This window comes from Sphingopyxis sp. J-6 (assembly GCF_046603995.1).
GTDB lineage: Bacteria > Pseudomonadota > Alphaproteobacteria > Sphingomonadales > Sphingomonadaceae > Sphingopyxis.
Genome location: NZ_CP145810.1, coordinates 786501 through 843683 on the forward strand (window position 1 = coordinate 786501; position 57183 = coordinate 843683).

Here is a 57183-nt window from a genome sequence, read left to right on the forward strand (position 1 = left end):
GCGAGCCACTCCTGAGGCCCGATGAAGGTCCCGCCATTGCCTTCGGATCCACTGTAATATTCATGAATGATCGGACCGAACCAGTCCATCATCGCTTCCTTGACCGGGACCGGGCAGGGGGCGGCGGCGTGGACCACGGTGCTCAGCGACGAGACGTCATGGGCGGCGCGCTCGCCCTCCGGCATCTTGAGCATGCGGATGAAATGAGTCGGCACGAATTGCGCGATCGTCACCTTGTATCGCGCGATGGCGGCGAGCGCCGTCTCGGGGGCAAAGCGCTCCATGAGAACGACGGTGGCGCCAAGGCGCATCATCGCCATCGTCCAGCGGAGCGGTGCCGCATGATAAATGGGGGCAGGGCAGAGATAGATGCTGTCCGCCGACGCGCCGTAGAGTTGCGTCGCCACCATGACGACCGAGTCCGGCTTGTCGATGGGCTCGCCGCAGATCGGGCTCGGCTTGATGCCTTTCGGCCGTCCCGTCGTGCCCGACGAATAGAGCATGTCATAGCCCGCCTGTTCGTCGGCGACCGGGACTGGGGGCATTGCGCTGCGTTCGGACTCGAAATCGAGATAGCCCGCGATCCGGCCGCCTGTTGCGAACAGGTCGATATCGAGGTCGCGCCGCGCGATTTCCGCCGCGACCTCGCCTTGCGCGGCCGAAATGATGAAGATCCGGGCGCCGCTGTCGCGCAATATATATTCGACTTCGTCAGCCTGGAGCTTGTTGGAGATGGTGACGAAGTAGAGGCCTGCACGCTGGGCAGCCCAGGCGATCTCGTAAAAGGCGGGCGAATTGGGAAGGCACATCGCGATCGTCGAGCCGGGAGCCAGTCCGAGGGCTCTAAATAGCTGCGCGCCCTGGTTCGAGCGGCGGTCGAGATCGGAATAGCGCAGCGTCTCGCCCGTTTCGGCCATGATCAGGGCGGGCTTGTGGGGCGTCGAGCGGGCATGGATCGAGGGATGCATAGTGTCCGTCCTCTCAGGGGATCATCACGGCCTTCACGCACCGTCCGGCGTGCTGGTCGGCAATGGCTTCGTTGATCTGCGATAGCGGATATCTGCGAACGAGACGGTCGAAAGGCAGCTTTCCCGCCTTGTAGAGCTCGATCATGCGGGGAATGAACGCATCGGGTAGGCTGTCGCCTTCGATGATGCCCATCACGATATGACCCGCACCGACCAGCTGGTTGATCGAAAGACCCAGCCGATCGTCGGCGGGGCTTGCGATTCCGACAAGTCCGAAGGTCGCGCGCGGCGCCAATGCGGTCATCGCGGATTCGATGACCTCTCGCCGGCCTGTCGTGTCGAACGCATAATCGACCCCGACCGGGACGATTTCGCGGATTGCCGTCGCAAAGTCGGCGGAGGCCGGATCGATGACGTGCGTCGCGCCAAGTTCGAGCGCCAGGGCCCGGCGTTCCTCCCGCGGCTCGACAACGAGGATGGTGGCACATTCCTGGACCTTGGCGCCGAGGACCGCACTCAGCCCCACCGCGCCGGCGCCGATCACAAGAAGCGACGAGCCTTTGGGGCAGGCGAGCGAGTTCATCACCGCGCCCACGCCCGTCTGGACACCGCAACCCAGCGGGCCAAGCAATTCGATCGGGAGCGCTGGGTCGACGCGGACGGTGTTGCGTTCATTCGCAAGTGCATAGGATGCGAATGACGACTGGCCGAAGAAGTTCGCACTTGCGGGTTCTTCGCCGACACAGAGCGTCCGGCTTCCGTCCACTCGGCAGCCGCCATAGTTCATTTGCGCGAAGCGAACACAATAGGCCGGCCGGCCCTCATCGCACCGGGGGCATTCGCCGCAGCTGTTGAAGGTCAGTACGACATGATCGCCAGGGCGCACCTTCGACACCCCCTCGCCGACGCGCTCGACGATACCCGACCCTTCATGGCCAAGCACCGCCGGCGCCTTCATGATCTGGAGACTTCCGCCAAAGGCAAGGTCGGTATGGCAGAGGCCGACGCCCGCGATGCGGACCAATATCTCGCCCGGCCGCGGATCTTCGAGCATGATATCCTCGATATCCCAACGGCCTCCCGGGGTGCGGGCTACCGCGGCGATTGCTTGCTTGGCCATGCTCCATCTCCCATGCGCCGCCGCCGTTCGTCCATTGTCGAAAGGGGCGGCGGCAATCCTTGTCGCGTGGAACTATCAATTGGCAAAAAAATAATCAATCAACTAATGAAATTCTCTGATGCTCGTGATGGGGCGCTGAGGCGAAGAGTGTGAGGGAGAGTGACGGTGGCCGGCGACGCGTTTCGTGAGGACATTTTCAAGAACAGGACATTGTTCGTCGCCGGAGGGTCAGGCGGCATCAATCTCGCGATTGCCGAGCGATTCGCCGAACTCGGGGCGAACATAAGCCTCATAAGCCGCGATACCGAGCGGGTGAGTGCAGCCGCCAGGAGCATTGACCCGGGTGGCGCGCGCGCAATAGGGTTCGCCGCAGATGTTCGCGATTTCGAGGCGGTGGACGCAGCCTTCGCGGCGACGGTCGAACGGTTCGGGGAGATCGACTTCGTCGTTTCCGGTGCTGCTGGAAATTTTCTGGCACCGGTGATTGGCATGTCCGCAAACGCGTTCAAGACGGTCATAGACATCGACCTTCTGGGCACTTTCAACGTGATGCGCGCCGCATTCGACCATTTGCGCAAACCTGGCGCGTCGCTCATCTCGATTACGGCGGGACAAGCCGTTCGCCCGACGATGTTCCAGGCGCATGCCGGCGCGGCAAAGGCAGGGATCAACAATCTGACCCAGACGCTCGCGATGGAGTGGGGACCAGCCGGCGTTCGCGTAAACGCCATCGCTCCGGGGCCGATCGGCGATACCGAAGGCATGCGCAGGCTGACCCCATCGGAGGCTGCGACCGCGGCGTTGAAGAAACGGATTCCGCTGCGCGACTATGGCGTCAAGCGCGACATCGCCGATCTCGCGGTATTTCTTTGCACCCCCAATGCAAAATATATCACCGGGGCAATTCTCGATTGTGACGGAGGTTCTGTGCTCGGTGACGCGTCGGCAGACGCCCTCACTGTCCCGCCGCGATAGGCAAGGACCGGTCAGACTTCGAGGAGGTTGTCCTGTAGCCGGCCAAGATCGCTATCCGAGAGGCCGAGGACGTCCTTCGCGAAGCTGTATATCGAGCCATGCCGCCACTCCAGTTCGCGAAAGGCAGCCTCGATATAGCTGCGATCGGCGCGCATAAGGATTTCGAGCGCATCGGGCGCCAGGCGTTCCATCCACTTTCCTTGCATGCCCGCCGCCGCCGCACTCGCGGTCAGGCGTTTCCAGTCGAGCAGTTCGGCCGTCTTGCAATAGTCCGCGATGATATATTCCCGGCGAATTCCGATAAGATCGAGCAATAATGCGACGGCGATGCCGGTGCGGTCCTTCCCGGCCGAGCAGTGGATGAGCACCGGCAGGCTGCCCGCGGCGATGTGGCGATACAGGCTGGCAAGATGCGTCGCGTGCCTGTCGGCCAGGCTTCGGTAGAAATGCCGCACTGCTTCGGCATAATCATCGGGCTCGAGGTCGCGCGCAAACAGCCGCTGATCGCCTGAAAGATCGATATCGCCCTCGTCCCAGACCAAGGTAGTGCGCTTTTCCGCAAAAGCCGGAACGGTCGGATGGAGCGCGCGCTCACTGGCCAGGCGCAGGTCTGCGATCGTGGAAATCGCGTCGAGCGATTCGTTACGGATATCGTCGCTCGTCAACTCGTCCAGCCGGGCGGACCGCCATATCAGCCGTCGCTTCAAAACCCTGCCATCGCGGGCCGGATAGCCGCCGACCTCCCGAAAGTTCTGGCCGCCGGCAAGTGCGACCAGCCGGTCCTCTTCGATCACGACAGTCTCGGTCATATGATATCCCACAAAAAGGTGCGCCCGTGCGCCGCGTTTATCAAACAGTCCCGGGTTGCCAATATGTGACGCCATCCCCTTCGACTTTGGCGTCATCGCCCGGTGCCCGGGCTCCATCCCCGCTCATGCCAGACCGGAAGAACCCGCCCCAGCCTTATTATGTGATTGATTAATTGATTGTGCAACCCGGTCGGGGGATGCTAGCTCACCGGATCAGCAATGGAAAAGGTCCGCGGATGACAGGCAAGCCGCTTCGCGTTCAGGTCGAAAGCGCCGAAAACGTAGCCGTCGTGCGCTTCGCCAATCCGCCGCACGGCACCATCTCGAACGGCGGTGCGGCGGACCTTGTCGCGGCGATCAGGCCCCTCCTCGCGGCGGCCGAAACACGAGCGATCATTCTCACTGGCGGTCAGGACGGCATCTTCATCCGCCACGCCGACGTCCGGCAAATTGCAACTTCGCTTGAACGCGTAGGCATGGGAAGCGTCGATCCGCAAGCCTTTGCGACCAGCGCATTCGCCGAACTCGGCGCGATGCTCGACGCCGCCGAAAAGCCGGTGATCGCCGCGATCGACGGCCTGTGCATGGGCGGCGGCTTCGAAATTGCACTTGCCTGCACCATGCGGATCGCATCGCCCGCCGCCACCGCGATCGGCCTTCCCGAAATTCGCCTCGACATCTTCCCCGGCGGAGGGGGAACGCAGCGGCTGTCGCGACTGATTGGACGCCATCGGGCCCGCCTGCTCATGCTCCGCGGCGACGTCATGACGGCCAGCCAGGCGCTGGCGGCCGGCCTTGTCGATGAAGTGGTCCCGTGTGCGCTTGATCGTGCCCTCGAATTGGCCGGCATGTTCGCCGGCCGTTCGACCGCCGCGGTGTCCGCGATCCTGCGCCTGACGGCCACTGACGAAGACCGGGAGAGGCTGGCCGCGGAAGCTTGCCGGTTTGGCGAGCTTGGCCTCACCGGCGAGGCGCTGCCGGAGGCGCTCTTCCAGTTCGCTGAAGGCGATGTCGGACTTGAAGCGATGCGATGAAGGGGCTGTGCGCAGCGTCAGGCGTCAGGCGTCAGGGCTCCGGCGAAACCCGGACGACGAGCTTTCCGTCGTTGCCCCCTGTAAACAGCAGGTCGAGCGCGGCCACCGCCTCCTCGAGCCCGTCGACGACATGATCCTTCCAGGCAAGCCGGCCCTCGGCAATCCACGACGAGAGGTCGGCGAATGCTCCAGGCGCCTGGCGAAGATAATCGATCACGATGAAGCCTCGAACGGTCAGGCGCTGCATGAGAATTCGCCCGAAGTCGCGCGGCCCCGGCATTGGTCCTTCCTCATTGTAGGCGGAGATCATTCCGCACAGCGCCATGCGGCCATCCTTGCGGAGACGCGAGAAAACGGCATCCATGATCGGGCCGCCGACATTTTCAAAATTCATGTCGATGCCTGTCGGGTACAGCCGGTCGAGCGCGACACCGACATCCTCGTTGCGATAGTCGATCGCCGAATCAAACCCCAGCGTCTCGGTAAGCCAGCCGCATTTTTCCGGGCCGCCGGCAATCCCGACCACTTGCGCGCCCTTGATGCGGCCGATCTGACCGACGATCGAGCCGACGGCACCCGCCGCCGCGGACACCGCCAGGACTTCGCCTTCCCGAGGCTGGCAGATGTCCAACAGCCCGAAATAGGCCGTCAGTCCCGTCGCCCCGAGGACCGACAAATAGGCCGTCAGCGGAACGCCAGCCTGCGGCGCGATACGACGCGATCCGCGCTCATTCGCTATCGAGTAAAGCTCCCAACCGCCGGTCGATGGCAGGACGAGGTCCCCGACGCGAAAGCGGTCCGAGCGCGAAGCCTCGACGACGCCGATCGTGCCGCCGCGCATGACGTCGCCCACACCGACCGGAGGCAGATATTGGTCGCGATCGCTCATCCAGAGCCGGTTCGTCGGATCGAGCGAAAGATAGAGGTTGCGAACCAATATCTCTCCGTCCGCGAGCGGGCCTATGGGCGTTTCCCGCAGTTCCAGGTCCGCGGCGCCAGGCGCGCCTTGCGGACGGCGCTTCAATATCCATTGGCGGTTCTTCATATCCTATCTCCTTAAGCGCGGGACAGCGACCAGAGCCAATTCCCATCCGGGGCGCGCGGCGACCCTTTCACAAGAAAGTCTGACCATGATTGCCATCAAATTCTGCCTGCGGCGGTTGCCCGCTCTCACGTTGTCCGAATTTCAGGACTATTGGCTCAATCAACATGCACCGCTTGTTCGCAGCGTTGCCGAGACGCTTGGTATCCGCCGCTATGTCCAGTCGCACGCCCTTGACGACGACGGGCTCACCCGTGCTTTGGCTGGCCGCGGCTGCGAGCTTCCGCCCTACGACGGTATTGCCGAGCTTTGGTACGATAGCGCGGCTGCCGTGCGAGCGGCGGGTATGACCGAAGCAGGACGCGCCGCAGGCAGGCTGCTGCTCGCCGACGAGAAAAGGTTCATCGACCTTCCCAACTCGCCCATCTTCTGGGTTCAGGGGCACGACATCATCAGCAATGGATAGCGGCGGGCGAACGCGCCGCCCGCCGCTATTTGTCATCGGCTCCAATCCGTCAGCCAAAGCATCGACGTCAAAGCCTTTCGATGATGATCGCCGGCGCCATGCCGCCCGCGGCGCACATGGTGACCAGGCCATAGCGGCCGCCCGAACGCTCGAGTTCGTCGAGCGCGGTGCCGATCAGGATCGAGCCGGTCGCGCCGATCGGGTGACCGAGCGCCATCGCGCCGCCGTTGATGTTCACCTTTTCGCGGTCGAGGTCGAGGTCGCGGATAAACTTTTCGGCAACGACGGCGAAGGCTTCGTTGATTTCCCAGACGTCGATATCGTCCTTGGTCAGTCCGGCCTTTTCCAGCACCTTTTTCGCTGCCGGAACCGGGGCATTGAGCATCAGCGTCGGGTCGTCGCCCTGGTTGGCATAGGCGACGATACGCGCGCGCGGCTTAAGGCCGTGTTTGTCGGCATATTCCTTCGATGCCAGCAGAATGGCGGCGGCACCGTCGACGACGCCCGACGAATTTCCGGCGTGGTGGAAATGCTGAATCTCAAGGTCGGGGTAGCGGCGATTGATCTGGCCGCGGAAGGTGACGCCGCCGCCCAGGTCGAAATCCGACAGGCCCGCAAAGCTTGGCTTCAGCGCGGCCAAGCCTTCGGCGGTCGTTTCGGGGCGCGGGAACTCCTCGCGCTCGAGCGCGACGCTGCCGTCGGTGTTCAGCACCGGAACGACCGACTTGCTGAAACGGCCTTCCTTGATCGCCTTGTCGGCGCGCTGCTGGCTGACGAGCGCGAGCGCATCGAGAGCCTCGCGGCTGATGCCTTCCATCGTCGCGATCGCGTCGCCGCAAATTCCCTGGTGCGATTGCGGGTGGAGCGTGTCGAGCGCTTCATGACCCGATCCCATCATTTGGGGGGCAAGGCCGGCGTTGGCCTGCTCAGCGGCGTGGCTGGCGGTAAAGCTCATCATTTCGGTGCCGCCGGCGATCACGCAATCTTCCATACCCGACATCACCGACGCCGCCGCGAAATTCACCGAACTGATGCCGCCGCCGCAGAAGCGGTCGAGCGTCGTGCCGCTCGCCTTGATGTCATAGCCCGCCGAGAGCGCCGCCATGCGGCCGAGATCACCGCCCTGCTTGCCGACCTGGCTCGACGTCGACCAGATGATGTCGTCGACCGTTGATGTGTCGAGATTATTGCGGTCGCGGATCGCAGCGAGCACCGTCGCGGCAAGATGCTGCGGGTGAAGGTGCGAAAGCGCGCCCTTGCCGGGCTTGCCGATCCCGCGCGGGGTGCGGACGGCGTCGATGATATAGGCTTCAGTCATGAAAGCATCCTTGCAAGAGATTGGTCCGACCCAGAATTAGTCGAGCGATTAATTTAATCCCTCGCTTCGATCAAGCGAATTGGTCGACGCGGCAGGAATGCTCGGGAGCCCGGCCGGCGGCGAGCCCGCATGCAAAAAACGCTTGCCTCGTCGCATAATCAATTGAATGATTAAATAGAGCCAATTGTTTGCGGCCACCTGATGGGAGAAAATCCGGATGAGCTTTTTCGACAGCTTCACGATGACGATCGGCGGCAAGGCCGTCTCGTCGAGCGAGACGATCGATGTCATCAATCCGGCAACCGAGGAGATCGTTGCCAAGGCTCCCGACTGCTCGGAAAAGCAGTTGGACGACGCCGTGGCCGCCGCCCGCGCGGCCTTTCCCGGCTGGCGTGCTACACCGATCGAGGAGCGGCGGCGCGCGGTGGCCAGGATTGGCGAGGTTCTGACCGAGCACCAGGCCGACTTCGCCCGTCTGTTTACGCTTGAGCAGGGACGCCCGCTCGACGGCGCGGCGCAGGAGATCGCCTTCGCCGCCTATTGGGCCAATGAGGTATCGAAGCAGGACATTCCGGTTACCGTCACCGAGGATAGCGCTTCAAAACGGTCCGAAACGCGCCACGTCCCGCTCGGGGTGGTCGCGGGCATCGTACCCTGGAACTTCCCGGTCAATCTCGCCGTATGGAAGATCGCACCGGCGCTGCTTACCGGCAATACCCTGGTGCTCAAGCCTTCGCCCTTTACACCGCTCACGATGCTCAAGTTGGCCGAGCTTCTTCGCGAGCATCTTCCGCCAGGCGTGTTCAACGTGATCAGCGGCGGCGATCGCCTTGGCCCTTGGCTGACCGCGCATGAGGGCATCGACAAGATCAGTTTCACAGGCTCGACCGCGACTGGCAAGCGCGTCATGGAAACCGCGTCCAAAGGCCTCAAGCGGGTAACCCTTGAGCTCGGGGGCAATGATGCGGCAATTGTCATGCCCGATGTGGCGCTGGATGAGGTGGCCGACAAGCTCTTCTTCTCGGCCTTCGCGAACAGCGGCCAGATCTGCATCGCGACGAAGCGGATGTATGTGCACGAAGATGTGTATGACAAGGTGGCGGATGCACTTGTCGCGCGCGCGCGCGGCGCGAAGGTCGGCGACGGGCTCGACCAGGGAAGCAATTTCGGACCGATCCAGAACCGCCCCCAGTTCGAACGTGTCAAGAATCTCATCGAGGACGCCAGGCAGCAGGGGCTGCGCTTCCTTGCCGGCGGCGACGTTCCCGAAGGAACTGGCTTCTTCGTGCCACTCGCGATCGTCGACAACCCACCCGAGGATAGCCGCGTGGTGCAGGAGGAGGCTTTTGGCCCGGTCCTCCCGCTGTTGAAGTTCCGCGACATCGACGAGGTGGTCGCTCGTGCCAACGCCTGCGAATATGGCCTCGGCGGCTCGATCTGGTCAGCCGACACGGAGGCCGCAGCGGACATCGCGTCGCGTCTCGAGACGGGAACCGTGTGGATCAACGACACGCTCTACATCATGCCCTGGACGCCCTTCGCGGGTCACAAGCAATCGGGGATCGGCGTCGAGAACGGCAAGGAGGGACTGCTCGAGTTCACGGTGCCCCAGACGATTACGATCGCCAAATAGGTCCAGCGGAGCTTGGCGTCGGTCTCGGCGCGAGGGGACGGAATCGTGCGGCTGCGGCTGGAGGCGCCAAGTCTGCGCCGCGGCGCCTTGCGTCTTTCCCGCGCTGCTCAACCGGGGCGGCGCGTCGTCAGTTCGCGCGCGCTTCGGCCGAGATTCCCCTGATAAGGTTGTTGCAGAGCTCCGATACGTAGCGGCGTTTGAGATCGTCGTTGATCTCCTCAAGGCCGAACACATGTCGCGCCTGGTGGCGAGAATGGAACAGCTGGTCGCAGGCCCCGACGATCATGAAATAGAAGACCAGAGGATCGACCTCGCGGAAGATGCCCTTGGCCCGGCCTTCTTCCAGAATCGCGCGCTGCGCCTTCGCGACCGGCAGGCTGATTTCCTCGGCGATCTGCTTGCCATAATCGCCCGACGGCTCGTTGGCCAGCTCGTGCATCAGCCGGTTGACATAGGGATATTGATAATAGGTGTTGACCATGCCGCTGATGTGGATGCGCAACTTGTCCTGCGGCGAAATATCCATTTTCAGCAGCTGCTGCAGGTCCGCCATTCCCTGACCCAGGCGGCGGCGAAGCAGCGCCATCAGCATGCCCGCCTTGTTGCCGAAATAATATTTGACCAGCGCGGAATTGACCCTGCTCCGCGCTGCAATTTCGCTCAACGAAATATCGGTCGTACCCCGCTCGGCCATCAATTGTCCCGCCGCTTCCAGCAGTCGCTCGCGAGACTCCGCTGTCGACGAACTTCCTTCCGCCTCGATCTGCACCTTCATTCGTCACTCCCTGTGGTCGTCCCGGCACGACCATCCCCTGCAATCGGCGCGCCGCAGCTTGCGGCTATCCGTTCGGATATGGCGTAAATTAATTGATTGAACAATATATTCCCACGCCCTGTGGCGGCGGCGCTGGTCCTATTGGCCAGCCCGTCCAGATGATAAACTCCACGGCGTTCGCCAGATATGGATGGCCTGCGCGACGCTTGCCTGAAATTATCTATGCGATTAATTGCTGGAGCACCGCAATTGAAAAAGTGAGGAGAGTGAGGCCATGGACCTGCAGTTCAGCCGCGCCGACAGGGCGTTCCAGGCCGAGGTTCGCCGCTTCTTCGAAACCGAGTTCCCGCCTTCTGTCCTGAACAAGGTTCGCACCGGTCAATTTCTCGGACGTCAGGATTATGAAGCCGCACAGCAGGCGCTCCAGGCCCGTGGCTGGTTGGCTGCCAGCTGGCCCCGCGAGTTCGGAGGCACGGGATGGACGCCGGTCGAACGCTATCTGTTCGAAGAGGAAATGGAGCTGGCGGGCGCGCCGAACCTGGTTCCGATGGGCCTCATCTATATCGGGCCGATCATCTGTGCGTTCGGCACGCCCGAACAACAGCAGCGCTGGCTGCCCGACATTCTCTCGTCGCGCTCCTTCTGGGCGCAAGGCTATTCGGAACCCGACGCGGGGTCTGACCTCGCCAGTCTCGCCTTTTCGGCGGTACGCGATGGCGACGATTATATTCTGAATGGCTCCAAGATCTGGACAAGCGGCGCCCACATCGCCGACTGGATATTCTGCCTTTGCCGTACCTCGCACGAAGAAAGAAAGCAGGACGGCATATCGCTCATCTGCGCCCCGATGAATTGCGAAGGCATCAGCGTGCGGCCGATCGTTTCGATCGATGGCGCGCATGAGCTGAACCAGGTCTTCTTTACCGACGTCCGTGTTCCCGCCGCAAACCGCATCGGGGAGGAGGGGCGCGCCTGGCATTATGCAAACGTCCTTCTCAAGAACGAGCGCCTCTCTTACGCGCATGTTGGCCGCAAGAAGCGCGACCTTGCGACCCTCCGCACGATGGTCGCGGGCGACCGCGCCTTCGCCCGGCGGCTTGCCGATGCAGAATTTACGGTGATGGTGCTCGAACAGCAGGTTCTGAAGGCACTTGTGCATGGAAGCGATGCCGCCACCGTCGCAAGTCTGAAGATCGGTTGCACGCAGGCCGCGCAGTTGATCACCGAGCTGTATATCGACCGGGCAGGGGAGTATGCGGCGCCCTTTTTCGATCGCTCTCGTTCCGACTGGCATGAGGCGACGCCGCTCATTCCCGAGTTTGCCGCGGTCGCCACGGCCTCCTATTTCTTCGAGCGCGCGCAAACGATCTACGGGGGGACCACGGAAATTCAGAAGAATCTGGTCTGGCGCGCCATCGGATCCGCGCGCTGAGCGTCGGTCGCGCTCCGTGCCGTCATGTTTCGGCGCATGTCACGCCGGGAGGCGCGACGGTTCAGCTTGATCGCGCATCATTAATTGGGTAATTAAAATGCTGTGGCTTACGGTAAGGCAGCGAGAATAGCATATGATGGGAATGGCGGACGGCAAGGCGATGCTTACGGGCTTGAAGGTCGTCGATCTCACGACCGTCGTCTTCGGACCCTATTGCACCCATATTCTCGCTGAACTCGGCGCCGACGTCATCAAGGTCGAAGTGCCTGGAAGCGGGGACTCTTTTCGCTGGTCGGGCAAGGCGGCCGCGACCCATGGCATGGCGCCTGCTTTCATGGCAATCAACGGCAGCAAGCAATCGATCGCCCTCGATCTCAAGACCGCCGCCGACCTCGAGACGATGAAGAAGCTTCTGTCGGATGCGGATGTGTTCGTTCTCAATGTCAGGGGCAAAGCCGCCGAACGTCTCGGCCTGGACTATGAAGCGGTAAAGGCGATCAAGCCCGATATCATTTATGCGCATTGCGTCGGCTTCGGTCAGGATGGCCCCTATGCCGATCTACAGGCCTATGACGACGTCATCCAGGCAGCGTCGGGGACGGCAACGCTTCTCCCCCGCGTCGATGGCGATCCGCGCGCGCGCTATCTGCCCTCGCTGATCGCCGACAAGGTCGCCGGTCTTCATGGGGCGCACGCGGTGCTCGCCGCCATTATCCATCACATGCGGACTGGCGAGGGTCAGCTCGTTGAAATTCCGATGTTCGAGGTCTTCACCAATTTCATGCTGCTTGAGCATCTCGGCGGCCTGGCCTTCGACCCTCCCAATGCTCCGGTTGGCTATTTTCGCCAGATCGATCCCGATCGCCAGCCTTTCCCGACCTCCGACGGCTACGTGAGCATCGTCGCTTACACCGACGAAAGCTGGTCGCGGATATTCGAACTGCTTGGCAATCCGGGCTTCCTCGATCAGGACGCGTTCGCAACCCGCAAGGCGCGGGGGCGCAATCTCCCGCTCCTTTACCGCGAAATAGCAAGGTTGACGCCAGGCTTCACGACCGCCGACCTCGTTGCGCGCTGCCATGCCGCGCAAATCCCGGCTCAGCCTGTCCGTGACCTCGCCGACATCATGAATGATCCGCATCTTGCCGCCACCGGCTTCTTCGAAGCCTATGAGCATCCCACCGAAGGACGGTGCTTCCGGATGGGGCATCCTGTCCGCTTTGGCGTATCGCTGGGAGGAGCCGGCAAGGTCGCCCCGGCGATAGGCGAACAGAGCGAAGAAATCCGCCGATCCATCTCCGGATGACCGCTTTTGGTGCGGGCCTCGAACCCCGCATCCGAAGCCAGATTCCGCGCGATGACGGCATTGTGTGAAGCCACCGCCCGAAACAAGGGCGGGGCAAGGAGCAGGAGAGAAGATCATGCGCGCCAGACTGCGCCAAGAGGCTGACTGTATTGCGGTTTACGCCGTCACCTTCCTCGTTTGGGGCGCCATTTTGATGACGATCGCCGCCAAGCTCTGACCTTGCCGCGCAAGGCTCGCACTCCCGGCAAGATCGATGCGGCTTGATCGCGCCGCTGCGCCGGCCAAACCGGCACACCGCCGTGCGATTGGCTCATTGCCCCATGGAGAGTTTGAGCTGGGCTCCGGTAATGCTCGCCGCCTCGTCTGAAAGCAGAAAGGCGACGACGCGAGCGGCCGCCTGGGGCGAAATCCAGTCGCTCAGGTCAGCATCCGGCATGTCCGCGCGGTTCGCCGGCGTATCGATGATCGTCGGCAGCACTGCGTTCACCCGAATTCTCATGGGCCGAAGCTCCTCCGACAAGCTTGCCGTCAGCGCAGCGACTCCGGCTTTCGACGCAGTGTAGGGCGCCATTCCGACTTGCGGGTCTGTCGCAGCGGCGGCGCCGATATTCACGATTGAGCCGCCGTGCTCGAGGTGAGGGAGTATGGCATGTGAGGACGCCACTGCCGTTCGAAGATTCATGCGGTACATCCGGTCCCAGCTGTCGATCGATCCGTGTTCGAGCGTCTCCCAGACGAACCCTCCCGCGACATTGACCAGTCCCTTGATGCCTGACTTTTCCGCCGCGATCCGGGCATAGGCTTCCTTCACGACATCGCTGTCCGCGAGATCAATGCCGCTGGTGACAGACGCGGCGTCTTCGTGCGCACCCGACATATAATCGACGACCGCCACGTCATGACCGCGCGAAGCGAGTTCGGTGGTAATCGCCCGGCCCAGAATTCCCAAACCGCCCGCCACAATTATGCTCGACATTCATGCCTCCCGTTACCGACCCGCGACGACCAACAGGCCTCACGCGGATTCTCCAAAAATTGGGCGATCAGCCAAACGCCCGCCCGCGCTCGACGACGTCGAGACGTCTCGCCTCGACCTCTTCAGCGGTCACCTGCAGATTGGCCGCCCGCGAGCGCTCGCGTTCGAAGGCGAGCGCTTCCCCCAGCGCTAGCGCGTGGCCATCGTCGATCAAGCGCTTGTAGGACGCGATCATCGAAGGTGCAGCACTCGCAATGTCGCGAGCGATGGCCCGGGCCTTCGGCAGAAGTGCGTCGGGCGCGACGACATGGTTGACCAGCCCCCAGTCGAGCGCCTGTTCGGCGGTGACGAAATTTCCGGTGAGCGAAATCTCCTTGGCGCGCGAAAGACCAACGATGCGTGACAGCTTTTGCGACAGCCCCCAGCCGGGCATGATCCCCACACGGGCATGCGTATCGGCAAAGCGCGCGTTGGTCGACGCGATCAGGATATCGCACGCCAGCGCGAGCTCGAAGCCGCCGGTGATCGCCACGCCGTTGATCGCGCCGATGACCGGTTGTGGACAGGAAGCGATCGCCGCCACCGGATCGTCATTCTCGGTCCGCGTCTTCGTTTCTCCCAAGCTGCCGATATCGGCGCCCAGCTCCTTGAGGTCGAGGCCCGCGGAAAAGGCGCGCGATCCCGCGCCGGTCAGGACGATGGCATGGACGGAGCGATCCAGGGCCAGTTCGGTCATCGCCAGGCAAAGCTCCGAACGTAACTTCGCTGACAGGGCATTCATTGCCTCGGGGCGATTCAGAATGACGGTCGCAAGCATGTCATCGCGTATGACTTCGATCAGCTCCATGAGATGTCCTAGGGCGACCGTGGCGCCCGGCCCGCAACTCGGCGGGCACGATATTCTTGGCGGGTGTCAGTTGCTCTCCTGTGGTCGAAATCGCGCAATGGATCATGATGAACCATGATGAGCCGCTCCTGATCTGCGCCACGAGAGGCGGAAAATGGCCGTTGGCATTTCCCTGCCATAACAAGCATCGAGACGCGATATTAATTAATCAAGTAATTCTATTACCTGCCCTCGTCGGGTGTGTCATTGTCATGACGGAGGACAGCCCATCATATTTCGTCCTGCGACGATCCACGTCAGCCGCGGTATGCGGCTGGCAGCCATTCTGCTCGAAACGACGGACATTCGATCCGCTTCTACCATCGGCTCGCGCCATGACGGCTGTGCCCCCGGGGTTTAGACCTGTCAGGCGTTAAAATCCTTAGAATGATGGGGCCTTGTTGCGCGCTGATCGCCCATCATGGGTGCTTCGCGCAAGGCGCCTCGGGCTTGGCGATCAGATCAATGTCGACCATGCATCTTGCTGTTCCTTGCGCACCATTGCCTCGGCACTCGCAGGTCGCACGGTTCGATATGGAGGGTGCTCGGCCTCGATCACTTCGATGATCGCCTCGATCATCTCGGCAGGATCATACTGATGGATGAGCTCGCGAACAGGCCAGTGCCCGACCACTCGCTCGCCCTGATCCCACCACTGATCCATGCTCTCCATGCCGGTGTCATTAAAACCCGTGCGGAAGGCTCCGGGGGTCACCGTCAGCACCTCGACACCATAGGGTTTCAGTTCCTCGTGCATCGCCGAACAGATGCCTTCGACAGCATGCTTTGATGCTGCGTAAGCGCCATCGAAGGGAACCTTGACCAGCCCGGCTACCGATGAGGTCCAGACGATCCGGCCGGCACCGCGCCTGACCATGGCGCGGGCAAAGCCTTGCGCGAGTTCGAGCGCGGCAAAGACATTGGTTTCGAATACGGAACGAAACACCGTCATCGGAATCTCGACCATTGGTCCCGATTCCATGATCCCGGCATTATTGAACAATATGTCGATCTCGATGCCGAGCGCTTTTGCGCGGTCTATCTCATTCAAGACGTCCAGCTTGATAACCTGCATGTCGGACTCTTCCGCCTAGGCAGCATTCCGCAATTCCCAGACCTGGGGCCATATTTGGCAGCCGGCAATTACCCGATGCCCGCGCTTTGCCAGACCGAACGCGACGCCACGACCAAAGCCGGAAGCCGCACCGGTTATGAGGACCGTCTTGCTCATCTCGTATCTCCCATAGCGTCAATCTTAAGCGTCGATCTCACCGTTGCGGATCGCGACCCTGATCGCTTGCCCGGTCGTCAGAACGCCCAGGCGCTTGCGGACGCGCCGAAGATGATTTTCGACTGTGCGCTCGGACAGGCCGAGGGTCACGGCGATGTCGGCCTGCCGCCGCCCGGCGGCAGTCCAGGCCAGAACTTCCCGCTCGCGATCGGACAGCTTGCTTACGCTATCGATCGGCGCTTCGAAGACCTTTCGCGCGGCAAGAAAAGCCGCTTCCGCAATCAGCCCAAGCGCCAATCGCGCCTGCGGTGATGCGTCGATCCGCTCTCCGCCCAGACTCATTGCGCCCTCAAGTCCGAGCGGGCCGAATATGGGAATCTGGAGGCCATGAATCCCCTGCCCACGCGGCACGCGCACAACCTTGTAAAGGTCGCCGTCCTCTCCAACCGTCTTGGTCCAGAAGAAGGGTTCACGCGCCTCAAGAATGTGGCGCGTCACCGGACAGCGGCGGATATAGGTCGCAGCATCGACGCTTTCGCCGTCACCGAACCAGTCACCTTCAACCCAGTAGATGCTCTGCAGCACCTCATCATGTGCTGCGGATGCCGAGAATAGCACAAACCGGTCGTAGCCTAGGGGGCCGGCAAAGGCGCGGACCCCATTTTCGATTGCGGCAAGTTCGTCGGCCACCTCGATCGCAAGGACGCTCCGAAATGCCGCATCGGCGGTGACCGCACTCATCGACCGGCCCTATCCATCAACCCGTGTCGGCATCCGCGAGCAATGCTTCGGCGGCCAGCTTGCCGAGCGCATTGCCCGCCAGCGGGCTGTCTCCCGTCAGCAGCTTGCGGTCCCGGTGCACGGCGCCCGAAATACCCTCGTTGATGATCTCGAAACCGAGGGCCTTCAGCTTCTCGCCGAACTTCCAAGTGAGATGACCCGGCATATAGCCGATGTCCGGCGTCGTCGCATCGAGCGCATCGGGGAAGGCACAGATTTTGTAGCCGCGGTAGATGTCGCTGTTCCCGACCGCGAGAAAAGCGGCGGGTCCATGACAGAGCGAAATCAGGAAGCGGTCATTGGCGGCCGCCCATTCCAACGCAGCCTTGACATCTTCGCTCTCGGGCAAGCCGATCAGCGCGCCATGGCCACCGGGAATGAAGATCGCGGCATAGTCTTCGAGCCCGCCGGCAACAACGTCGGCCAAGGTGAGCGGGCTTTTGAACTGAGGGTGATATTTGTCGAAGAAGTCCTTCACCTCGTCATCTTGCGGCGGCATCGCCCAGAATTCGAACTTGACCGGGTTGCCCGAGACGGTTGCCACATCGAATGCAAACCCCGCCTTGTCGAGATGATACATCGGCAAAAGCGTCTCGACGGGATGATTGCCGGTCGAGAAGAAGGCACCATTGTCGGTGAGAAGATAGCGTTCGTCGGCACCGATCATCAGAATCTTTTTGCTGCCTTGGTAGGGCGCGGCATAGTCCGCACCGCTGAGGTCGGACTTCGGCGAGGTGAACTGGCCGAGCGAATAGGGTGAGGGAAAGAATGCGTCCTTCTCGGCGGGGTCGGATTGCGGTTTCTTGTCGTTTGTTTGAGTGTCAGCCATGAGGTGCTCCTGTGTATGAATTTGTTTCAGCCTAATCCTCCCAGCGGGTGAAACAATGAGGGTTTTCCCTCAACGGTCACGAGGCGCCAGCACCGCGTGCGTTGCGATGCCGAGCCCGCGGTGTGCCGGTACCTACCAGCTTTCGCGAACCCCTTTTGCACGGGTAATCGGTGAACATATTGATCTTTATCTTCAGGCAGCCGCTGAGGTTTTGCCTCGTCGAAGTCCCGGCTATTCATTCACGATGTAGGAGTGTTTGGCAGAATGTTCTCTCGCTGCCTGGGAGTAAGCACCCCGCTTGAAAATGAAGCGTCCATGCTGCGGCGATCTGGCTTAGATCGAGTGGAGGATGGGTGGTGGGGCGTGCGCGTGCCGCGAGCCGCGATCGAACGGATTGCCGAGGCCGGTGGCTTAATCGGCCTCACCGAGGACCGCCAGGTGGGCGCCGGTCACGTGGTCCGCGTGGAATATTGCCTATTGTGAATGAATTCCGATCTGGAGCCAGTTCGCATTGCGGAATCGCGTGATTGACGCATGATGGCGGCAGCGCCGATGATGTATCGGCGCGTGACCGGGTTTCGCTACGCATGTCCAGGCCCAAGCTAAAGGTAGCGATACGCTCACCGACGAGTGTTTCCTTTTCCCGGTCGCTCTTTTGCGAAAACTTCTTCATGCGATTATTATTGGATAATAAAATGGATGGCGTCTTGGCCAGAGCATAACTTCCTCAATGCGACTCATTCCGGTCGCTAATTGGGAAGGAAGACGTGATGAATAAGCAGCATAGCAGCGAGCTGATCGATCTCGGCGCGATCAGTGTCGAAACCCGGGGCATCGAACCCCTCGGCCCCGTCGATGAGGACCAGGGCGAACACTATCTGTTCGCCGGCGGCATCACCGTCGACGATTGACAGCGCTGGCGTGCCGCCACCGTGCGGCACGCCATTCGCAGCGGCTTGCCTGAAACCTTCATGACACCCTTGCTGCGCCCCGGCCTGCACTATCGGTGCGTGAACGAAAGCTTCGTCTTCTTCGACCTTCTTGAAAACCGTTATTTTCTGCTCGCCGGCAGCTCAGCGGAGGCCTTCCAACGCTTTCTCAACGGGACTTCCACGCAGGCCGACCATGACGAACTGCAAAGCTGCGGTCTCACCGGCGAGACCGGGAAGGGGAGAGTGCCGCGCGCGGTTTCCATAGCCAGTCCGTCTCGCAGCCTTGTGGATGCTCCGCTTCGTCGTTCTGACATTCTTTCCGCCGTAGCGAGCGTGGCCGCGCAGCGGCGCGCGCAGCGCGACCTGCGCCGCCGCCCGATCGCCCAAATCCTCGGTGAATTCTCCGGCGCGCATGACTCCATACCGGCAGCGACCGGGGAGGCGTGCGAAGCAATCGCAGCGGCCTTCCACCGCGCGAGGCGCTATGTGTCGATCGCCGACCAATGCCTTCCCCGCGGCATCGCGATGAAGCGCATGATGGCCCGGCAAAAGCAGGGCGTCTCGCTTGTCTTCGGCGTCACCATGCCTTTCGCCGCGCACTGCTGGGTGCAGGCCGGCGACCTCGTTCTGACCGATCCGCTCGATGTCGTGCTCCATTATGAACCGATCTTCGCTGTCTGATGGTAGGCGGCTATCATATCGACCTGGGTCCGAACTCGGCTAGCCTCTCGCTGCATGGCGTCCCGCCGGATATCCTTCTGCCCGGCGCCGCGATCTGGTCAGGGGAGCCGCTAATCCGCGTCGGGCCGCGGACCATCATCATCGGCCGGCTTTTCCGTCGCGGCACACCGAGCACTTCGGTCCTCACAATAGGACAGGCGGAAGCGGACCGTCTAATGGACGATCGGGGGCGCGGGCTGCTCGGCGGATATTGGGGTGGCTATGTGGTCGTGCATGTGGGGCCGGATGATGCGGTGCGTATATTTCGCGACCCTTCCGGGCTGCTTCCCTGCTATTTCCGCATTGGAGCGGAAGGGGTCGCTCTCGGCGGTACGATCTTGAACCTCGCCGCGCCCGGCCCCGATGCCGTCGACTTTCCGGAGCTTGCCTGCATCCTTGCGGGCGGAGATTTGCGCGGACGGAAGACATGTCTTGCCGGCGTCGAAGAGTTGATCGCGGGCGAGTGCCTCGTCTTCGATCGGGGGCGGGCTACGACGGAGCCCTGGTGGTCACCCTGGGATCATGTAGGGGGTAGTGGCATAGGCTCGGAAGACGCTGTTGTTTCTCTCGTCACCTAAGTCGGGGAATATGACCGGAGCGGAGATCGTGATTGATGGCGGCCTACTCGCATAGAATGGTCGGCACCCGCAGCGCTGTGGCTGGACTTTGGAATGTCTGCTCTCTTTGTTGAGCAGCCCAAAAGCTGCCTGTGTGTAACCGGCCATCTGTGTTTTCAGCCGGGAGCGGATTCCCGGAGGATGAGGCTCACCGGCAGCGTCGACGAATAGGTGCCTTCCCCTTCCAGCCGTCGAAACAGATGATCGACGATCGTCGCCGCGATACCGGGGACATCTTGCCGAATGGTGGTTAGCGCCGGATGGGATTGCGAGGCGAGATCGCTGTCGTCGAAACCCACGACGGAGATGTCGTCAGGGCAGCGCATGCCTGCACTCTCAAGCGCGCGGATCGCGGACAGCGCGATGCCGTCAGAGGCCGCAAAGATGCCGTCGAATTCCACCCCCCGCGCGAGAAGATCGCGCACCGCGTCATGGGCCGAGGGTCCCGTAAAATGCGCGGGCAGGACGAAGCTCTCGTCGACCGACAGGCCATGATCGCCGATCGCCTGCCGGTAACCGTCCAGCCGGAGGTCGATCTGCGGCAGTTCGGCGGGACCGAGGAACAGGATGCGCCTGCGGCCGGATCGGAGCAAATGGTCCGTGGCAAGCCGGCCGCCCTCGAAATTGTCGGAGCCGACGGAGCAATAGATTTGATCTGGCAGTTCTGAACCGAAGACGACCAGCGGGCGGTAGTCGCGGGCCGCAAGGTTAAGGGCCTGATGCTGGTCGCTCTGCCCGACGATGATGAAGCCGTCGGCGCGCTGCGACTGAACGAGGCGCCCTAGCCAATGCGCGTCGGGCGAGGGCTCGCGCACGAGCAGGATGTCGTAGCGCCGCTGCGAAATCTCGTCGGCGAGATGTCCGAACAGGCGCAGGAAGAAGGGGTCTGAAATCAGCTGCTCGCGCTCGTGGCCAAGCGGGACCGCGACGGCGATCGTCTGCGTCTGGCTCTGGCGCAGGTTCCGCGCGGCGCGGTTCACGACATAGCCATGCTCTCTCGCCAGCGCCTGGATCGTAGTTCGCGTCGCCTCGGGAATGGTGGGATGATCGGCAAGCGCCCGCGACACGGTCGACGAGGATACCCCCGCGATCCGCGCAATGTCCGTCATCTTGACTGCCCGGCCCGACTTTGGGCGCACCTTTTCCAGTTCCATTCCACTCGCCCGTCTGCGTTACGCCATCGATTGCACCGCCGATCAGGCCTGCGCAAGGTCCGGCGTCAAATTCGGTGCCGTGTTGTGATCGGCGTTGCGCGCCGCAAGGCTTTCGAGGACCGCCGCATGATGCGACCGATCGATCCTGTATCGCCGAAGAAAGGGGATGGCCGCGAGCACGACCAGCGCGCCGCCGAGGCCCCATAGGAGACCCACCGACGTGGCGATATCCGGCGGGACGATCCCGCTCGCTTTCGCCGGCGCCACGAACCCGATGAGTTGGAGACCGAGTCCGGAAAGGAAGGCACCGAGACCGGTGGCAGCCTTGGCTCCGACCATCAGCGCCGCGGCATAGAGGGCCTCGCGGCGCACGCCGAAGAGGTGATCATGCTCATCGACCGCGTCGGCGATCATCGAGTAGAAGCAGACGAAGCAGAGCGCGCCGCAGCCGCCGAAGAGCAAGCCGCTGATCGCGACGAGAACGACCGCGATCATCGACCCCGCGGGAATGACGCCGGTGACGGCGAGCAGGGTGATGACGATCTGGTAGACGCCGAGCAGCGTGATCGCGCCGACGACGCCGTCGCGCTTTTCGATGCGCCGCAGCAAGAGGCCTGCGGCGAGGGTTCCGAGCAGCATGCCGAGCGGCAGAACGAGCAGCGGCAGCTGCATATAGGCGGTCGGCAGCTCCCAGAAATAGCGGTACGCGTGAAGGTTGAGCGCCGTCGTCGCGCCCTGGCCGACCAGCACCAGCACCGCGCCGCCGAACATCGGCACGAAGGACGGATTGCGAAACATCTGTGCCATGTCCGACAGGAAGCCGGTGCCCGTCGCCTCGCCGGGCGGCATCGGCAGCCTGCGCACGGTCTTGAAGATCCCCCCCACGCAGACCGACCCGAACCCGCCGATCAGGCAGGCGGTCATGAGCCCGAGCCACTGGTAGGGTGGCCGGGTCTGGAGCGCGCCGTCTTCGGCGAACAGGAAGCCGAAGGCGGGGAGAAGCGCGGCCGCGGTGCCCAGCACGATGAACAGGGCCCGGTAGGTGCTGATAATCGAGCGCTCGCCATAATCGTCGCTGAGTTCGGCGGTCAGCGCCGAATGAGGGAGCGCGAAAACCGACAGGCCGACACGCAGGACGATGTTGAGCGCCAGCACATAAGCGAAGAGGGCGCCGCCGGCGAGATTGGCGGGGAGCGTGAACAGCAGCGCCGAGGCGATCATCATGGGCGGAAGCGCGATCGTCATGAAGGGGAGGCGGCGGCCCCAGCGCGACCGCCAATTGTCCGAGAGCCGCCCGATGAACGGATCGAGCAACCCGTCGACGCCAAGCGAGATCAGGAAAATGCTGCCGGCGGCAGCCCCCGACATCCCGCATACGGCGGTGAGATAGAAGAGGAGGAAGGTGTTGACGATCGCCTGGACGATGGCGTCGACGGCTTGACCGCTCCCGTAATAAAGCTTCGTCGAAGTGCCGACTTTGGCGCCTTTCGGAAGGTCGGTCGGTCCTGTCATGCGTGCTCTCCACCTACATTCGTTGCCGCCGGGTAACAGAGAGTTGACAACTGCGCAATCGATTGCGTAAACCGCACGCAATCGATTGCGTATTCCATCGCGGATTCGCAGCTTATGGGGAGAGGACCTATGACACGCCGCCTGACCGCCGCCGCCTTTACCGGCATTGCACATATCGCATTGATCACTCCGGTGATGGCGCAAGATGCAGCTTCCACGACGGAAAGCAGTGACAGCGACATCGTCGTGACGGCGTCGCGCCAGGGCTCGCAGTCGCTGATCGACACGCCGCTCGCGATCCAGGCCTTCAGCGGCGAGCAGCTCGAAGAGCGCGGAATCCGCGAGACGACCGATCTTGTGAACTCGATCCCGGGTGCTTCGCCGGGCGAACAGGTCGGCTCGGTGATCAAGACCTTCTCGCTGCGCGGCGTGGGAGCCGCGGGCGGCATCGGCGACTCGCCGATCGGCTACTATATCGACGACGTTCCCTTCGCGATTCCCAATTCGCCGATCGCGCCGCCGCTCCGCTTCATCGATATCGACCGCATCGAGGTCCTGCGCGGGCCGCAGGGTACGCTCTATGGGCAGGGTTCGGCAGGGGGCACGATCATCTACCATACGCGCGAGCCCGATCTCGACAATTTCGAGATGCGCGGCGAGGCGACGATCGCGAAGATGGATGATGCGAGCGCGCTGAACTACGGGGTGTCGGCAGCGATCTCGGTGCCGCTGATCAAGGATCGGCTCGCGATCCGCATCAGCGGCGGCTATGACAAGCGTGCCGGCTATGTCGATATCTTCAGCGAGACGCCGGCGACCGGTGGGCCGTCGTTCAAGAATGCCAACGACGTCACCAACCGCGACGTGCGGGCGGTCCTGCTCTGGCAGCCGACCGACGCGCTGCGCATCCGGGCGCAGGCCGCGCACTGGGAACCGCGCCAGAATTATACGCAGAGCATCAACCAGCTTGAGCCTGCCCAGCAGTGGTTCAGCGGAACCACGCGCGGATATGAGAACGGGAATTTCGATCTCTACAGCGTGTCGGTCGAATATGACGCCGGCGCCGCGATCCTCAGCAGTTCGACCAGCTATCTCGATGCCGAATATGGCTATCTGACCGGACAGACCTTCGGACCGCTCGGCACCGGCGCGCTCTTCAACGGTTATGATGCGCGCAGCTTCGCGCAGGAAATCCAGCTTCGCTCGAACGGCGATGGTCCGTTCCACTGGCTGGTCGGCGGTTTCTACCAGAATGCTAAGGCGCTCTTCAGCTTCGATGCCAACTTGACCGCGCTCACCATCAGTGGGTTCAACGATACGCGGACCCGCAACTATTCCGCTTTCGGCGAAATCAGCTACGATCTGTTCGGCGGCAAGCTCGTGCCGCTGGTCGGCATCCGCTATTACAAGGACAATCGACGCTTCGATGCGGACTCGATCCTGACCGGAACGGGCTCGGGGCAAACCAAACCCGACAAGGTGACGTGGCGCGCGAACCTTTCCTGGTTCCCGACCGACGATCTGACCGCCTTCGTGACGGTCAGCACGGGATTCCGGAGCGGCATTACCCAGACGCCGTTCCAGGCCTCGCTGGTCGAGGCATCGGGGATCCCGTCGTCGAGTGCGCTCAATCCCGATACGCTCACCAACTATGAGGCGGGCATCAAGGCGAAGCTTGCCGACGGACGCGTCCAGCTCGGGCTCAACGTCTACCGCATCGATTTCAAGGATCTGCAATTCGGTCTCACGCCGTTCGGCGTTTCCGCGTTCGCGAACGTCGGCAAAGCCCGCACGACGGGGGTCGATCTCGAAGCGCGGTGGCGCACCCCGATCGATGGCCTCAATCTCGGCGCGGTCGCCAACTGGAACGACAGCGAATTCCGCGACATCTATCCCGCCGTCACCGCCTCGCTTCCCAACGTCGCCAATGGCGAGCGCCTCTCGAGCACAGCGAAGTATAATTATCGTCTCGATGCCGATTTCGAGCGGCCGCTCGGCAGCGGCGACCTGCGCTTCTTCCTCAACGGTGCGGCCAGCCGCACCAGCAGCCGGGTCATGTACGACGGCTATGTCGTCCGGCCCTACTCGCTCTACAATGCCAGTGCGGGAATCCGCACGGACCGCTGGGAGCTTTCGATCTTCGGCGAGAATCTCGCCGACGAACGCGGTCCGTCTTTCGTTCGCAACAGTCTGCTGCTCGCCGGACCTTATCCGCGCACCATCGGCCTGCGCTTGCGCACCACCATCGATTGATCAGGAGGGGCGAGCGCAGCGGCGCTCGCCCCCTCATTTGATTCCGATGTTCGACGGCGCGTCCGTCCGGTTTTCGAATATTTGAGAGTGAAATTATCATGATGGTTCCGGCTCGCTGGACGGGTGATCATATCGAGGCGATCGACGCAGCGCCCGTTCTGCGGGCGCCGCTGCTCAGCGAGGAAGATTTCGCACCGATCGCTCCCGATCTCGGCGTCTGGGACGCCTGGCCTGTGCAGGACGAGGCCGGAAAGCCGATCATCCTGGCCGGTGGCAGGCAGCTGTGGATGGCACTCGGCGCGCCGCGCTTCGCCGACCCGGACGAGCGCCACGGGCATGCACGCATCCACCTGCTGCTGCACAGCGCGGAAGGATGGCGGCACCTCGGGCCGGCCATGCCAGACGGCTTTTCACCCGGTAGCCGCGAATGGTCGGGGTCGGCCGTCGCTTCCGCGGACCTTGCGACCGTCGCCCTATATTTTACCGCTACCGGGCGTCGCGGCGAGCAGATTTTGACCTTCGAGCAGCGTTTATTTTCAGCGTTGGCGACGCTCGACCTGTCGGGCGAGGCACCCAGGCTTGGCGATTGGCGCGAGCTGGAAGAAATCGTCCCGATCGACCTCGAGCATTATATGTCCACCTGCGGCGGCCCGAGCGAGGTCGGGAAGATCAAGGCGTTCCGCGATCCGGCCTTTCTCCGTGATCCGGCGGGAGGCGATGATTATCTGCTGTTCGCGGGATCGCAGGCGCGCTCGCGGTCCGAATATAACGGCGTCATCGGAATTGTTCGCCGACAATGCGGCGAGCAGGGCTGGACCCTCCTTCCGCCGATCGTCAGCGCAGACACGCTCAACAACGAACTCGAGCGACCGCACATCATTTTCCACGCCGGCCTTTATTATCTCTTCTGGTCGACGCAGCGTCATGTTTTTGCGCCGTCGGGGCCTGCCGGCCCGACCGGGCTCTACGCAATGGTATCCCCCGCGCTCTTCGAGGGCTGGCGCCCGGTCAATGGTAGCGGGCTGGTGTTCGCCAATCCCGAAGCCGCGCCGGCGCAGGCCTATAGCTGGTTCGTACTGCCCGACTTGTCCGTCACGAGCTTTGTCGATGACTGGAGCGGCGGCGATGACCGGAACTTCGGCGGCGCGTTTGCGCCGTTCGTTCATCTGTGGCTGGCAGGCGACAAGGCAGGGATCGCGCGATAGCTATGGTCCCTATGAAGACAATCGCCGGCATCGAACTGGGGGGGACGAAAGCGCTGGCTGTCCTTGCCCGCGGGAGCGAGATTCTGGCGAGCGCGCGATTTGCGACGACGACGCCAAATGAAACGCTCGGCGCCCTCGTCGATACGCTCGAAGGGTGGAAGCGGCGCGAAGGATTTGCCGCGCTCGGAATAGCTTCTTTCGGTCCGCTGCGGCTTGATCCGGGTGCAACGGATTTTGGCACAATGCTCGCCACGCCCAAGGCAGGCTGGAGCGGAGCCGATATCGCGGGTGCGCTGGGCGCGGTCGCGGATTGCCCGTGGCGTATCGATACCGACGTCAATGCCGCGGCCCTTGCCGAATGGCGCTGGGGCGCTGGACAGGGCCTCGACAGCCTCTGCTATCTGACGCTCGGCACCGGCGTCGGCGGGGGCTTGCTGCTCGGAGGGCGCCCCGTGCACGGGGCGCTCCATCCCGAGATCGGGCATCTCCGATTGCGGCGCGCAAACGGCGACGAGTTTTCGGGTAGCTGCCCGTTTCATGGCGACTGCATCGAGGGCCTGTTGTCGGGTCCTGCGCTGCAGGCGCGGTTCGGCAGGGCGGGCGAGGAAATACGGGCAGATGATCCGCGCTGGTCGTTTGTCGCGCACGACCTGGCCCAGCTGATCGGTGCTCTTCTGCTGGTAACGAGCCCGCAGAAAATCCTGATAGGCGGCGGGATCGGCATGGGCCGCTCCTTTCTGCTCGAACGCGCCTGGCAGCATGTCGTCGCGGACCTGGCTGGCTATCTTCCCTTCGTCCCGGGCGACGCGGCCGAAGATCTGGTCACGCTTCCGGCGCTCGGAGACCGGGCCGGGCCGCTTGGCGCCGTCGCGCTCGGCGAAGCCGTGTTGATCGATGCCCGAACCAAGGAGGGAAAATTTTGACCAACCGTTCCCAAATTCAGGGCACCGTCGATCCGCAATTCGCGGCGTGCCGCGACGCATTCGAAGCGAACTTCCAGGAGGGCGGCGAACGCGGGGCCGCCTGCGCCATCTATCGTGACGGCCAGCCGGTGCTCGATCTCTGGGGCGGCTCGGCAGATGCCAGCGATCAAACCCCCTGGTATCGCAATACCGCCGTCCCCGTTTTCTCGGTCACCAAGGGAATATCGGCACTGTGCGTCCTGTCGCAGGTCTCGAACGGCAGGATCGATCTCGATCTGCCGCTCGCGCACTACTGGCCCGAGTTCGCGGCGCACGGCAAGGGCGATATCAGTGTCCGCAAGGCGCTCGCACATCAGGCTGGCGTTCCCCTGATAAGCGGACCGATCACGATCGCAGGCCTGGCCGATACAGCCGCGATGGCAGCAAGGCTTGCGGCGGAAGCTCCGCTGTTCGAGCCGGGCACGGCACACGCCTATCATGCGATCACCGTGGGCTGGATCACGTCGGAACTGATGCGGCGGGTGACCGGCCAGACCATCGGAGAATGGTTCCGCGCCAATCTTGCTGGGCCGTTGGAACTCAACATACAGATTGGCCGCAGCGGCGACGCGCAGTCGCCCATTGCCGCCGTCGAGGTTCCGGCCGAATATGACACGCCCGAACTTGACCCGTCATCGATCGCAGCGCGCGCGATATCGCTGAATGGCCTTTTCCCCGCGCGGATGAGCGGTCTCGCCGACGCCATGAACGATCCCGCCGTGCAGCGCGTCGAACTGGCGGGCGCAAATGGTGTCGCCGACGCGCGCTCGCTCGCGCGGCTCTATTCGAAGGCGATCGGTAGCGTCGGCCAGGCTCCGCTTGTTTCGGAGGATTGCCTTCGCGACGCCTGTCGTACCGTGTCTTCGGGAACGCCTTTCGGTCAGGACTTCGCCGGTCCGACCTGGGGCGCGGGCCTCATGCTGCCATGGGCGATCCAGCCGATGCTCGGCGAGGGATCGTTCGGCCATGACGGGGCGGGGGGCTCGCTCGCCTTTGCCCACCCATCCTCGGGTGTCAGCTTTGCCTATGTCCGCAACCGCACCGGCCAACCCGGCGTCAGGGACCCACAAGTGTACCGCGTCGTCGATGCGCTGGCGCGCATCCTCGGCCTTTCCATTCCAACTTATTGACGGAGTTTATCGTGGCGCTCGACCCAGTATTGCAGCAACTTGTCGACCAACTGCCTTCCGTGCCGCCGGGGCCCGTCGACTATCCGACGCTTCGGGCGCAGGCTGCCGCGATGATCCCGATGATCGTTGGGCCGGGCGGCCGCATAGACGTTGCTTCGATCGAAGACCGGCAGATCGAAACGCGCGACGCCAAGGTCCCACTCCGGATTTACCGTCCATCGACCGAGCCGACGGGGACGCTGCACTATATTCACGGCGGCGGCTGGGCCATCGGCGACCTCGACACCGTCGATCATACCATCCGCCGGCTATGCCGGGATCTCTCGATGGTGGTGGTGGCCAGCAGCTATCGTCTCGCCCCCGAGCATCCCTTCCCGGCGGGATTTGACGACAGCCTCGCGGCCGCGCGCTGGATTGCCGCCAATCGGTCGCCCCTCGGCGGTGATAGTCTGCCAGCGATCATCGGCGGCGATAGCGCCGGCGGCAATCTAGCGGCCGCAATCTGCATCGCTATGCGCGACGAGCCCCAAGAGGGACGGCCCTTTGATGCACAGCTCCTGCTCTACCCGGCCGTCGACCTCGACGCCGGCGAGAATGACTATCCGTCCCGCGTTCGCGACGCTGATCCGGCGCTCCGCCGCGCGAGTCTGACGGTGTGTGTCGCCGATTATGCGCAGGGCGCCGACACCGCCGATCCGCGCCTGTCGCCTCTCAAGGCAGACGATCTCTCGCGCTTGCCGCGTGCGTTGACGGTCGTCCTATCGGTCGATCCGCTGCGCGACGAGGCCGTTGCCTACGCCGGACGCCTGCGAGATGCGGGGGTTCGCTCCGAACTCCTGGAGTTCGATCATCTGACGCATGGTTTCGTGCATTTTGCCGGGATCATACCGGCTGCCGCCGAGGCGACCGATGAGGTCGTCGCGCGGCTGCAAGCTTTGCTGGCGAATGGGTAGACTGCGGCTGGCCGCGATCAGGTTGAGGACATGCTAGATGACAATCCCGGGTTTGATGCAGAACCTGCCGCTCAACATTTCGCAGATATTGCGCTTTGCAGCGACAGCGCACGGCGATCGCGAGATCGTATCGAAGGACTTCGACGGCAAGCTCTTTCGTTACGATTATGCGGGTGCGCTCTCGCGAGCGGCGGCGGGGGCCGAGTGGCTCATGAGCCTCGGGCTCGAACCGGGGGACCGGATCAGCTCGCTCGCTTGGAATACGCACCGGCATTTCGAACTGTTTTTTGCTGCGCCCGGGAAGGGGCTTGTTCTCCACACCGCCAATCCGAGGCTCCCGGACGAACATATCGCATTTACGATCAACCATGCCGAAAGCCGGGTGCTTCTCTATGACGCCAATCTGCACGAGATCGTCGAGCGGCTGAAACCCGCGCTCCATACGATCGAGCATTTCGTGATGCTGACCGGGGATGACTATGATCGGCGCATCGCTGAATTTTCCGGGACAACCCTTTGGCCCGACCTCGAGGAGAACAGCGGGGCCTTTCTCTGCTACACATCGGGCACCACCGGCGATCCGAAGGGCGTGCTCTACTCGCACCGCTCGGTGGTGCTGCACGCGCTTGTCGCCGGCCTGTCGGGCGCGCTCGGTTTCTCTGCCTTCGACGTGATCTTGCCGTGCCAGTCGCTCTATCACGCGACGGCCTGGGGCCTCCCATTCGCGGGAGCGATTAACGGAGCGAAGTTCGTATTTCCGTGCGACAAATTCGACGGAGCGAGCCTGCAAGAGCTGATCAAGTCCGAGGGCGTCACCTTCTCGGGCGGCGTGCCGACAATCTGGACCATGTATCTCGATCACCTCGCCCGCACGGGCGAGGACACGGGGACGCTCGAGCGTGTCGTGATTGGCGGGTCGGCCGTGCCGCGCGCGATGGCGGAGACGTTCGAGACCCAATATGGCGTCAAGGTTCGCCAGATCTGGGGCATGACCGAGATGTCGCCGCTCGGCGTGCTCGCAACACCGACGCCCAAGGTTGCAGCACTAGGCCATGATGAAATGAACGACATCATCTGGACGCGGCAAGGCCGGCTCCAGTTTGGCGTCGAACTCAAGATTGTCGACGATGATGGTCAGGACCTGTCGCACGATGGTGTCCAGGCAGGCAGCGTCCTCGTTCGTGGACCTTGGGTGCTGGAACGATATTACCGGCAAGCGGTCAGCGCGCTCGACGCCGACGGATGGTTCGATACCGGCGACATCGCCACTGTAGATGCGAATGGTTTTATGCGCATCACCGACCGGAAGAAGGACGTCATCAAATCGGGCGGCGAATGGATCAGTTCGATCGACATCGAAAATGTCGCCGTCGCTTGCCCGGGCGTCAAAATCGCGGCCGTTATTGGCGTATTTCATCCCAAGTGGGAGGAACGGCCGCTCCTCGTCATCGAACCTATGCCGGAAGCCTCGTTGACCGAAGCGGATGTCCGGGCATGGCTTGAGCCCCGGCTCGTCAAATGGTGGCTTCCCGACCAGATCATTTTCGCTGACGTGCCGCTCACGGCGACTGGAAAGATCGACAAGAAGGCGCTCCGCACTTTCTACAAAGGCCGGCTGACGGCGTAATGTCCACTAACTTGCCGTCGTTCCCAAAAGCTGCCCGCCCCAGATCGGCCAGTTTTGCCGAAAATCCGACCCCTGCTTGAGTTTTGATTCCGACCACATTTGATAGTTGAGCCCGACATATGAGGGGCGCACACTAGCGTCGGCAAGCGACGCTAGGGACCGCGCTGATGCGCGCGCGCGTGCACACTTGGCTCGCTGTCCTCGCGCGGCGGCTTCGGCACCGCGCGCTTGTTCGCTGTACTGCCGCAGCGGGCTCTGGTTTACCCAGCCACTCAAGCGCACCGATCTTGGGAGCCTCGCACACTTTCGGTTCCAGGTGCTATGACAATTGGTGCGCCTGCGTTCCTTCGGGTGTCACGCCGCGACCGATTTCACCGCGTCCACTTCGACGCAGAAAAGGGCCCGGGCCTTTCCGGCGGCCTTGGCACGGTACAGGGCGCTATCGGCGCATGTGAGGAGACGCTCCAGCTCCAAGCCCATCCTTGGCGCCGTCGCAATTCCCACGCTGACCGAGATGGTCAGGAGCTTATCCCCGATAGCGTAAGGCTTGCTAATTTCGCGTATGATTCGACGTGCGATGAATTCGGCTTCGGTGTCCTGCAGTACGTCCGCTTGCAGCACGACAAACTCGTCACCGCCGAGCCGCGCGACCACATCATCGCTGCGGACTATTGCCTTGAGCCGTCGAGCCACTTCTTTCAGCACTGCATCACCAGCTGGGTGGCCGTGGCGATCATTAATCGCCTTGAACCCGTCGAGGTCGAGAAAATGCACGGCAATCTGGCTGTCGGCGTCTTTTGCTGCGACCATGCGCGCCTGAAAAAACTCGCGGAGCGATAGACGGTTCGCAAGGTCGGTGAGAGCGTCGGTCTTAGCGAGCAGCGCCAAATCGTGCCGCGCTATGTGATGCTCAACCGCGGTTCGGTAGAGATGCGCGACGGTCTGAAGGCTGAGTCCGGTGATCATCGCGACGATGAAGGCTTCGATCAGAAAAAATTCGGCGTGCACGGGACCGGGGTGCGGCGTGAAGGCGTGCAAGGCCAGCGCGGTAACCGTGGGCAGGGTCGCTAGCAACAGGCTTATGACGCAGATTTTCGGCCTTATCGCGATTCGCGACACGATGCCGGCGCCGAAGCCAAATACGAGGCTAACGGTGAGAAGATGCAGGATTGGCTCGTGAATGAAGATCACGGCGACGTTGAGGGCGGCGATCAGCGTCGCAAGGGCATAGTTGCCAATCGCATAGCGAAGTTCCCAACGCTTCAACCCTTCGAAGTCCAAACCCGGAGAGGCTCGCCGATAGGCGATCAGTATCCAGAGACGTAGGAACGTCACCAAAGCGCCAGCACTGCGAGGAGGAGGAGAAAAGGGCTATCGAGTTCGCGGCTCACCATCAGACATATGCCGACAAATGCCACGCCAAATCCGAAGATCGGCAGCGCCATACCGAAGAGCATATCGATGAATTCCCGATAGACGAGGAGCGGAAGCGCGGCAGGGTCCGGGAAGCCCGCAAATCGGGCCTTGTGCATGGTTGACGCTAGGGAATCCGATCGTCTCATGCGGGAACTATGACCAAAGTCCGTTAATATCTCGTGTGGACTGCCATAACGCTGCCAGCCGCGCACTTTGAAGGAGATCACAACCTTGCCTCGTTGATCGACCATTCTCTTGAAGGCTGCAGAAGCAAGATAGCATTGGCGGGTAGATGTCTCTCGACGGAATTTGATGGGAATGAAACCGAGCCAACGGAGAAACGGCCGTTGCTGCCGTTCAATCGCCCTGAAGCAGACTGGCGGGCACCGCCAGTTTTGCCAAAATCGGACCCTAATCGGACATCCTAATTCGGTCGGTTCTGATCAACAAATACCGCCGCTGTAGGCGCCTGTTTAAACTTTTATGGCGTCGAACTCTCCCGATGCTTGCGGAGCCCGTGGCTGGCGCTTTCGCAATTACCTCATGTTCGTGCACCAGCCACTGTCCGCCTAGGTCAAGACGGTCAAAATTTGTTCCCCGCACTTGGCTTGATTTCAAGGGTGACTCCTTCCTGGATCACGACGATAACGTCTTTTGCTGCGCCGACCTCGACGATAGGGCCTGCCTGGCGAGCGAGATCTAGATAGAAATCCGTGAGCTTGTCGGACGATTTCGAAAGACCGCCGGCAATTCCGGCCTTGACGGCACCGCCGGCATCGAGCGTCCGCACTGAGCCGAGCGCCGAAGTCGAGACGTCCCCGATCGTATTCTCGACCGTCTGGCTGATACCGCTGATGGTCCCGGCGATGAAGGCGCGAGCGAGGCTCGCCCCGGCGCGCGTCACGACCTTGCCTGACAGCCCTTTCTTGCCGTCGGTATCGACGAAGAAGCCCTTTATTGGCTGGTCGACGACCGAATGTTCGTCGAAATCGACGCAGGAGAGCGAGACAAGTTGGACCTCGACGCGCTCCTTCGCGAGGCTGCCCGTCGCGTTGCCGATGACGAAGCAGCCGGCGAGATTGGCTTTCACATCATTCGGTAACACCGCTGGTGCCTGCACGCGAGCGATTAACGGCTCGGGGTTCGAGGTCGCATCACGGCTTGCGAGCGCGTCGATCCCGGTTAGAAGCCGCGCTTTCATGAAACCAGGCGGCAAATAGATCGTCCTGGTCTTTTTTTTGGCGCCAGCCGGCTCGGCTTTACCGTCGATACTTGCTGCGGTCGGCGCCATCGCTGCCGCGCCGATCGCGCCGACCGTCTTCTCGATCGGAGGCGCAGACGGAGCGGGCGGGATAGTTGGCGGCGTCGGCGGCGGCGGGATCTCGCCATTCGCCCCTCCCGCGTCGCCGGGCGGCGGTGGATAATCGGGAATGGCTCCAGGCAGGGCAGGGGGAAGCCCAAGGTCGCCGTCGGGTAGCGCTGCGGCGCCACTGCCGGGCACGATTTTGCCTTCCTCGATCGCGGTGACGCGGTCGCCGAGCAAGGTCTGGCCGTCGAGGATCTTCTGGAGATCGCCGCGAAGCTTGGTTTCGAGGCTGTCGCCACGAAGGCCGGCACCCATGTCGAGCTTGGTCGCAGGCGGGGTCTCGACAGGCCCATCATTGCCGTCGGTGCTGGCGGTATAGAGACCTGTCCCAAGCATCGCGACGATGCCTGCGACGCCGAGCTGTCTAGCACGAAGCTTTTGCTTCGAACTTAGCATCGCCCAGCGATCCTTCAGCGCGAGCAGTGCGGGGCCGCGGCTGATCTTCCGGCTCTCTGGTGGCATCTGCTTGCCGACATCTCCGAGGTCAAGTGCCTCCTGTACGGGCGTATCGGTCATTCCTCGTCTCCGCGGCGGATTACGATCAGCCGCACACTTTCGCCGGGCTTCACCGCGAGCCTGTCGAGCGTGACCGCGAAGATGTCACTGCCGAGCGCGCGATCGAGAAACTGCCTCTCCTCGACAACCGCCTCGCTGTCGCTGCTGAGCTGATATTCCGAGACGGAGAGGCCAGCGCCTTCGACCGCGAGCCGCCGCCGCTCGATCAATTTGACCGCCGGCAAGGCGGTCACGGTGATCACGCCGGCCCGCGGCGCTACGTCCATGAAGGTCGCTGGCACGCGGCCTTGCAACACGGCGAGGGTGATCGAGATCGCTCGCTCTTCTTCGACAAGCGGGCCCAGCAGCTTCTCGTTTTCAGCAGCGCGCTGAGTGCGTCCGCGCGCCAGCGTCACCGTCTGCGCCGGAATGTCGGCGGGTTCGGCATAGAGCGGATAGATGGCGCCGTTGCAGCTAATGAAGAATTCCGACGGTATAGTCACATAGCTGCGCGTTACGATCCCCATATCCTCGACTTCCTTGACGAGGAACTTGATCCAGGCGTCGGAGCCCGCGCGTTCGACAGCGATGGCCTTTTCGGCTGAGAATTTCACATCCTCGATCTCCCCACCCATGCAGACGACATGATTGACATCGCGGTTCGAGAGCCGGATCATGCTGGTCTGCTCGGGCAGAGCGGTAACCGATTGTGCTGCGAGCGTGACAGGCAGCACTAGAGCGGCAACCACGAACGTCGTGGCGCGCGTCCTAGCGAGGCTGGGCATCGAAATTCTCCTCGGTGAGCGCAACGAGCCAGAAGCGGCCATTCTCAACCGCGTAGCGGATGCGCAGATTGCCGCGGAACTTGCGGATGACGCCGCCGATGACCCGGACCTTCTCGACCGGCAGGAGAATATCGTGGTCGGTCCATTGCACCGGTTGGTCGGGGCGAATGTAGGTCGCGATTGACAGCGTCGGATTGTTCGCAAGCTCGCCCAATATACCGGTCAGGCTGTCGCGCATGCTGTTGTACGCTGACGGGTGGACAATCGAGAGCAATTCCTGAAATTGCCGGTCCGCCGAATAGGCGGAGTAGGTGCCGGCGAGAGCGACGATGTTGCGCGCGATTGTTCGCAGATAGGTCGCCGATGGCTTCGAACCGGTGACATAAAGGTCCCCCCCCGATCCGAACGGCACGACAATTGTTCGCTCTTTCTGGTCGGAGCTGTAGATTATAGCCCCGAGCACGGCGGTGATGCCGAACAGGCCGACGATCGCGAACTTGAGCAGCCGGTTCTCTTCGAACAGGTTCGACGAGCCTTGGAGGTAGCGATGGATGCCAAAGCTCGCGGGCTTGCCGACAAGCGGATCGACCGGCTGGCGGCTTGATTTTCCAATGCGGCTAAACATGATCGCCCTCACTCGAAGAAGCGGATCTGGGTCGGACCCGGATAATGACGGAAGCGCAGCATTCCCCAGCGCCAAGCGAGATGCGCGAGGAAACCGCGCGGCTGCGCACGCTTCCACGGCAGGAAAAGGAGAAGGGCCGCGATGAACGCCCAGCCGACCAGCCCGCCGACGATGACGGCGACGAAGATGGTCGTGACCACCAGCACAAACTCGTCCGACCCGAACCACAGGATCTGGACCGGCTTGTGCAGATATTGGGGTAGGCGCTCGTCCATCGACCCTTCTCCTCCCGCTTCATGTCCTCCGGTCCGAAGCATTGGTCAGAGGACAGGTGGCCAGGGCTCCGCCCTGGCATCAAGGCCCGCGCACGCGCCGTGGAACCGTCGGCGCGAACGCGAACCATCTCGTTCAGATCACCATCCCGAAAGTCTGGAGAATGCTGTCGGCCTTGATCAGACAGACGGCGGCGACGATCGTCGGGATGCCGATCATGATGTTCGAGAACAGGCGTGACACGCCGAAGAGGAAGGCTGCGACGCCGGCGACGAAGCCCAGCGGGCCCTTGACCCCCTGGTTTACAACAATGTCGTAGATATCGTAGCCGAGATCGCCGGCCGCCGGCGCCGTGAAGGCATGGGCGCTCGCCGCGAGCAGCGACAGGAGCAGCACGGGCATGCCGATGTCCGCGACCGAAAGGGCGCGATTGCTGAATTTCTTGATCATATTGCCTGCTTTCCTGAAAATCGGGCTGTCCACTGATCTGCCTGCCGACATCAATGAAAATCGCTGTCGGCCGACGACGGCGCGGGGCGGCCCAAGGGGCGCGCCGCCTTCGGCATTCCGGTGCCCTGCAACCGTCGACAGGCATCGAGCCATCGACGCAGCAGCGCCCGCCATGAAGGGAAGGGGATCAGCGCGTGGCATCGGCCGTCCTCGCTGATGAGAGGAATGCCTCGATTTCGGCTTGCTGGAAGCCGGAGATGAGTTTGCCGCCTAGGATCAACGTTGGCGTACCCGAAACGCCCGCTGACGTTACCAGCTTGGAATGCTCTTCGACGCGCGCACGACCTTCCGGACAGGTCCGGAGCACCGCAGGCGCGGACCCCGCATAGACAGCTTTGAAAGCGGTTTCCTTGTCGGAAGAACATAGGATATGCTCGGCCTTGGCGGCGGCTTCGGGATGAATGCCGCTCACGAAATAGATGAGGCGGCGAACGGGCTTGCCTTCGGCCGACTTCGCTGCCCAGTAGCGATCGAGCGCGCGACAATAAGGGCAGTCGGGATCGGTGAACTCGATCACTGTCGGTGCACTCTGGGGACCGATCGGCAGTGCTTGCGCGGGATCGATCAGACGAAACCAACGTTCTCGGGAGTGACTTCTAGCGCAACGAAGGCCCTTTCAGGCTTCTCTCGTCGGCTTGCACCTTGTTGGAGTGGTCGCGGCAAATTTCTTTGCCCAAAGCCACCCAACCCAGACCCAGGGGAACACCCACGCGAAAGGCCCTTTGGCCTTATGTCTCGGATTTGCCTTGTGGAAGCGATGGTGCCGCTTACAGGACTCGAACCTGTGACCCCATCATTACGAATGATGTGCTCTACCAACTGAGCTAAAGCGGCAACGCCGGCGCCTCTAACAGCGCGGCCGGATGATGACAAGCATCGTCTGGCAATTGTTTTGGTGCGCCGCGCCGATTGCGTCCCGGTCAGAGAGGGTCTGATTAGCGGCGCAGGTCAGGCGGATATCGAGCGGCTGTTACCTCGCTCTCACCGGCCCCTCGCAGGAGCAGCGCGCGATGCCGCATCCTCAAGCGGTCTGCGGCATGGGGCGAATCTCGAAAAAATCATACGCAAATACTATGCGCGCCCCGATTTCGCGCTCTCGAATTCAAACGCGGCCCCGGCCTATTTGAGCCTCCTGCAGACGACTCGCCATCTTCCGTGGCCTGCGTCTTGCCGGAGCAACATCATGCAGGATCTGATCTGGACCGGCATCATCCTCGCCCTTCTCGCCGCGAGCCTCGGTTATGCGCGGCTATGCGACGACGCATAGGGACCGATGCCATGACCCTCGACCTCTGGCTCGCGGGCCTCACCGCGCTTGGCCTTCTTTTCTACCTCGTCGCCGTGCTCGCGCGGCCCGAACGTTTCTAGGGGAGGCGCGCCATGACGTTTCAGGGATGGCTCCTGATCGCGGCGTTCGCCGGCATCCTCCTGCTTCTCGCGAAGCCGATGGGTCAATGGCTCTTCGCGCTTTACGAGGGGCGCCGCACGCCGCTCCACCGCGTGCTGGGCCCCGTCGAGACGGGTTTCTACCGCCTTTCGGGCATCGACCCGACCGAGGAGCAGGGCTGGCGCCGCTACGCCGTGCATATGCTCATCTTCAACGCGGCGCTCGCGCTCTTTACATATGCGATCCTGCGCCTGCAGGGCGTGCTGCCGCTCAATCCGCTTGGCTATGACGGTACCAGCGCCGACCTTGCCTTCAACACCGCAATCAGCTTCACCGCGAACACCAACTGGCAGAGCTATGGCGGTGAATCGACGATGTCGAACCTGAGCCAGATGCTCGGCCTCACGATCCATAACTTCCTGTCGGCGGCGACGGGCATCGCGCTCGCCTTTGCCCTGTTTCGCGGTTTCGCGCGGCGCGAGATGAAGACGATCGGCAATTTCTGGGCCGATATGACGCGCGTCACGCTCTATCTGTTGCTGCCGCTCTGCGCCGTGCTTGCGATCTTCTATATCGCGAGCGGTGTGCCGCAGACGCTCGCCGGCTCGGTCGACGTGACGACGCTCGAGGGCGTCAAACAGACCCTTGCGTTGGGGCCGGTCGCTTCGCAGGAAGCGATCAAGATGCTTGGCACCAACGGCGGCGGCTTTTTCAACGCCAACTCGGCGCATCCGTTCGAGAATCCGACGGCGCTGACCAACGTCGTCCAGATGCTGTCGATTTTCGCCATTGGTACCGGGCTGACCTGGACCTTCGGCAAGGCGGTCGGCAATCCGCGTCAGGGCTGGGCGATCCTTGCCGCGATGATGGCGCTGTTCCTTGCCGGGGCCGCGATCACCTATTGGCAGGAAGCCGCGGGCAATCCGGTACTCCACAATCTCGGCGTTGCTGGCGGCAATATGGAGGGCAAGGAGGTTCGCTTCGGCATCGCCCAGTCGGCGTTGTTCGCGGTCGTCACGACAGCGGCGTCGTGCGGGGCGGTCAATGCGATGCACGACAGCTTCACCGCGCTCGGCGGCATGATCCCGCTGTTCAACATGCAACTCGGCGAGGTCGTCATCGGCGGGGTCGGGGCGGGGATCTATGGTTTCCTCCTGTTCGCGATCCTCGCCATTTTCGTGGCCGGGCTGATGGTCGGGCGGACCCCCGAATATGTCGGCAAGAAGATCGAGGCGCGCGAGGTCAAGCTTGCGGTGCTCGCGATCGCGATGCTGCCGCTCGTCATCCTCGGCTTTACGGCGATCGCGTCGGTGACCGGAGCGGGTCTTGCCGGGCCGCTCAACAAGGGGCCGCACGGCTTTTCGGAAATCCTCTACGCCTTCACCAGCGCGACCGCGAACAACGGCTCTGCCTTTGCCGGGCTCAGCGCCAACACGCCTTTCTATAACGGCATGCTGGGCGTCGCGATGTGGATCGGCCGTTTCTTCATCATCGTGCCGATGCTCGCGATCGCGGGCGGCCTCGCGGCGAAGAATTATACGCCGGCGACGGCGGGTAGCTTCCCGACCACCGGGCCGCTGTGGACGGCGCTGCTCGTCGGCATCGTGCTGATCGTCGGTGGCCTGACCTTCCTGCCGAGCCTCGCGCTCGGCCCGATCGCCGATCATCTCGCGATGACGAGCGGCCAGCTTTTCTAAGGATCACGCAAAATGGCCCGGTCTGAAACCCAGTCCCTGTTTACGGCTGACCTGATCGTTCCGGCGATCGGCGACGCCTTCCGCAAGCTCAACCCGAAGGAACTGATCCGCAATCCGGTGATGTTCACCACCGCCGTCGTCGCGCTGCTGCTCACCATCCTGCTCGTCGTCGGGCAGGACGGGCTCGCCACCGGCTTCAAGCTCCAGCTCGTCATCTGGCTGTGGCTGACCGTGCTCTTCGGCACCTTCGCCGAAGCGCTTGCCGAGGGGCGCGGCAAGGCGCAGGCGGCGTCGCTGCGCGCGGCCAAGGCCGAACTGACGGCGAAGCGGGTGAAGGGCGACGGGAAAGCTTGGGAAAGCGTGCCCGCCAGCGCGCTTCGGGTTGGCGACGTGGTGCTCGTCGAGACGGGCGACCTCATCCCGTCCGACGGCGAAGTCGTTGCCGGCGTGGCGTCGGTCAACGAGGCCGCGATCACCGGCGAAAGCGCGCCGGTGATCCGCGAGGCGGGCGGCGACCGGAGCGCGGTCACGGCGGGCACGCGCGTCATTTCGGACGAAATCCGGGTGCGAGTGACGGTCAATCCCGGGCAGGGCTTTCTCGACCGGATGATCGCGCTCGTCGAAGGTGCCGAGCGGCAGAAGACGCCGAACGAGATCGCACTGACCCTGCTGCTCGTCGGGCTGACGATCATCTTCCTGATTGCGGTCGGCACGATCCCGGCTTTTGCAAGCTATGCGGGTGGCAGCATTCCGGTGGCGATCCTTGCGGCGCTGCTGATCACCCTGATCCCCACGACCATCGCGGCCTTGCTTTCGGCCATCGGCATTGCGGGCATGGACCGGCTCGTACGCTTCAACGTGCTCGCCAAGTCGGGCCGTGCGGTCGAGGCGGCGGGCGACGTCGACGTGCTGCTGCTCGACAAGACCGGAACGATTACTGTCGGCGACCGGCAAGCGACCGAGTTTCGCGCCGTGGGCGGCCATTCGGCGGCGCAGCTCGCCGAGGCGGCGCTGCTCGCCAGCCTTGCCGATGAAACGCCGGAGGGGCGCTCGATCGTCGTACTGGCGCGCGAAGGCTTCGGTCAGTCCGCGGTGATGCCCGCGGGTGCAGAGATTATCGCCTTCACTGCGCAGACGCGCATCTCGGGCATCCGGATCGGCGACAGCGTGATTCAGAAGGGCGCGGTGGACTCGGTCCTGCGCGCCAATCCCGGCGCGGGGACAACCGCTGCCGCGACCGAACTCCGCCGGATCACCGACGAGATCGCGCGCGCCGGCGGCACGCCGCTGGCGGTCGCGAAGGACGGTGAGTTGCTCGGTGCGATCTTTTTGAAGGACATCGTCAAGGCGGGCATTCGTGAACGCTTCGGCGAGCTGCGCGCGATGGGCATCCGCACGGTGATGATCACCGGCGACAATCCGCTCACCGCCGCAGCGATCGCGGCAGAAGCGGGGGTCGACGATTTCCTCGCGCAGGCGACGCCCGAGGACAAACTCGAGCTGATCCGCAAGGAACAGGCGGGCGGGCGGCTCGTCGCGATGTGCGGCGACGGCACCAACGATGCGCCGGCGTTGGCGCAGGCCGATGTCGGCGTTGCGATGAACACCGGCACGCAGGCGGCGCGCGAGGCCGGCAATATGGTCGATCTCGACAGCGATCCGACCAAGCTGATCGAGGTGGTCGGGCTGGGCAAGCAGCTCCTGATGACGCGCGGCGCGCTCACGACCTTTTCGGTCGCCAACGACGTGGCCAAATATTTCGCGATCATCCCGGCGATGTTCGTCGCGCTCTATCCGGGGCTCGGCGTGCTCAACATCATGGGCCTCACCAGCCCTGAGAGCGCGATCCTGTCGGCGATCATCTTCAACGCGCTGATCATCCCGCTGCTTGTCCCGCTCGCGCTGAGGGGCGTGACCTATCGGCCGATGGGGGCGGGGCCGCTGCTCGCGCGCAACCTTGCTGTCTATGGTCTCGGCGGCCTCGTCGTTCCCTTCGTTGGCATCAAGCTCATCGACCTGGCCGTTGGTGGCCTCGGTCTTGCCTGAGGATTATTCATGCACAAGGATCTCATCAGTTCGCTGCGTCCGGCGCTCGTCATGACGTTGCTTTTCGCGGCGCTGCTGGGGTTCGCCTATCCGCTCGCGATCACCGGTATCGGACAGGCCTTTTTCCCCGATCAGGCGAACGGCAGCCTTGTACGCCAGAAGGGGATCGTCGTCGGCTCCACCGTCGTCGGGCAGGCCTTCGCGTCCGAGCGATATTTCCACAGCCGGCCGTCGGCGGCTGGCGACGGTTACGATGGAATGGCCTCGTCGGGCTCGAACATCGGCCCGACGTCGCAGGCGCTCGCCGACCGCGTGCGGGCCGATGTCGTCCGGCTTTCCGAAACGGCGCCAGGGCCGAACGTCCCGCCTGACCTGGTGACGACCTCCGCCTCGGGGCTCGACCCGCATATCAGCCCCGAGGCGGCTCTTTACCAAAGCGAACGCGTGGCGCGCGTGCGCGGGCTCGACCCCGCTGCGGTTCGCAGGCTGGTCGAACAGGCGGTCGAGACGCCGTTGCTGGGTTTTCTGGGCGAGCCGCGCGTCAATCTGTTCAAGCTCAATCGACGACTCGATGCACTTGGGGCTAAACCGGCGAGGTGACCGAAGCCGACCGACCATTACCCGAGGCCTTTCTGCGTCAGGCGGCGCAGGAAGGCCGCGGCCGTCTCAAGGTCTTTCTCGGGGCGGCCCCGGGGGTCGGCAAGACGTGGGAAATGCTGACCGACGGCCGTCAGCGCCGCGATGCGGGTGTCGATGTCGTGGTCGGGGTGGTCGAAACGCACGGCCGCCGCGAGACCGAGGCACTCGTCCACGGCCACGAGATCGTCGCGCGACGCGAGGTCGATCATCAGGGCCACAGCCTCGGCGAAATGGACATCGATGCGATCCTCGAACGACGCCCCGGGCTCGTGCTCGTCGACGAACTTGCCCACACCAACGCGCCGGGCAGCCGCCACCCCAAACGCTATCAGGACGTCGAGGAACTGCTGGGTGCCGGGATCGACGTCTATTCGACGCTCAACATCCAGCATGTCGAAAGTTTGAACGATGTCGTGGCATCGTTCACGCGCGTCCGGGTGCGCGAAACGGTGCCCGACTCGGTTCTCGAAAATGCCGAGATCGAGGTGGTGGACATTCCGCCGGACGAGCTGATCGAACGGCTGCGCGACGGCAAGGTCTATATTCCGCAGGAGGCGTCGCGGGCGCTGACGCACTTCTTCTCCAAATCGAACCTCTCCGCGCTCCGCGAACTGGCACTGCGCCGCGCCGCGCAGGCGGTCGATGCGCAGATGCTCGATCATGTCCGCAGCCACGCGCTTGCAGGCAGCTTCGCGGTGGGGGAACGGATCGTCGTGGCGGTCAGCGAGCTTCCCGTCGCCGCCGAACTGGTCCGCGCGGGCAAGCGGCTCGCCGACGCGCTGAAGGCGCCGTGGAGCGCGGTCTATATCGAGACGCGGCGCAGTCAGGCGATGACCGACGACGACCGGCGGCAACTCGGCGACACACTCGCGCTCGCCTCGCGGCTCGGCGCCTCGACCGCTACCGTTCCTGCCGCGAGCGTTGTCGAGGGGCTCCGCAGTTTTGCGCGCGACGCGCGCGCGACGCAGATCGTGATCGGCAAATCGAGCCGCCCCTGGTGGTTCGAGATGCGTCACGGCTCGGTCGTCGATCAGCTCGTGCGGACGATCGACGATGTCGCGGTTCACGTCCTGCCGGGCGAGCCCGAGGTCAAGGCGGAACGGCCCGCGCCTCCGGTCCCCGGGCGTTGGGGCAAGCCGTCACATTATATCTGGTCGCTCGCGATGGTCGCCGCGATGACGGCGCTTGGCCGCCTGCTCATCGAGGTCATCGACCTGGGCAATATTTCGCTGCTTTATCTGGTCCCCGTCATGTTTGCGGCGGCGACCTTTGGCCTGCGCGCCGGGCTGTTCGCGGGGCTGGTATCGAGCCTCGCCTATAATTTCTTCTTCCTGCCGCCGACCGGCACGCTGACCGTCAACAACCCCGAGAATGTGATCAGCATCCTCGTGTTGCTCGGCGTCGCCATCGTCACCAGCCAGTTCGCGGCGCGTGTGCGCGCCCAGGCCGACCTTGCGCAGTCGAGCGCCCGCCAGAATGCGGCGCTCGCCAGCTTCTCGCGCCAGCTTACTGCGGCGCCCGATCAGGACAGGCTGATGCAGGCGATCTGCGCCGAGGTCGGCCGCCTGCTCGACGTCCGCACCGTCCTCCTCCTGCCGTCGGCCGATGGCCCGACGCTCCGCGCCGCCGTGCCGCCCGAAGACCGGCTCGAACAGATCGAGCGGGCGGCGGCGCAGTGGGCGATGGACAATGCGCAGCCCGCCGGGCGGGGTTCGGCAACGCTGACCGCGTCGGACTGGCTTTTTCACCCGCTACAGACCACGCGCGGTGTACTCGGGGTGCTCGGGCTGACGCGCGACGATGCGCAAGCGCCGGTGCGGTCGGATCAGGTGCCGCTGCTGATGAGTCTGCTCGATCAGGCTTCAATTGCGCTCGATCGCATGGAACTCGAGGAAGCCTCGCTTCAAGCGCGGCAGGTCGACGAGCGCGACCGGCTGCGCTCGGCGTTGCTGTCATCGGTCAGCCACGACCTCCGCACGCCGCTCACCACGATATTGTCGGCGGCGCAGGAGATGCGGCGCCATCCCACGGCGGAAATGGCCGAAACGATCGAGACCGAGGCGCTGCGCCTCAACCGCTTTGTCTCGAACCTGCTCGACATGGTGCGCGTCGAGGCCGGCGCCCTTCCGATGAAGGCGGAAGCGACGGAGTTATTCGACGCCGCTGCGGGCGCCGCGCATGACACCCGCGCCTCGCTGGCCGGGCACGATGTCCTGATCGAAATCGCGCCCGCCATTCCGCTCGTGCGCGTCGATCCGGTGCTGCTTCATCATTGCCTGATCAATCTGCTCGACAACGCAGGACGCTACGCCGATCCCGGCACGCCGATCACCATTCGCGCGAGGCGCATCGCCGATGCCGTCCTGCTGTCGGTGATCGACCAGGGACCCGGTATCGCGCCCGGCAACGAGACGCGCGTCTTCGAAACCTTCACCCGGCTCGAAGGCAGCGACCGCGCCAAGCATGGCACCGGGCTCGGGCTTGCCATCGTCAAGGGCTTTGCCGAGGCGATGGGGCTGACGGTCGAGGCGGGCAACAATGGCGAACCGCATGGTGCGTGCTTCACGATCCGCATCCCCGAAGCGCTGCTGGTCAAGGATATGACCGTCGAGGATATTCCATGAAAATTCGCCACAAGATCCTGATCGTCGATGACGAACGCCATATCCGCCGCCTGATCCGTGCGGCGCTGGAGCGGGCCGACTATGCGATCGCCGAGGCCGAAAATGCGCGCGAGGCGATCGAACGCCTCGGTGCGGAGCGACCCGACATCATCCTGCTCGATCTCGGCCTGCCCGATCGTGACGGGCTCGAACTGGTTCCGCTCGTCAAGCAGAAGTCGGAGGCGACGCTGATCGTCGTATCGGCGCGCGACGCGACCGACGAGAAGGTCGCGGCGCTGGACCTTGGCGCGGACGATTATCTGACGAAACCATTCGACACCGACGAGCTGCTCGCGCGGGTGCGCGTGGCCTTGCGGAACCGGCTGACGCGCGACGGCGGCAATCTTGCCGTGACGGTCGGGGACGTCAAACTCGATCTGGTCGCCCGGCGCGTGACCAAGGGCGGCAAAGAGGTTCATCTCACGCCCAAGGAATATGCAGTGCTCGCCCAGCTCGCCCGCTTTCCCGGGCGCGTCATCACGCACAAGCAGCTCATGGACGAAGTGTGGCCGCGCGAGCATGAGCATCATGTCGAATATTTGCGCGTGCTGATCCGCACGCTCCGCCAGAAACTCGAAGCCGATCCGCAGCAGCCGCAGATCATCGGCAACGAACTCGGGATCGGCTACCGCTTGCGGCTCGGGACGGAGCGCTCCGGCGAATGAAAATATGATGCCGACGTAAGCGGCGGTAGAGAGCAAGTCGTTCCGAATGGCCGAGGTTCGATCATCAAGCCTCACGGCCGATCATATGCAATCTCAATGCGGGGCGACGTTTCGCGATCTCGAATTACTATGCCGCCCGGCGTAACTGGATAACCTCCTTTGGAGGTTTTCATGAAAAAATGGCAGGAAACGCTCGCCGCCCGTCTGGGCCTTCGCATCGGCGGCGCCATGCTTCTCGTCATCGGCTGGCCGGTCGCAGTCCGGCTCCATTGCCTTGTGCAGACGACGCCGGCACGCGACGCGACGGCATTCATGATGCTGCTAGCCGCGTTGACTTTCATTTGCGGAAGCGCAGGCAGCGCGCTTCTGTTCGTCGGGCCCGGGCTTTGGGTGTCGGTTGAAGTTTCCGAGCGCTGGCAACAGCTGCCCGATCGCGATTAGGTGCGGTGGCTGAGTCTGCAAGGCTGCCAGACCATCTGACCCCTCGAAAAGCGGAGGGCCCCGCGCGCCGCGTCCGGCGCGCGGGGCGATGCTCAGGCGGGGACGGTTCCCGCGACCGGCCGCGGCGGCGCTTCGCCTTTCGACCGGCGGCCATGCACCATGCGGTAGAGCGCCGGGAGTATGAGCAAGGTCAGGATGGTCGAGGAGACAATCCCGCCGATGACCACGGTTGCCAGCGGCCGCTGCACCTCGGCGCCGGCGCCGACGTTGAACGCCATCGGCACGAAGCCGAGGCTCGCAACCAGCGCGGTCATCAGCACCGGCCGCAGGCGGGTGAGGGCGCCTTCGCGGATCGCGTCGTCGAGGCCCGTACCGCTTTCGCGAAGCTGGCGGATGAAGCTCAGCATCACAACGCCGTTGAGCACCGCGACGCCGGAGAGGGCGATGAAGCCCACCCCGGCAGAGATCGACAGCGGCATCCCGCGGATCAGCAGCGCCGCGACGCCGCCGGTGAGCGCCAGCGGCACCCCCGAGAAGACGACCGCGGCATCCTTCCACGACCGGAACAGCGCGTAGAGCAGGCCGAGGATCATCAGCAAGGCCGCCGGGACCACGAGCTGGAGCCGTTTCGCGGCCGAGATCAGTTGCTCGAACGTCCCGCCGTAGCTGATCCAGTAGCCGGGGGGCACCTCGACCTCGCCACCGACCTTCGTCCGCAGTTCGTCGACGAACGATCCAAGATCGCGGCCGCGGACATTGGCGGTTACGACGACGCGGCGCTTGCCGTCCTCGCGGCTGACCTGGTTCGGCCCGACAACCACCTCGATCTTCGCGACGTCCGCGAGCGGGATGAAGCCGCGCAGGCCGGCATCGGGGGCCGCCCCCAGCGTCACGTCGCTCGACGGGCCGATCGCGGGCAGGGGGATGCGAAGCCGCCCGATTTCGTCGACCCGCTCGCGCATCGTCTCGGGCAGGCGGACGATGATCGGGAAGCGCCGGTCGCCTTCGAAAATCTGCCCGGCCTCGACGCCGCCGATCGACACGCCGACCACGTCCTGGATGTCGCCGACATTGAGCCCGAAGCGGGCAAGCGCGGCGCGATCGGGGGTAATCTGGAGCATCGGCAGCCCCGTGACCTGCTCGACCGCGACGTCCTGCGCACCCTCGATCTTAGACGCCACGCTTTCGACCGCATCGCCGATTTTACTCAGCGTATCGAGATCGTCGCCGAAGACCTTGATCGCGACGTCGGCACGAACCCCGGACAGGAGTTCGTTGAACCGCATCTGGATCGGCTGGGTGAACTCGTAATTATTGCCCGGAATCTCGGCGACCGCGGCCTGCATTTCGCGGACGAGCTCGGCCTTCGGTTTCCTCGGGTCGGGCCATAGCTTGCGATCCTTGAGCATCACATAGGTGTCGGCAACCGACGGCGGCATCGGATCGGTCGCAACCTCCGCGGTGCCGATCTTTGCCACCACCCGTTCCACTTCGGGAAAGCGCTTGATTCGCGCTTCGAGCGCGGCCTGCATCTGGACCGCTTGCGACAGGCTGGTGCCGGGAATGCGGAGCGCGTGGAGTGCGATGTCGCCTTCGTCGAGGTTCGGGACGAACTCCGACCCCATCCGGCTGGCGGCGAGACCTGAGAGCAGGACGAGGCCGACGGCACCCGCGACGAACGCCGCGCGCAGCCGGAGCGCCTTGTCGAGCGCCGGCGCATAGGCGCGCCGTGCCCAGCCCATCAGGCGGCTTTCCTTCTCCTCGACCTTGCCCGTGACGAACAGCGCGATCGCTGCGGGCACGAAGGTCAGCGACAGGATGAGCGCCGCGGTCAGCGCCATCACGACGGTGATCGCCATCGGATGGAACATCTTTCCCTCGACGCCAGTGAGCGCGAAGATCGGCACATAGACGAGCGCGATGATCAGGACACCGAACAGCGACGGCCGGATGACTTCGGAGGTCGCCGATGCTGCAAGCTTGAAGCGCTCGCTGCGGTCGAGCAGCCGCCCGAGCCGGTGTTGCGCCTCGCCGAAGCGGCGAAGGCAATTCTCGACGATGATGACCGCGCCGTCGACGATCAGCCCGAAGTCGAGCGCGCCGAGGCTCATGAGGTTGCCCGACACGCCGCCACGCACCATGCCGGTGATCGTCATCAGCATCGTGACCGGAATGACCGCCGCGGTGATCAGCGCCGCGCGGACATTGCCGAGCAGCAGGAAGAGCACGACGATGACGAGCAACGCGCCTTCGAGCAGGTTCTTTTCGACGGTCCAGATCGCGCGTTCGACAAGATCGGTGCGGTCGTAGATCGGCACCGCCTTCACGCCCGGCGGGAGCGCCTTCGCCGCCACCGCGAGGCGCTCGGCTGCTGCCTTGGCGACGACGCGGCTGTTCTCCCCTGCGAGCATCATCACCGTGGCGAGGACGACTTCCTTGCCGTCCTCGGTCGCGGCACCGGTGCGCAGCTCTTCGCCGAGGCCGATGTCGGCGACATCGGCGACGCGGATCGGGATGCCGTTCCGGTTGCTGACGATGACCGATTTCAGATCGTCGATGCCGGCCGCTTGCCCCGGGGTGCGGACCAGATATTGCTCGCCGTATCGCTCGACATAGCCGGCGCCGCGATTGTCGTTGTTGCGTTCGAGCGCCTGGACGACATCGGCGAGCGTCAGCCCATAGGCCGACAGCCGCGCCGGGATGGGAGTCACATGATATTGGCGCTCATAGCCGCCGATGCTGTTGACCTCGGTCACTCCCGGGGTCCCGCGAAGCTGCGGGCGGATGACCCAGTCCTGCAGGGTGCGCAAGTCTTCGGCCGTATATGCCGAACCGTCGGGCTTTTTCGCTCCCGGTTCGGCCTCCAGCGTGTACATGAAGATTTCGCCGAGCCCGGTCGCGATCGGGCCCATCTCGGGCGAAACGCCCGGCGGAAGCTGTTCGCGCGCGGTTTGCAGCCGTTCGTTGATGAGTTGCCGCGCGAAATAGATGCTCGTCCCATCCTCGAACACGACGGTGACCTGGCTGAGGCCATAGCGCGAGATCGATCGCGTATATTTAAGCCCGGGCAGGCCGGCGACCGCGGTTTCGACGGGGAAGGTCACGCGCTGTTCGGCTTCGAGCGGGGAGAAGCCGGGCGCCGATGTGTTGATCTGGACCTGGACGTTGGTGATGTCGGGGGTGGCGTCGATCGGCAGCCGCTGGAAACTCCAGACACCGATCGCGCAAAGCAGCGCGACGATGGCGAGGACGGACCAGCGGAAGCGGATCGCGCCAGCGATCATCCGCTCGAGCAAGGGAAGCTTGCCCGGCGGGGTGGCGATATCAATGGTCATGGCTGGCCCCCGATTTCTCGATGTCGGCACGGATCAGGAAAGCGCCGTCGGTCACATAGACGTCGCCGGGTTGCAGACCGCCCAGCACCTCGGTCCATTCGGGCGTCCGGCGCCCGATATCGAGCATGCGGACCTCATAGGTGTTGCCGACCTTGATGAAGACCACCTCGAAATCGCGGAAGCGCTGGATCGCCTTGGTCCGCACCGCGAGCGGCACATCGGCCTGTGCCACCGCGAAGCTGCCCTCGACCCCCATTCCGGGGCGAAATTCGCGCGAGGCCTGGGGCGGCAGATGGACGTGCGCGAGCATCGTCTGGCTCGCGACATCGGCGGTCGGCAGCACCGCCTCGACCTCGCCCGCGAACCGGCCGTCGCCCGACAGGCTCTTGAGCGCGACCGGCTGGCCGACGCGCACCCGCTCGGCATCGCGGGGATAGACGAAGAATTCGGCGTGGAGCTGGTTCGGGTCGGCGATGGCGAACAGCGCGCGGTCGCCGGTCGTATCGCCGACGTTGACGTTCTTTTCGACGATCGTGCCGCCGATCGGGGCGGTCACCGTATAGACCTGAAGCGAATGGCTCGATTCGACGCGCGCCAGGACCTGGCCGCGGCGGACCTGCTGCCCCAGCCTGCCGCTGAGCGACACGATCAGCCCTGGCAGGCGCGCGCGCACCTCGGCCTTGCCCTCGGGCGTGATCTCGACGCGGCCGCCCATGTCGATGAGGTCGCTGACCGTCGCGGGACCTGCCGCTTCGGTCTTGATGCCACCCGCCTTTGCCGCCTCGGCGGTGATGACCGTGCGGCCTTCATAGGATTGATAGGCCCATTTGTGGCTGCGGCCGCTTTCGGACGCGACCACGCGGACGTCGAAGCTGTGCGGTTCGGTAACGACGCCGCTGCCGCGCAAAAAATCGTCCTGCGGTGTGAAGCCGAAGCGGTCGATCTTGCCGCCGAGACGCCCCAGCTCCATCGTCAGCTTGACCTCGGATGGCTTCACCGGCTTGTCGCCGCGATAGGCATAGACGCGAAACTCTGGGTCGACGCCATCTTCGAAGATGGTGACTTCGAGCGCGAAATCGCCGTCGCGGAGCATGCGTCCGCGATGCGGGCCCCGCTCATATTCGCCGGCCGCGGCGGCTTCCGCGCCCTCGTTTTTTCCCGGCGTGGCTTCGCCGCAGGCGGCAAGAAGCGAAAGGGCGAGCACCGATGCTGCCCCCAGCAGATATCTGTTCATCGGATCGTCTCCATTTTTGCGAGCCAGGGAGCGTGACGCCCGGTCAGCCGGTCGAGGCGAACCCCGAGCAGATGGAACCGGCGCAGCAGGTCGATGCGGCGCGATCGCGCATCGTTGACCGCCGTCTGGGCCTGACTGAATTCAAGGAAGGTGAAGGCCGTGCCGCCGCGCGCGAGCCCGTCGCGGATTAGGCGCACGGCACGTTCGGCGCTGGGCAGCACCTCGGCATCGATGCGCATGACCTCGACGGCGATGAGGCGGCGGTCGGCAACCAACCGGTCGATCTCGCGATCGATCTCGACCCGCGATACGGCGACCTCGGCTTCGAGTGCACGCTGTTCGGCCTGCGCCCGCTGGACATTGCCGCGGTTGGCGGCCTTCGTCCCGAGCGGGATCGAGCCGCCGACCATGACCGCAAAGTCGCTGCCCTCGCCGAACTGGCGCAGGCCGATGCGAGCGCTCGGGTCGGCGACGTTGCCGGTCTCGGCCAGTTTGACTTTGGCCTCTGCGGCCGCGATCTCGGCGGCGAGCACCGCGAGATCCGCCGAATTGCCTGCCGCGGGGACATCGGTGCCGATCTGCCGGAAGGCGGCCGGATCGAGTTTGAAATCGCCCGTTCCGCCCCACCAGGCAGCGAGGCTCGCCCGGGCGAGCCGGGCATTCTCGTGCGCCTGTTCGACCGCGATCTCGGCCTGCGCGACATTGGTCCGCGCCCGCTCGGCCGAAAACCACGGGTCCAGCGCGCCGGTGACGCGCTTCACGACATCGAGCTCGACGCGTTGCAGGTCGGCAAGCCGTGCTTCGGCGACCGGGATGGCTGCTTCTGCCGCAAGGGCTTCGACCCAGCCGGCTTGCACGCGCGCCAGCCGGTTGAGCAGCCGAACCCGGTTCTGCTGCGCGACGACCGCGACATCGGCGCGGGCTGCGCCGATCCGCGCTTCGCGCTTGCCGCCCCGCTCCCACGTCCGCTCGTACCAGCCGGTGGCTTCATACCGGCCGAGGGGGGAATAGGGGCCGGTCCCGGCGAAATTCTCGAAATCGACCCCGACGACATCGCGTGGCCCCACATCGGCCTGGAGAATGGCGGCATCGGCGGCTTCCAGCCGCGCCATATTGGCGGCAACGGCGGGATCGGCGGTCGAAGCGCGCGAGAGCGCCTCGTCCAGGCCGAGATTTTGTGCCGCGACCGGCTGCGCTACGGCAGCGAGCAGGACACCCCCGCAGAGCAAAGCTCTACGGGCTTTATGCGCGCGAAAACGCGCTCGAGATAAGGAATACATGGAATAATAGCCTCGCTGAAAGGCGTGGGAACAGCCCACGCCTCAGGAGGCGCGGGAAACTCAGGCGTTCAGCGAGTGGAGTCTGGGAGGGCGCTCGGGGTCGACGGGCCGCAGGCCCGCAAATTGCCGGTCGGGCCGTACGCCGTGGAGGTTGCCGGCCGCAAAGCCGCCGAGCGCATTCGCATCGCCCGGGACCAGAAGATTGGGACCGGTATCGCCATGGTGATGATGCCCGCCGGCGAAATGGTCGCTCGGCTGGTCGTCGGTATCCGGCGCCGGAGCATGATGGTCGGCATGATCGGCCGGATCATCGTGAACGGCATCGACCATGAAGCTGCCCGGCGTGTCATGATCGTGGGCGACCATCAGCGAGGGCGAATGCTGAAGCTGGTCGGTCGCCTTGGCCGGTATCGTCGTCGCATAGAACATCATCAACGCGACGCAGAGCGAAGCGACGAGACGGTTCAGCGAGGGTAGGGACCGGAGCACGCCTTGCGTGTAGATTTGCCGGAACGAGTTGGCAAGCGGGCGCAGCGGAACACCTACCCGATATCCGGATAGAGGGTGGCCATGACCCGTTTCGGGTCGAGTGCATAATGATGCGCGACCGCGTTCGCGACCATGATTTCGAGGCTGCGGGTGGGCCTGAGGCCTTGTCCTTCGTGACGGGCAGCCGCGCCGAGGCCGGGCCAGTCCGCCGATACCTCGCCACCATTGTCCAATCCGCCGCCCAGCAGCATTGCGGCGGAGGCCGTACCATGATCGGTGCCGCCGGTGCTGTTCGCCTCGATCGCGCGTCCGAATTCGGTCGCGACGATCGCCAGCGTGTGGCTCCATGCCGGGCCGAGGCCCGTCCGAAGCGCGCCGATCAACTGGTCGAGCCCATATAGCTGCGCCCCGAGACGGCCGCGCTGGCCGCTATGCGTGTCCCAGCCGCCCGTTTCGATCGTCATCACGCGGGCGCCGCCTTCGGGTCGCATCAATGATGCCGCCAGCGTGCCGAGGTCGGCGCCGTTGCGGCCATTGTTTCCGCCGATGTTGCCCGCCAGTTCGCGGGTTCTGATCGCGCTGTCCCGCAATGGTTGGAGCAGCGGACCGCCGTGATAGAAAGTTGTCAGACGCCCGATGAGATCGGCATCGGCTCGCGGCAGGCGGCTGTATGCATAGGTGTCGGGTATTACCGTCCCGCGCGGTGCGAGCGGTGTGGCCGCGGCGATTGCGATCGCGTCGCGCTCGGCGGCGGGCAGCAAGGGGAGCAGGCGTCCGATCCAGCCGTCCTCGCGGCCGTATAGATGCAAGCCGCCGCCCGCGAGCATATTCTGCCCGTCGAAATGCGACCGATCACGATAGCCCGTTGCAACGGCGTGCGCGAAATGCGCCTGCTTGCCGGCATAGAGGCCGGCGATTTGCGCGAGCGACGGATGGAGAGTGAACATCGCGTCGAGTCTGGCCCCGCCCGCCGTTTCGTCGGCCAGCGTCCGGCGCGCCGCGGCAAAGGCCGGATCGCCGGTGGGTGCGACAGTGGCGAGGCCATCGGCGGCGCCGCGCTGCATGATGAAGACGAGGCGTTTCGGCGTGCCGGCAGCGGCGTAGGCGAGGCCGGGGAAGGAACCGGCGGCAGCGGCCGTGACGCCGGACAGGATGAGTGAGCGGCGTGAGAGGATCATCTTCTGTCTCCGCAAAAAGGCCGGGCTGACAGGATGCCCCGCTCGTCGTTCGCCGCCTTTCGGAATGCAGCGCTGTTTGTCTGGTACGCGAATTCATAGCGTCCGTCGATTGATGGCCCGCGAATGCCGATTGGACCGAATCCGCTCGCCGGATCAGGCATATGGGATGCATCCGTCCGTCCACGCTCGCCTCACGCCCGACAAACCCGCCTATCGGATGGCGGGGTCCGGCGAAACCGTTACCTATGCCCAGCTCGACGCCCGGTCGAACCAGGGCGCCCATCTTTTGCGTTCGCTCGGCCTTGTGCGCGGCGACGGCATCGCGCTGATGCTGGAGAATGACGCCCGCTTCTTCGAGATCGTCTGGGCGGCGCAGCGCGCCGGGCTCTATTACACCTGCATATCGACCCGCCTCGCGGCGCCCGAGATTGCTTTCATCATCGCGGACTCGGGATCGCGCGTGCTGATCGCGTCGGCGCCGGTATCTGCGGAGATTGCGGTGACCGGCCTCGAGATTTTCGCGCCCGGCGCGCGCGATTTCGTGGCCGAACGCGCGGCGTTTCCCGGGATACCGATCGACGACGAAGCGCCCGGCATCGACATGCTTTACTCATCGGGTACCACCGGGCGGCCCAAGGGCATCCGCCCTGCGCTGCCCGAAGGGCCGCTGGAGCAGACCAATGCCCTGACCGAGTTCGGCCGGACGAGCTATGGCATGGCCGCCGATACGGTCTTTCTTTCGCCGGCGCCGCTTTACCATTCGGCACCCCTCCGCTGGTGCATGGCGGTCCAGAAGCTCGGCGGGACCGTGATCGTGATGGAGAAGTTCGACGGCGAAGCGGCACTGTCGCTGATCGAACGCTTTGCCGTCACCCATGCGCAGTTCGTGCCGACGCATTTCATCCGGATGCTCAAGCTGCCCGCCGAAACGCGCGGGCGTTACAATCTCGCGTCGCTGCGCGTCGTCTATCACGCCGCGGCGCCGTGCCCGGTGGAGGTCAAGCATGCGATGCTCGCGTGGCTGGGGCCGATCATCCACGAATTCTATGCGGGCACCGAGGCCAATGGCCTGACTGCGATCGGGCCCGCAGAATGGCTCGCCCATCCGGGCTCGGTCGGGCGCGCGATCTGGGGGACGCTGAAGATTTGCGACGAGGATGGCGACCCGCTCCCGGTCGGCGAAGTCGGCGCGATCCATTTCGCCGACGGGCCGGCGTTCGAATATCATAACGACCCCGAGAAAACCGCGGCGAGCCGCAATCGCCATGGTTGGACGACGCTCGGCGACGTCGGTTATGTCGATGCCGACGGCTATCTCTATCTCACCGATCGCCAGAGTTTCATGATCATATCGGGCGGGGTTAACATCTACCCGCAGGAGATCGAGGACGCGATCATCACCCACCCGCGCGTCGCCGATGTCGCGGTGATCGGCGCGCCCGATCCCGAAATGGGCGAGCGGGTGGTCGCTGTCGTACAGCCTGCGGACTGGGCGGACGCCGGACCGGCGCTCGCCGAGGATATCCGGCAATCGCTGCACGGGCGCCTTGGCCGGATCAAGCAGCCGAAACAGATCGACTTCGTCGCCGAATTGCCGCGCCATCCGACGGGCAAGCTGCTCAAGCGCCTCGTGCGCGAGCGCTACTGGCCGGGCTGATAAAAAATACCCGGCGCCAGGCGCCGGGTCATGGGAGGCGTAATGGCCCGCCGCGCATGAGCGGCGGGCCTTTTCGTCAGAAGGTGACGCGCACCGATCCGCCGAAGGTGCGCGGCGCTGCCGGCACCAGGAACGGGTAAGGGAAGCCCGCGCCGCGCAGGTCGAGGCCATAGGCATAGGTCTTGCGATTGAAGGCGTTGTTGATGAACCCCTTCACCGTGAAGCGGCCGATCTCCAGCGCGAGCGTTGCGTTCACCTTGGCATAGGAGCCCTGTTGCAGCTCGGCATTCTGCTGCCCCGTGCCGGGGGCGTTCACCTCGTTCAGCGGCGAGAAGAACTGGCGGCTGAAATAGGCGACATTGGGCGAGAAGGTCAGTTTGGCATCGCCCGTATCGAAAAGCCGGATGTCGGCGCCGGCCTGTGCCGTCCAGCGCGGCGCGAAGGGCAGGTCATTGCCCGCGATATCGGCGCCCTGCAGCACGAGTTCCTTGTAGGTCGCGTGGAGATAGCCAACCGCGAGGTTCAGCGTCAGCGCGTCCGAGGCGCGCCAGTTGGTCTCGAGTTCGGCGCCATAGACTTCTGATTTGGGCGCGTTGACGAGAATGCCGACCGGCCCGGGGCGCAAATCCTGCAACTGCTGCTTGGAATAATCATAATAGAAGGCCGCCGCCGAATAGGTCAGCCGATTGTCCGCAAGCCGGCCTTTCGCGCCGATTTCATAGGCGTTGACGCGTTCGGGATCGACATAGTTGATGCCGCCCGAGGAGGTGTAGCTGCCGCCGTTGAACGCCCCCGAACGATAGCCGCGGTTATAGCTGGCATAGACCAGCGGCCCGGCATCGAACTGATAGCTCAGCGAGACGCGCCCGGTCAGCGCGTTGTCGCGCCCGTTGCTCGCAAAGCGGGCATCGGGATCATAAGCGCAGGTGCCCGGCTGACCGGCGCACGGGACGGTCGTCGCGATCGGCGTCTTCGCCGTATCGACATAGCCCGCATAGAGATAGGCGAAGCCGTCGCGATATTTGGAGCGATCCCAGGTGTAGCGGGCGCCAAGTGTCAGCGTCAGGCCGTCGGCGATCTCATAGTCGCCCTGTGCGAAGACGGCGTAGGACCGGCGCTCCTGCCGGTAATGCTGGAAAAAGCCGCCGTCGACGCCGGGGCCGAGCGCCTGGCCGATGGCGAAGTCATTGTCCGTGACCACCCGGTCCCAGCCGTAGAAGAAACCGCCGACCAGGTTCAGCCCGTCCGCGCCATAGTTGAAGCGCGCTTCCTGGCTGAACTGCTGATATTTCGATTTCCACCAGACATCGAGAATATCGATCGGCGCCCCGTCGGCCGCCTGCTGGATGAGCTGCGATCCCCCGTCGCGCGAGGTAATCGAGGTGAAGCTCAAGGACGGCGAGAGCTCGTAGGAAATGGTCGCCGCGATGCCATAGGCGTCGGTGCGGTTGAGCCCGATGCGGTTCTCGTTGACCTCGAAGAATTTGAGGCCGGTGCGCGCGGTGAGCAGGCCGTGGATCGCCGCCTGGGTGCCATGGTCGCGGCCGCCATAGGCCTTGATCTTGATGTCGAGCGGTCCGCCGCCGGGATTGAAGCGCAGCGTCGCGCGGCCCTGCAGCGTGTTCTGGCGATTGGGATCGCGGCCGCCGGGGAAGACATTGTCGATGAGCCCGTCGCTCTTCAGATAATTTCCGGCGATGCGCAGGCCGAGCTGGTCCTCGATCAGCGTCGCCTCGACCGCCGCCTGCGCGGTGATCGTGTTGAAATTGCCATAGCCGGCTTCGGCATAGCCGTTGCTGCCCGACAGCGAAGGCCCGCGGGTGATGAAGTTGATCGCGCCGCCGGTGGTGTTGCGCCCGAACAGCGTGCCCTGCGGCCCGCGGAGCACCTCGACGCGGTCGAGGTCGAACAGGCCCATGCCGTGCGAGGTGCGGCTCGCCATATAGACGTCGTCGATATAGACGCCGATCGGCGACGCCTGGTTCGAATTATATTCGTTCGCGACCGAAATCCCGCGCAGCGAGAAATTGGGCTGGGTATTGCCATAGGGGCTGCTGATCTGCAGGTTCGGCACCGCATCCTGCAAATTGGCCGAATTGGTAATCCCCTTGCTGGCGAGCGCGTCGCCCGCGACCGCGGAAATCGCGATCGGCACCGACAGCAGGGATTGCTCGCGCCGGTTCGCGGTCACGATGATGTCGCCGACGCCATTGTCGTCGCTCTCGGCCGCCGCCGGTGCGGTCGCGACTTCCTGCGCGAGCGCCACGGCGGGGTTCAGAGCGGTGGTGGCGGCCAGCAGCGCGCCCAATCGGACAATTTTCATTTTTCCCTCTCCTGATCTGCGGTCTTTGCCGCTT

Annotated in this window: 48 protein-coding genes, 1 tRNA gene and 4 pseudogenes (1 of these 53 cut by a window edge); 23 read left to right on the forward strand and 30 right to left on the reverse strand. The window is 63.8% G+C overall.

Features of this window, described 5'->3' with window-relative positions:
• Together V6U71_RS03915 and V6U71_RS03920 are read right to left on the reverse strand one after the other, a co-directional pair.
• Positions 1-968, reverse strand: the 5' portion of a protein-coding gene (locus V6U71_RS03915) for an acyl-CoA synthetase (RefSeq protein ID WP_411341041.1). Its footprint begins 583 nt before the window's first position; the window shows 968 of its 1551 coding nt (coding positions 1-968); its start codon is at positions 966-968; its stop codon lies off the left edge, out of view.
• A 13-nt stretch (positions 969-981) separates the two neighbouring features.
• Positions 982-2088, reverse strand: coding sequence for an NAD(P)-dependent alcohol dehydrogenase (locus V6U71_RS03920; RefSeq protein ID WP_411341042.1), 1107 nt, complete (start codon positions 2086-2088; stop codon positions 982-984).
• A gap of 165 nt (positions 2089-2253) precedes the next feature.
• Here V6U71_RS03920 and V6U71_RS03925 point away from each other — a divergent pair, with 165 nt between their 5' ends.
• Positions 2254-3063, forward strand: a complete 810-nt coding sequence (locus V6U71_RS03925; RefSeq protein ID WP_411341043.1) for an SDR family oxidoreductase — start codon at positions 2254-2256, stop codon at positions 3061-3063.
• Between the two features lie 11 nt (positions 3064-3074).
• On the opposite strand, the gene V6U71_RS03930 is transcribed toward V6U71_RS03925, so the two are convergent.
• Entirely contained in the window at positions 3075-3968 is an 894-nt protein-coding gene (locus tag V6U71_RS03930; protein ID WP_411341044.1) for a tyrosine-protein phosphatase, read from the reverse strand.
• A gap of 140 nt (positions 3969-4108) precedes the next feature.
• On the opposite strand from V6U71_RS03930, the gene V6U71_RS03935 reads away from it, so the two are divergent.
• A complete protein-coding gene (locus V6U71_RS03935; RefSeq protein ID WP_411341045.1) occupies positions 4109-4906 on the forward strand; it encodes an enoyl-CoA hydratase/isomerase family protein in 798 nt (265 codons plus the stop codon).
• A 31-nt stretch (positions 4907-4937) separates the two neighbouring features.
• On the opposite strand, the gene V6U71_RS03940 is transcribed toward V6U71_RS03935, so the two are convergent.
• The gene (locus V6U71_RS03940; protein WP_411341046.1) at positions 4938-5930 is read right to left on the reverse strand and encodes an NADP-dependent oxidoreductase; all 993 of its coding nucleotides are present in this window, start codon (positions 5928-5930) and stop codon (positions 4938-4940) included.
• A 106-nt stretch (positions 5931-6036) separates the two neighbouring features.
• On the opposite strand from V6U71_RS03940, the gene V6U71_RS03945 reads away from it, so the two are divergent.
• A complete protein-coding gene (locus V6U71_RS03945) occupies positions 6037-6414 on the forward strand; it encodes an EthD domain-containing protein (RefSeq protein WP_054586699.1) in 378 nt (125 codons plus the stop codon).
• Positions 6415-6481: 67 nt separating this feature from the next.
• Here the strand turns inward: V6U71_RS03945 and V6U71_RS03950 are convergent, their stop codons facing one another.
• Entirely contained in the window at positions 6482-7732 is a 1251-nt protein-coding gene (locus V6U71_RS03950; protein WP_411341047.1) for an acetyl-CoA C-acetyltransferase, read from the reverse strand.
• A 217-nt stretch (positions 7733-7949) separates the two neighbouring features.
• On the opposite strand from V6U71_RS03950, the gene V6U71_RS03955 reads away from it, so the two are divergent.
• Positions 7950-9365: an aldehyde dehydrogenase family protein gene (locus V6U71_RS03955; protein WP_411341048.1), complete on the forward strand. Its 1416-nt coding sequence runs from the start codon at positions 7950-7952 to the stop codon at positions 9363-9365.
• A gap of 127 nt (positions 9366-9492) precedes the next feature.
• Here V6U71_RS03955 and V6U71_RS03960 read toward each other — a convergent pair whose 3' ends face one another.
• Complete coding sequence (locus V6U71_RS03960) at positions 9493-9957, reverse strand: hypothetical protein (protein ID WP_411342303.1); 465 nt, start codon at positions 9955-9957, stop codon at positions 9493-9495.
• 48 nt (positions 9958-10005) lie between these two features.
• Positions 10006-10140: pseudogene (locus V6U71_RS03965) on the reverse strand (hypothetical protein); the annotation flags it as partial.
• Between the two features lie 274 nt (positions 10141-10414).
• Here V6U71_RS03965 and V6U71_RS03970 point away from each other — a divergent pair.
• Positions 10415-11572 (forward strand): acyl-CoA dehydrogenase family protein, encoded by a 1158-nt coding sequence (locus V6U71_RS03970; RefSeq protein WP_411341049.1) that lies wholly within the window; start codon positions 10415-10417, stop codon positions 11570-11572.
• A 133-nt stretch (positions 11573-11705) separates the two neighbouring features.
• Positions 11706-12878: a CaiB/BaiF CoA transferase family protein gene (locus tag V6U71_RS03975; RefSeq protein WP_231732804.1), complete on the forward strand. Its 1173-nt coding sequence runs from the start codon at positions 11706-11708 to the stop codon at positions 12876-12878.
• A gap of 310 nt (positions 12879-13188) precedes the next feature.
• On the opposite strand, the gene V6U71_RS03980 is transcribed toward V6U71_RS03975, so the two are convergent.
• From V6U71_RS03980 to hchA, 5 genes and pseudogenes are all read right to left on the reverse strand, one after another.
• Complete coding sequence (locus V6U71_RS03980) at positions 13189-13854, reverse strand: SDR family NAD(P)-dependent oxidoreductase (RefSeq protein ID WP_058537071.1); 666 nt, start codon at positions 13852-13854, stop codon at positions 13189-13191.
• 67 nt (positions 13855-13921) lie between these two features.
• Entirely contained in the window at positions 13922-14701 is a 780-nt protein-coding gene (locus tag V6U71_RS03985; RefSeq protein ID WP_411341050.1) for an enoyl-CoA hydratase, read from the reverse strand.
• 496 nt (positions 14702-15197) lie between these two features.
• Positions 15198-15971: pseudogene (locus V6U71_RS03990) on the reverse strand (SDR family oxidoreductase).
• A gap of 24 nt (positions 15972-15995) precedes the next feature.
• On the reverse strand, positions 15996-16712 hold the full coding sequence (locus V6U71_RS03995; RefSeq protein WP_411341051.1) for a PA1136 family autoinducer-binding transcriptional regulator: 717 nt from the start codon (positions 16710-16712) through the stop codon (positions 15996-15998).
• Between the two features lie 16 nt (positions 16713-16728).
• Entirely contained in the window at positions 16729-17580 is an 852-nt protein-coding gene (gene hchA, locus V6U71_RS04000) for a glyoxalase III HchA (protein WP_411341052.1), read from the reverse strand.
• A 770-nt stretch (positions 17581-18350) separates the two neighbouring features.
• Here hchA and V6U71_RS04005 point away from each other — a divergent pair.
• Genes V6U71_RS04005 through V6U71_RS04015 form a run of 3 tightly spaced genes read left to right on the forward strand, consistent with a single transcriptional unit; the run spans position 18351 to position 19810 of the window.
• Positions 18351-18491, forward strand: a complete 141-nt coding sequence (locus tag V6U71_RS04005) for a benenodin family lasso peptide (protein WP_156419802.1) — start codon at positions 18351-18353, stop codon at positions 18489-18491.
• A 60-nt stretch (positions 18492-18551) separates the two neighbouring features.
• Complete coding sequence (locus V6U71_RS04010; protein ID WP_058537068.1) at positions 18552-19193, forward strand: lasso peptide biosynthesis B2 protein; 642 nt, start codon at positions 18552-18554, stop codon at positions 19191-19193.
• The gene (locus tag V6U71_RS04015; RefSeq protein WP_058537067.1) at positions 19193-19810 is read left to right on the forward strand and encodes a hypothetical protein; all 618 of its coding nucleotides are present in this window, start codon (positions 19193-19195) and stop codon (positions 19808-19810) included. Before V6U71_RS04010 ends, V6U71_RS04015 begins: the two co-directional genes overlap by 1 nt.
• A gap of 155 nt (positions 19811-19965) precedes the next feature.
• Here the strand turns inward: V6U71_RS04015 and V6U71_RS04020 are convergent, their stop codons facing one another.
• The 3 genes and pseudogenes from V6U71_RS04020 to V6U71_RS04030 all read right to left on the reverse strand — a co-directional run bounded on the left by V6U71_RS04020 (position 19966) and on the right by V6U71_RS04030 (position 22515).
• On the reverse strand, positions 19966-20829 hold the full coding sequence (locus V6U71_RS04020; RefSeq protein WP_411342304.1) for a substrate-binding domain-containing protein: 864 nt from the start codon (positions 20827-20829) through the stop codon (positions 19966-19968).
• A gap of 54 nt (positions 20830-20883) precedes the next feature.
• Positions 20884-21003 (reverse strand): annotated as a pseudogene (locus V6U71_RS04025) (LacI family DNA-binding transcriptional regulator); the annotation flags it as partial.
• A gap of 42 nt (positions 21004-21045) precedes the next feature.
• Complete coding sequence (locus V6U71_RS04030) at positions 21046-22515, reverse strand: MFS transporter (RefSeq protein WP_411341053.1); 1470 nt, start codon at positions 22513-22515, stop codon at positions 21046-21048.
• A gap of 129 nt (positions 22516-22644) precedes the next feature.
• On the opposite strand from V6U71_RS04030, the gene V6U71_RS04035 reads away from it, so the two are divergent.
• The 6 genes from V6U71_RS04035 to V6U71_RS04060 all read left to right on the forward strand — a co-directional run bounded on the left by V6U71_RS04035 (position 22645) and on the right by V6U71_RS04060 (position 30645).
• Entirely contained in the window at positions 22645-24768 is a 2124-nt protein-coding gene (locus V6U71_RS04035) for a TonB-dependent receptor (protein ID WP_411341054.1), read from the forward strand.
• A 98-nt stretch (positions 24769-24866) separates the two neighbouring features.
• Complete coding sequence (locus tag V6U71_RS04040) at positions 24867-25973, forward strand: glycoside hydrolase family 68 protein (protein ID WP_231732802.1); 1107 nt, start codon at positions 24867-24869, stop codon at positions 25971-25973.
• 11 nt (positions 25974-25984) lie between these two features.
• Positions 25985-26896, forward strand: a complete 912-nt coding sequence (locus tag V6U71_RS04045) for an ROK family protein (protein ID WP_231732801.1) — start codon at positions 25985-25987, stop codon at positions 26894-26896.
• Positions 26893-28065 carry a serine hydrolase domain-containing protein gene (locus V6U71_RS04050; protein WP_058537063.1) on the forward strand — a complete coding sequence of 391 codons (1173 nt, stop codon included), beginning with the start codon at positions 26893-26895 and terminating at the stop codon, positions 28063-28065. Before V6U71_RS04045 ends, V6U71_RS04050 begins: the two co-directional genes overlap by 4 nt.
• Positions 28066-28076: 11 nt before the next feature.
• The gene (locus V6U71_RS04055; protein ID WP_411341055.1) at positions 28077-29018 is read left to right on the forward strand and encodes an alpha/beta hydrolase; all 942 of its coding nucleotides are present in this window, start codon (positions 28077-28079) and stop codon (positions 29016-29018) included.
• Positions 29019-29055: 37 nt separating this feature from the next.
• Positions 29056-30645 carry a long-chain fatty acid--CoA ligase gene (locus tag V6U71_RS04060; protein ID WP_411341056.1) on the forward strand — a complete coding sequence of 530 codons (1590 nt, stop codon included), beginning with the start codon at positions 29056-29058 and terminating at the stop codon, positions 30643-30645.
• A gap of 354 nt (positions 30646-30999) precedes the next feature.
• Here the strand turns inward: V6U71_RS04060 and V6U71_RS04065 are convergent, their stop codons facing one another.
• From V6U71_RS04065 to V6U71_RS04105, 9 genes and pseudogenes are all read right to left on the reverse strand, one after another.
• Complete coding sequence (locus V6U71_RS04065; protein ID WP_231732800.1) at positions 31000-31980, reverse strand: GGDEF domain-containing protein; 981 nt, start codon at positions 31978-31980, stop codon at positions 31000-31002.
• Positions 31977-32312 (reverse strand): hypothetical protein, encoded by a 336-nt coding sequence (locus V6U71_RS04070; protein WP_156419799.1) that lies wholly within the window; start codon positions 32310-32312, stop codon positions 31977-31979. The genes V6U71_RS04065 and V6U71_RS04070 overlap by 4 nt, the downstream gene beginning before the upstream one ends.
• 332 nt (positions 32313-32644) lie before the next feature.
• Complete coding sequence (locus V6U71_RS04075) at positions 32645-33943, reverse strand: TraB/VirB10 family protein (RefSeq protein WP_411341057.1); 1299 nt, start codon at positions 33941-33943, stop codon at positions 32645-32647.
• Positions 33940-34707: a type-F conjugative transfer system secretin TraK gene (locus tag V6U71_RS04080; RefSeq protein ID WP_411341058.1), complete on the reverse strand. Its 768-nt coding sequence runs from the start codon at positions 34705-34707 to the stop codon at positions 33940-33942. Before V6U71_RS04080 ends, V6U71_RS04075 begins: the two co-directional genes overlap by 4 nt.
• Positions 34691-35332 carry a TraE/TraK family type IV conjugative transfer system protein gene (locus V6U71_RS04085; protein WP_058537059.1) on the reverse strand — a complete coding sequence of 214 codons (642 nt, stop codon included), beginning with the start codon at positions 35330-35332 and terminating at the stop codon, positions 34691-34693. The genes V6U71_RS04080 and V6U71_RS04085 overlap by 17 nt, the downstream gene beginning before the upstream one ends.
• A gap of 8 nt (positions 35333-35340) precedes the next feature.
• Entirely contained in the window at positions 35341-35607 is a 267-nt protein-coding gene (locus V6U71_RS04090) for a type IV conjugative transfer system protein TraL (RefSeq protein ID WP_411341059.1), read from the reverse strand.
• Positions 35608-35740: 133 nt separating this feature from the next.
• Positions 35741-36055, reverse strand: a complete 315-nt coding sequence (locus V6U71_RS04095; RefSeq protein ID WP_411342305.1) for a hypothetical protein — start codon at positions 36053-36055, stop codon at positions 35741-35743.
• 187 nt (positions 36056-36242) lie between these two features.
• Positions 36243-36686: pseudogene (locus tag V6U71_RS04100) on the reverse strand (thioredoxin fold domain-containing protein); the annotation flags it as partial.
• Positions 36687-36873: 187 nt separating this feature from the next.
• Positions 36874-36949, reverse strand: a tRNA-Thr gene (locus V6U71_RS04105).
• 444 nt (positions 36950-37393) lie between these two features.
• Here V6U71_RS04105 and V6U71_RS04110 point away from each other — a divergent pair.
• From V6U71_RS04110 to V6U71_RS04140, 7 genes are all read left to right on the forward strand, one after another.
• Positions 37394-37483 carry a potassium-transporting ATPase subunit F gene (locus V6U71_RS04110; RefSeq protein WP_054588683.1) on the forward strand — a complete coding sequence of 30 codons (90 nt, stop codon included), beginning with the start codon at positions 37394-37396 and terminating at the stop codon, positions 37481-37483.
• A gap of 12 nt (positions 37484-37495) precedes the next feature.
• Positions 37496-39199 (forward strand): potassium-transporting ATPase subunit KdpA, encoded by a 1704-nt coding sequence (gene kdpA / locus V6U71_RS04115; RefSeq protein WP_411341060.1) that lies wholly within the window; start codon positions 37496-37498, stop codon positions 39197-39199.
• A gap of 12 nt (positions 39200-39211) precedes the next feature.
• Positions 39212-41245 (forward strand): potassium-transporting ATPase subunit KdpB, encoded by a 2034-nt coding sequence (gene kdpB / locus V6U71_RS04120; protein ID WP_411341061.1) that lies wholly within the window; start codon positions 39212-39214, stop codon positions 41243-41245.
• 9 nt (positions 41246-41254) lie between these two features.
• Positions 41255-41845 carry a potassium-transporting ATPase subunit KdpC gene (gene kdpC, locus V6U71_RS04125; protein WP_411341062.1) on the forward strand — a complete coding sequence of 197 codons (591 nt, stop codon included), beginning with the start codon at positions 41255-41257 and terminating at the stop codon, positions 41843-41845.
• Entirely contained in the window at positions 41842-44508 is a 2667-nt protein-coding gene (locus V6U71_RS04130; RefSeq protein ID WP_411341063.1) for a DUF4118 domain-containing protein, read from the forward strand. Before kdpC ends, V6U71_RS04130 begins: the two co-directional genes overlap by 4 nt.
• Positions 44505-45212, forward strand: a complete 708-nt coding sequence (locus V6U71_RS04135; protein ID WP_411341064.1) for a response regulator — start codon at positions 44505-44507, stop codon at positions 45210-45212. The genes V6U71_RS04130 and V6U71_RS04135 overlap by 4 nt, the downstream gene beginning before the upstream one ends.
• Positions 45213-45383: 171 nt before the next feature.
• On the forward strand, positions 45384-45653 hold the full coding sequence (locus V6U71_RS04140) for a hypothetical protein (protein WP_411341065.1): 270 nt from the start codon (positions 45384-45386) through the stop codon (positions 45651-45653).
• 92 nt (positions 45654-45745) lie between these two features.
• On the opposite strand, the gene V6U71_RS04145 is transcribed toward V6U71_RS04140, so the two are convergent.
• The 5 genes from V6U71_RS04145 to V6U71_RS04165 all read right to left on the reverse strand — a co-directional run bounded on the left by V6U71_RS04145 (position 45746) and on the right by V6U71_RS04165 (position 53169).
• A complete protein-coding gene (locus V6U71_RS04145; protein ID WP_411342306.1) occupies positions 45746-48949 on the reverse strand; it encodes an efflux RND transporter permease subunit in 3204 nt (1067 codons plus the stop codon).
• A gap of 28 nt (positions 48950-48977) precedes the next feature.
• Entirely contained in the window at positions 48978-50222 is a 1245-nt protein-coding gene (locus tag V6U71_RS04150) for an efflux RND transporter periplasmic adaptor subunit (RefSeq protein ID WP_411341066.1), read from the reverse strand.
• Entirely contained in the window at positions 50219-51451 is a 1233-nt protein-coding gene (locus V6U71_RS04155) for a TolC family protein (RefSeq protein WP_411341067.1), read from the reverse strand. Before V6U71_RS04155 ends, V6U71_RS04150 begins: the two co-directional genes overlap by 4 nt.
• Positions 51452-51562: 111 nt before the next feature.
• Positions 51563-51991, reverse strand: a complete 429-nt coding sequence (locus V6U71_RS04160) for a hypothetical protein (RefSeq protein WP_411341068.1) — start codon at positions 51989-51991, stop codon at positions 51563-51565.
• A gap of 53 nt (positions 51992-52044) precedes the next feature.
• A complete protein-coding gene (locus V6U71_RS04165; protein ID WP_411341069.1) occupies positions 52045-53169 on the reverse strand; it encodes a DUF1501 domain-containing protein in 1125 nt (374 codons plus the stop codon).
• 166 nt (positions 53170-53335) lie between these two features.
• On the opposite strand from V6U71_RS04165, the gene V6U71_RS04170 reads away from it, so the two are divergent.
• Positions 53336-54826 carry an acyl-CoA synthetase gene (locus V6U71_RS04170; RefSeq protein ID WP_411341070.1) on the forward strand — a complete coding sequence of 497 codons (1491 nt, stop codon included), beginning with the start codon at positions 53336-53338 and terminating at the stop codon, positions 54824-54826.
• Positions 54827-54902: 76 nt separating this feature from the next.
• Here the strand turns inward: V6U71_RS04170 and V6U71_RS04175 are convergent, their stop codons facing one another.
• Positions 54903-57149, reverse strand: coding sequence for a TonB-dependent receptor (locus tag V6U71_RS04175; protein ID WP_411341071.1), 2247 nt, complete (start codon positions 57147-57149; stop codon positions 54903-54905).
• Positions 57150-57183: the final 34 nt, after the last annotated feature.

Coding starts and splice junctions, on each gene's coding strand:
- V6U71_RS03920 (WP_411341042.1), bottom strand. CDS start 2,088: ATGGCCAAGCAAGCAATCGCCGCGGTAGCCCGCACCCCGGGAGGCCGT.
- V6U71_RS03930 (WP_411341044.1), bottom strand. CDS start 3,968: ATGACGCCAAAGTCGAAGGGGATGGCGTCACATATTGGCAACCCGGGA.
- V6U71_RS03935 (WP_411341045.1), top strand. CDS start 4,109: ATGACAGGCAAGCCGCTTCGCGTTCAGGTCGAAAGCGCCGAAAACGTA.
- V6U71_RS03945 (WP_054586699.1), top strand. CDS start 6,037: ATGATTGCCATCAAATTCTGCCTGCGGCGGTTGCCCGCTCTCACGTTG.
- V6U71_RS03950 (WP_411341047.1), bottom strand. CDS start 7,732: ATGACTGAAGCCTATATCATCGACGCCGTCCGCACCCCGCGCGGGATC.
- V6U71_RS03955 (WP_411341048.1), top strand. CDS start 7,950: ATGAGCTTTTTCGACAGCTTCACGATGACGATCGGCGGCAAGGCCGTC.
- V6U71_RS03960 (WP_411342303.1), bottom strand. CDS start 9,957: ATGCTGATGGCGCTGCTTCGCCGCCGCCTGGGTCAGGGAATGGCGGAC.
- V6U71_RS03970 (WP_411341049.1), top strand. CDS start 10,415: ATGGACCTGCAGTTCAGCCGCGCCGACAGGGCGTTCCAGGCCGAGGTT.
- V6U71_RS03975 (WP_231732804.1), top strand. CDS start 11,706: ATGATGGGAATGGCGGACGGCAAGGCGATGCTTACGGGCTTGAAGGTC.
- V6U71_RS03980 (WP_058537071.1), bottom strand. CDS start 13,854: ATGTCGAGCATAATTGTGGCGGGCGGTTTGGGAATTCTGGGCCGGGCG.
- V6U71_RS03985 (WP_411341050.1), bottom strand. CDS start 14,701: ATGGAGCTGATCGAAGTCATACGCGATGACATGCTTGCGACCGTCATT.
- V6U71_RS03995 (WP_411341051.1), bottom strand. CDS start 16,712: ATGAGTGCGGTCACCGCCGATGCGGCATTTCGGAGCGTCCTTGCGATC.
- hchA (WP_411341052.1), bottom strand. CDS start 17,580: ATGGCTGACACTCAAACAAACGACAAGAAACCGCAATCCGACCCCGCC.
- V6U71_RS04005 (WP_156419802.1), top strand. CDS start 18,351: ATGAATAAGCAGCATAGCAGCGAGCTGATCGATCTCGGCGCGATCAGT.
- V6U71_RS04010 (WP_058537068.1), top strand. CDS start 18,552: ATGACACCCTTGCTGCGCCCCGGCCTGCACTATCGGTGCGTGAACGAA.
- V6U71_RS04015 (WP_058537067.1), top strand. CDS start 19,193: ATGGTAGGCGGCTATCATATCGACCTGGGTCCGAACTCGGCTAGCCTC.
- V6U71_RS04030 (WP_411341053.1), bottom strand. CDS start 22,515: ATGACAGGACCGACCGACCTTCCGAAAGGCGCCAAAGTCGGCACTTCG.
- V6U71_RS04035 (WP_411341054.1), top strand. CDS start 22,645: ATGACACGCCGCCTGACCGCCGCCGCCTTTACCGGCATTGCACATATC.
- V6U71_RS04040 (WP_231732802.1), top strand. CDS start 24,867: ATGATGGTTCCGGCTCGCTGGACGGGTGATCATATCGAGGCGATCGAC.
- V6U71_RS04045 (WP_231732801.1), top strand. CDS start 25,985: ATGAAGACAATCGCCGGCATCGAACTGGGGGGGACGAAAGCGCTGGCT.
- V6U71_RS04060 (WP_411341056.1), top strand. CDS start 29,056: ATGACAATCCCGGGTTTGATGCAGAACCTGCCGCTCAACATTTCGCAG.
- V6U71_RS04070 (WP_156419799.1), bottom strand. CDS start 32,312: ATGGTCGATCAACGAGGCAAGGTTGTGATCTCCTTCAAAGTGCGCGGC.
- V6U71_RS04075 (WP_411341057.1), bottom strand. CDS start 33,943: ATGACCGATACGCCCGTACAGGAGGCACTTGACCTCGGAGATGTCGGC.
- V6U71_RS04080 (WP_411341058.1), bottom strand. CDS start 34,707: ATGCCCAGCCTCGCTAGGACGCGCGCCACGACGTTCGTGGTTGCCGCT.
- V6U71_RS04085 (WP_058537059.1), bottom strand. CDS start 35,332: ATGTTTAGCCGCATTGGAAAATCAAGCCGCCAGCCGGTCGATCCGCTT.
- V6U71_RS04090 (WP_411341059.1), bottom strand. CDS start 35,607: ATGGACGAGCGCCTACCCCAATATCTGCACAAGCCGGTCCAGATCCTG.
- V6U71_RS04095 (WP_411342305.1), bottom strand. CDS start 36,055: ATGATCAAGAAATTCAGCAATCGCGCCCTTTCGGTCGCGGACATCGGC.
- V6U71_RS04110 (WP_054588683.1), top strand. CDS start 37,394: ATGACCCTCGACCTCTGGCTCGCGGGCCTCACCGCGCTTGGCCTTCTT.
- kdpA (WP_411341060.1), top strand. CDS start 37,496: ATGACGTTTCAGGGATGGCTCCTGATCGCGGCGTTCGCCGGCATCCTC.
- kdpB (WP_411341061.1), top strand. CDS start 39,212: ATGGCCCGGTCTGAAACCCAGTCCCTGTTTACGGCTGACCTGATCGTT.
- kdpC (WP_411341062.1), top strand. CDS start 41,255: ATGCACAAGGATCTCATCAGTTCGCTGCGTCCGGCGCTCGTCATGACG.
- V6U71_RS04135 (WP_411341064.1), top strand. CDS start 44,505: ATGAAAATTCGCCACAAGATCCTGATCGTCGATGACGAACGCCATATC.
- V6U71_RS04140 (WP_411341065.1), top strand. CDS start 45,384: ATGAAAAAATGGCAGGAAACGCTCGCCGCCCGTCTGGGCCTTCGCATC.
- V6U71_RS04150 (WP_411341066.1), bottom strand. CDS start 50,222: ATGAACAGATATCTGCTGGGGGCAGCATCGGTGCTCGCCCTTTCGCTT.
- V6U71_RS04165 (WP_411341069.1), bottom strand. CDS start 53,169: ATGATCCTCTCACGCCGCTCACTCATCCTGTCCGGCGTCACGGCCGCT.
- V6U71_RS04170 (WP_411341070.1), top strand. CDS start 53,336: ATGCATCCGTCCGTCCACGCTCGCCTCACGCCCGACAAACCCGCCTAT.
- V6U71_RS04175 (WP_411341071.1), bottom strand. CDS start 57,149: ATGAAAATTGTCCGATTGGGCGCGCTGCTGGCCGCCACCACCGCTCTG.